Annotated in this window: 65 protein-coding genes and 1 riboswitch (2 of these 66 cut by a window edge); of the genes, 61 read left to right on the top strand and 4 right to left on the bottom strand. The window is 37.0% G+C overall.

Annotated features, from left to right (window positions below):
- The 15 genes from lysA to BT1A1_RS10175 form a co-directional block, all read left to right on the top strand.
- Positions 1–1,024, top strand: the 3' portion of a protein-coding gene (gene lysA, locus BT1A1_RS10245) for a diaminopimelate decarboxylase (protein ID WP_034770745.1). Its footprint begins 290 nt before the window's first position; only the last 1,024 of its 1,314 coding nucleotides appear in the window; the start codon falls outside the window, past its left edge; its stop codon occupies positions 1,022–1,024.
- Between the two features lie 404 nt (positions 1,025–1,428).
- Entirely contained in the window at positions 1,429–1,776 is a 348-nt protein-coding gene (locus BT1A1_RS10240) for a GNAT family N-acetyltransferase (protein WP_034770742.1), read from the top strand.
- A 132-nt stretch (positions 1,777–1,908) separates the two neighbouring features.
- Complete coding sequence (locus BT1A1_RS10235; protein ID WP_034770833.1) at positions 1,909–2,664, top strand: segregation/condensation protein A; 756 nt, start codon at positions 1,909–1,911, stop codon at positions 2,662–2,664.
- A 14-nt stretch (positions 2,665–2,678) separates the two neighbouring features.
- Positions 2,679–3,257 carry an SMC-Scp complex subunit ScpB gene (gene scpB / locus BT1A1_RS10230; protein ID WP_095141215.1) on the top strand — a complete coding sequence of 193 codons (579 nt, stop codon included), beginning with the start codon at positions 2,679–2,681 and terminating at the stop codon, positions 3,255–3,257.
- Positions 3,258–3,408: 151 nt separating this feature from the next.
- Entirely contained in the window at positions 3,409–4,566 is a 1,158-nt protein-coding gene (locus BT1A1_RS10225; protein WP_034770737.1) for a D-alanyl-D-alanine carboxypeptidase family protein, read from the top strand.
- Complete coding sequence (locus BT1A1_RS10220; RefSeq protein WP_034770735.1) at positions 4,563–5,156, top strand: nucleoside recognition domain-containing protein; 594 nt, start codon at positions 4,563–4,565, stop codon at positions 5,154–5,156. Before BT1A1_RS10225 ends, BT1A1_RS10220 begins: the two co-directional genes overlap by 4 nt.
- On the top strand, positions 5,156–5,692 hold the full coding sequence (locus BT1A1_RS10215; protein WP_034770733.1) for a spore maturation protein: 537 nt from the start codon (positions 5,156–5,158) through the stop codon (positions 5,690–5,692). Before BT1A1_RS10220 ends, BT1A1_RS10215 begins: the two co-directional genes overlap by 1 nt.
- 210 nt (positions 5,693–5,902) lie before the next feature.
- Positions 5,903–6,634 (top strand): pseudouridine synthase, encoded by a 732-nt coding sequence (locus BT1A1_RS10210; RefSeq protein WP_034770731.1) that lies wholly within the window; start codon positions 5,903–5,905, stop codon positions 6,632–6,634.
- Between the two features lie 213 nt (positions 6,635–6,847).
- A complete protein-coding gene (gene resA / locus BT1A1_RS10205; RefSeq protein WP_034770729.1) occupies positions 6,848–7,375 on the top strand; it encodes a thiol-disulfide oxidoreductase ResA in 528 nt (175 codons plus the stop codon).
- 17 nt (positions 7,376–7,392) lie between these two features.
- On the top strand, positions 7,393–9,042 hold the full coding sequence (resB, locus tag BT1A1_RS10200) for a cytochrome c biogenesis protein ResB (protein WP_034770726.1): 1,650 nt from the start codon (positions 7,393–7,395) through the stop codon (positions 9,040–9,042).
- Positions 9,035–10,225: a c-type cytochrome biogenesis protein CcsB gene (gene ccsB, locus BT1A1_RS10195; protein WP_034770723.1), complete on the top strand. Its 1,191-nt coding sequence runs from the start codon at positions 9,035–9,037 to the stop codon at positions 10,223–10,225. The genes resB and ccsB overlap by 8 nt, the downstream gene beginning before the upstream one ends.
- 254 nt (positions 10,226–10,479) lie before the next feature.
- Complete coding sequence (locus BT1A1_RS10190; protein WP_034770721.1) at positions 10,480–11,196, top strand: response regulator transcription factor; 717 nt, start codon at positions 10,480–10,482, stop codon at positions 11,194–11,196.
- Positions 11,193–12,956, top strand: coding sequence for an ATP-binding protein (locus tag BT1A1_RS10185; RefSeq protein WP_034770718.1), 1,764 nt, complete (start codon positions 11,193–11,195; stop codon positions 12,954–12,956). Before BT1A1_RS10190 ends, BT1A1_RS10185 begins: the two co-directional genes overlap by 4 nt.
- A 657-nt stretch (positions 12,957–13,613) precedes the next feature.
- Entirely contained in the window at positions 13,614–14,315 is a 702-nt protein-coding gene (locus BT1A1_RS10180) for a peptidoglycan DD-metalloendopeptidase family protein (RefSeq protein ID WP_034770715.1), read from the top strand.
- A 132-nt stretch (positions 14,316–14,447) separates the two neighbouring features.
- Positions 14,448–14,584: riboswitch (FMN riboswitch) on the top strand.
- Between the two features lie 157 nt (positions 14,585–14,741).
- Positions 14,742–15,311 carry an ECF transporter S component gene (locus tag BT1A1_RS10175; protein WP_034770713.1) on the top strand — a complete coding sequence of 190 codons (570 nt, stop codon included), beginning with the start codon at positions 14,742–14,744 and terminating at the stop codon, positions 15,309–15,311.
- A 55-nt stretch (positions 15,312–15,366) separates the two neighbouring features.
- Here BT1A1_RS10175 and BT1A1_RS10170 read toward each other — a convergent pair whose 3' ends face one another.
- Positions 15,367–15,615 carry a ferredoxin gene (locus tag BT1A1_RS10170; protein WP_034770710.1) on the bottom strand — a complete coding sequence of 83 codons (249 nt, stop codon included), beginning with the start codon at positions 15,613–15,615 and terminating at the stop codon, positions 15,367–15,369.
- Positions 15,616–15,828: 213 nt separating this feature from the next.
- Between BT1A1_RS10170 and BT1A1_RS10165 the strand changes: the two genes are divergently transcribed.
- From BT1A1_RS10165 to BT1A1_RS10130, 8 genes are all read left to right on the top strand, one after another.
- Positions 15,829–16,896 (top strand): YpbB family protein, encoded by a 1,068-nt coding sequence (locus tag BT1A1_RS10165; RefSeq protein WP_034770707.1) that lies wholly within the window; start codon positions 15,829–15,831, stop codon positions 16,894–16,896.
- 28 nt (positions 16,897–16,924) lie between these two features.
- Positions 16,925–18,415, top strand: a complete 1,491-nt coding sequence (locus tag BT1A1_RS10160) for a RecQ family ATP-dependent DNA helicase (protein WP_034770705.1) — start codon at positions 16,925–16,927, stop codon at positions 18,413–18,415.
- 1 nt (position 18,416) lies between these two features.
- Positions 18,417–19,007 carry a CPBP family intramembrane glutamic endopeptidase gene (locus BT1A1_RS10155; RefSeq protein WP_034770703.1) on the top strand — a complete coding sequence of 197 codons (591 nt, stop codon included), beginning with the start codon at positions 18,417–18,419 and terminating at the stop codon, positions 19,005–19,007.
- Positions 19,008–19,043: 36 nt separating this feature from the next.
- Complete coding sequence (locus tag BT1A1_RS10150) at positions 19,044–19,340, top strand: hypothetical protein (protein ID WP_051989097.1); 297 nt, start codon at positions 19,044–19,046, stop codon at positions 19,338–19,340.
- Positions 19,341–19,463: 123 nt separating this feature from the next.
- The gene (locus tag BT1A1_RS10145) at positions 19,464–19,919 is read left to right on the top strand and encodes a YpbF family protein (protein WP_034770700.1); all 456 of its coding nucleotides are present in this window, start codon (positions 19,464–19,466) and stop codon (positions 19,917–19,919) included.
- Positions 19,920–20,014: 95 nt separating this feature from the next.
- Positions 20,015–20,602: an adaptor protein MecA gene (locus BT1A1_RS10140; protein WP_034770699.1), complete on the top strand. Its 588-nt coding sequence runs from the start codon at positions 20,015–20,017 to the stop codon at positions 20,600–20,602.
- Positions 20,603–20,742: 140 nt separating this feature from the next.
- Positions 20,743–22,020 carry a Glu/Leu/Phe/Val family dehydrogenase gene (locus tag BT1A1_RS10135; protein WP_034770697.1) on the top strand — a complete coding sequence of 426 codons (1,278 nt, stop codon included), beginning with the start codon at positions 20,743–20,745 and terminating at the stop codon, positions 22,018–22,020.
- 200 nt (positions 22,021–22,220) lie between these two features.
- Entirely contained in the window at positions 22,221–23,189 is a 969-nt protein-coding gene (locus tag BT1A1_RS10130) for a YpdA family putative bacillithiol disulfide reductase (protein ID WP_034770694.1), read from the top strand.
- Positions 23,190–23,453: 264 nt separating this feature from the next.
- Here BT1A1_RS10130 and BT1A1_RS10125 read toward each other — a convergent pair whose 3' ends face one another.
- The gene (locus tag BT1A1_RS10125; protein ID WP_034770690.1) at positions 23,454–24,425 is read right to left on the bottom strand and encodes an asparaginase; all 972 of its coding nucleotides are present in this window, start codon (positions 24,423–24,425) and stop codon (positions 23,454–23,456) included.
- 89 nt (positions 24,426–24,514) lie between these two features.
- Here BT1A1_RS10125 and prsW point away from each other — a divergent pair, with 89 nt between their 5' ends.
- Positions 24,515–25,204, top strand: coding sequence for a glutamic-type intramembrane protease PrsW (prsW, locus tag BT1A1_RS10120; RefSeq protein WP_034770688.1), 690 nt, complete (start codon positions 24,515–24,517; stop codon positions 25,202–25,204).
- 83 nt (positions 25,205–25,287) lie between these two features.
- Here the strand turns inward: prsW and BT1A1_RS10115 are convergent, their stop codons facing one another.
- Positions 25,288–25,902, bottom strand: coding sequence for a hypothetical protein (locus BT1A1_RS10115; RefSeq protein WP_034770686.1), 615 nt, complete (start codon positions 25,900–25,902; stop codon positions 25,288–25,290).
- Between the two features lie 299 nt (positions 25,903–26,201).
- Between BT1A1_RS10115 and sleB the strand changes: the two genes are divergently transcribed.
- From sleB to BT1A1_RS09950, 33 genes are all read left to right on the top strand, one after another.
- The gene (gene sleB / locus BT1A1_RS10110; RefSeq protein ID WP_419468904.1) at positions 26,202–27,143 is read left to right on the top strand and encodes a spore cortex-lytic enzyme; all 942 of its coding nucleotides are present in this window, start codon (positions 26,202–26,204) and stop codon (positions 27,141–27,143) included.
- Between the two features lie 11 nt (positions 27,144–27,154).
- The gene (ypeB, locus tag BT1A1_RS10105) at positions 27,155–28,513 is read left to right on the top strand and encodes a germination protein YpeB (protein ID WP_034770683.1); all 1,359 of its coding nucleotides are present in this window, start codon (positions 27,155–27,157) and stop codon (positions 28,511–28,513) included.
- A 215-nt stretch (positions 28,514–28,728) separates the two neighbouring features.
- Positions 28,729–29,391, top strand: coding sequence for a flagellar brake protein (locus BT1A1_RS10100; protein ID WP_034770681.1), 663 nt, complete (start codon positions 28,729–28,731; stop codon positions 29,389–29,391).
- Positions 29,392–29,447: 56 nt separating this feature from the next.
- Entirely contained in the window at positions 29,448–29,627 is a 180-nt protein-coding gene (locus tag BT1A1_RS10095; protein WP_034770679.1) for a YpfB family protein, read from the top strand.
- A gap of 216 nt (positions 29,628–29,843) precedes the next feature.
- The gene (gene cmk, locus BT1A1_RS10090) at positions 29,844–30,518 is read left to right on the top strand and encodes a (d)CMP kinase (RefSeq protein ID WP_034770676.1); all 675 of its coding nucleotides are present in this window, start codon (positions 29,844–29,846) and stop codon (positions 30,516–30,518) included.
- A 1-nt stretch (position 30,519) separates the two neighbouring features.
- The gene (locus BT1A1_RS10085) at positions 30,520–31,101 is read left to right on the top strand and encodes a lysophospholipid acyltransferase family protein (RefSeq protein ID WP_034770672.1); all 582 of its coding nucleotides are present in this window, start codon (positions 30,520–30,522) and stop codon (positions 31,099–31,101) included.
- A gap of 106 nt (positions 31,102–31,207) precedes the next feature.
- A complete protein-coding gene (rpsA, locus tag BT1A1_RS10080) occupies positions 31,208–32,341 on the top strand; it encodes a 30S ribosomal protein S1 (RefSeq protein ID WP_034770830.1) in 1,134 nt (377 codons plus the stop codon).
- Positions 32,342–32,587: 246 nt separating this feature from the next.
- Positions 32,588–33,190, top strand: a complete 603-nt coding sequence (locus BT1A1_RS10075) for a YphA family membrane protein (protein WP_034770670.1) — start codon at positions 32,588–32,590, stop codon at positions 33,188–33,190.
- Position 33,191: 1 nt separating this feature from the next.
- Positions 33,192–34,073 (top strand): YIEGIA family protein, encoded by an 882-nt coding sequence (locus tag BT1A1_RS10070; RefSeq protein ID WP_034770667.1) that lies wholly within the window; start codon positions 33,192–33,194, stop codon positions 34,071–34,073.
- Positions 34,074–34,081: 8 nt separating this feature from the next.
- Complete coding sequence (locus BT1A1_RS10065) at positions 34,082–34,267, top strand: capping complex subunit for YIEGIA (RefSeq protein ID WP_034770828.1); 186 nt, start codon at positions 34,082–34,084, stop codon at positions 34,265–34,267.
- A gap of 269 nt (positions 34,268–34,536) precedes the next feature.
- Entirely contained in the window at positions 34,537–35,847 is a 1,311-nt protein-coding gene (der, locus tag BT1A1_RS10060) for a ribosome biogenesis GTPase Der (RefSeq protein WP_034770665.1), read from the top strand.
- A gap of 13 nt (positions 35,848–35,860) precedes the next feature.
- The gene (locus BT1A1_RS10055) at positions 35,861–36,898 is read left to right on the top strand and encodes an NAD(P)H-dependent glycerol-3-phosphate dehydrogenase (RefSeq protein WP_152641322.1); all 1,038 of its coding nucleotides are present in this window, start codon (positions 35,861–35,863) and stop codon (positions 36,896–36,898) included.
- Between the two features lie 283 nt (positions 36,899–37,181).
- On the top strand, positions 37,182–37,385 hold the full coding sequence (locus BT1A1_RS10050) for a DUF2768 domain-containing protein (protein ID WP_034770660.1): 204 nt from the start codon (positions 37,182–37,184) through the stop codon (positions 37,383–37,385).
- 84 nt (positions 37,386–37,469) lie between these two features.
- The gene (locus BT1A1_RS10045; protein WP_034770657.1) at positions 37,470–38,183 is read left to right on the top strand and encodes an LptM family lipoprotein; all 714 of its coding nucleotides are present in this window, start codon (positions 37,470–37,472) and stop codon (positions 38,181–38,183) included.
- Positions 38,184–38,486: 303 nt separating this feature from the next.
- Positions 38,487–39,965 (top strand): stage IV sporulation protein A, encoded by a 1,479-nt coding sequence (gene spoIVA / locus BT1A1_RS10040; RefSeq protein ID WP_034770654.1) that lies wholly within the window; start codon positions 38,487–38,489, stop codon positions 39,963–39,965.
- Positions 39,966–40,441: 476 nt separating this feature from the next.
- Positions 40,442–40,714: an HU family DNA-binding protein gene (locus BT1A1_RS10035; protein ID WP_034770652.1), complete on the top strand. Its 273-nt coding sequence runs from the start codon at positions 40,442–40,444 to the stop codon at positions 40,712–40,714.
- A 369-nt stretch (positions 40,715–41,083) separates the two neighbouring features.
- On the top strand, positions 41,084–41,647 hold the full coding sequence (gene folE, locus BT1A1_RS10030; RefSeq protein WP_034770650.1) for a GTP cyclohydrolase I FolE: 564 nt from the start codon (positions 41,084–41,086) through the stop codon (positions 41,645–41,647).
- A 19-nt stretch (positions 41,648–41,666) separates the two neighbouring features.
- A complete protein-coding gene (gene mtrB, locus BT1A1_RS10025) occupies positions 41,667–41,897 on the top strand; it encodes a trp RNA-binding attenuation protein MtrB (RefSeq protein ID WP_034770648.1) in 231 nt (76 codons plus the stop codon).
- 248 nt (positions 41,898–42,145) lie between these two features.
- Entirely contained in the window at positions 42,146–42,913 is a 768-nt protein-coding gene (locus BT1A1_RS10020; RefSeq protein ID WP_051989096.1) for a heptaprenyl diphosphate synthase component 1, read from the top strand.
- A gap of 28 nt (positions 42,914–42,941) precedes the next feature.
- Positions 42,942–43,652, top strand: coding sequence for a demethylmenaquinone methyltransferase (locus BT1A1_RS10015; RefSeq protein ID WP_034770646.1), 711 nt, complete (start codon positions 42,942–42,944; stop codon positions 43,650–43,652).
- A gap of 25 nt (positions 43,653–43,677) precedes the next feature.
- Complete coding sequence (hepT, locus tag BT1A1_RS10010) at positions 43,678–44,640, top strand: heptaprenyl diphosphate synthase component II (protein ID WP_034770644.1); 963 nt, start codon at positions 43,678–43,680, stop codon at positions 44,638–44,640.
- Positions 44,641–44,878: 238 nt separating this feature from the next.
- Positions 44,879–45,325 (top strand): nucleoside-diphosphate kinase, encoded by a 447-nt coding sequence (gene ndk, locus BT1A1_RS10005; protein WP_034770641.1) that lies wholly within the window; start codon positions 44,879–44,881, stop codon positions 45,323–45,325.
- 271 nt (positions 45,326–45,596) lie between these two features.
- Positions 45,597–46,373, top strand: a complete 777-nt coding sequence (locus tag BT1A1_RS10000; RefSeq protein ID WP_034770638.1) for a CheR family methyltransferase — start codon at positions 45,597–45,599, stop codon at positions 46,371–46,373.
- Between the two features lie 195 nt (positions 46,374–46,568).
- A complete protein-coding gene (locus tag BT1A1_RS09995) occupies positions 46,569–47,453 on the top strand; it encodes a hypothetical protein (RefSeq protein WP_034770637.1) in 885 nt (294 codons plus the stop codon).
- Positions 47,454–47,636: 183 nt separating this feature from the next.
- Complete coding sequence (locus tag BT1A1_RS09990) at positions 47,637–48,902, top strand: tetratricopeptide repeat protein (RefSeq protein WP_034770636.1); 1,266 nt, start codon at positions 47,637–47,639, stop codon at positions 48,900–48,902.
- 30 nt (positions 48,903–48,932) lie between these two features.
- Positions 48,933–49,478, top strand: a complete 546-nt coding sequence (locus BT1A1_RS09985) for a ReoY family proteolytic degradation factor (RefSeq protein ID WP_034770635.1) — start codon at positions 48,933–48,935, stop codon at positions 49,476–49,478.
- Between the two features lie 329 nt (positions 49,479–49,807).
- A complete protein-coding gene (locus tag BT1A1_RS09980; RefSeq protein WP_034770634.1) occupies positions 49,808–50,284 on the top strand; it encodes a YpiF family protein in 477 nt (158 codons plus the stop codon).
- A 145-nt stretch (positions 50,285–50,429) separates the two neighbouring features.
- Positions 50,430–50,939, top strand: coding sequence for a QcrA and Rieske domain-containing protein (locus BT1A1_RS09975; protein ID WP_034770633.1), 510 nt, complete (start codon positions 50,430–50,432; stop codon positions 50,937–50,939).
- Between the two features lie 2 nt (positions 50,940–50,941).
- Entirely contained in the window at positions 50,942–51,616 is a 675-nt protein-coding gene (gene qcrB / locus BT1A1_RS09970; RefSeq protein ID WP_033828556.1) for a menaquinol-cytochrome c reductase cytochrome b subunit, read from the top strand.
- Positions 51,617–51,658: 42 nt separating this feature from the next.
- The gene (locus tag BT1A1_RS09965; protein WP_034770628.1) at positions 51,659–52,423 is read left to right on the top strand and encodes a menaquinol-cytochrome c reductase cytochrome b/c subunit; all 765 of its coding nucleotides are present in this window, start codon (positions 51,659–51,661) and stop codon (positions 52,421–52,423) included.
- Positions 52,424–52,561: 138 nt separating this feature from the next.
- Positions 52,562–53,158 carry a lipoprotein heptaprenylglyceryl N-acetyltransferase LhaT gene (locus BT1A1_RS09960; RefSeq protein WP_034770825.1) on the top strand — a complete coding sequence of 199 codons (597 nt, stop codon included), beginning with the start codon at positions 52,562–52,564 and terminating at the stop codon, positions 53,156–53,158.
- A 63-nt stretch (positions 53,159–53,221) separates the two neighbouring features.
- Positions 53,222–54,010: a sporulation protein YpjB gene (locus BT1A1_RS09955; protein ID WP_034770625.1), complete on the top strand. Its 789-nt coding sequence runs from the start codon at positions 53,222–53,224 to the stop codon at positions 54,008–54,010.
- 54 nt (positions 54,011–54,064) lie between these two features.
- Positions 54,065–54,745 (top strand): zinc metallopeptidase, encoded by a 681-nt coding sequence (locus BT1A1_RS09950; protein WP_034770622.1) that lies wholly within the window; start codon positions 54,065–54,067, stop codon positions 54,743–54,745.
- Positions 54,746–54,803: 58 nt separating this feature from the next.
- Here BT1A1_RS09950 and BT1A1_RS09945 read toward each other — a convergent pair whose 3' ends face one another.
- Positions 54,804–55,685: a YitT family protein gene (locus BT1A1_RS09945; protein ID WP_034770620.1), complete on the bottom strand. Its 882-nt coding sequence runs from the start codon at positions 55,683–55,685 to the stop codon at positions 54,804–54,806.
- 185 nt (positions 55,686–55,870) lie between these two features.
- Here BT1A1_RS09945 and BT1A1_RS09940 point away from each other — a divergent pair, with 185 nt between their 5' ends.
- The 4 genes from BT1A1_RS09940 to bshA all read left to right on the top strand — a co-directional run.
- The gene (locus tag BT1A1_RS09940) at positions 55,871–56,221 is read left to right on the top strand and encodes a nucleotide pyrophosphohydrolase (RefSeq protein ID WP_034770823.1); all 351 of its coding nucleotides are present in this window, start codon (positions 55,871–55,873) and stop codon (positions 56,219–56,221) included.
- On the top strand, positions 56,205–57,011 hold the full coding sequence (gene dapB / locus BT1A1_RS09935; RefSeq protein ID WP_034770618.1) for a 4-hydroxy-tetrahydrodipicolinate reductase: 807 nt from the start codon (positions 56,205–56,207) through the stop codon (positions 57,009–57,011). Before BT1A1_RS09940 ends, dapB begins: the two co-directional genes overlap by 17 nt.
- A 39-nt stretch (positions 57,012–57,050) precedes the next feature.
- A complete protein-coding gene (mgsA, locus tag BT1A1_RS09930) occupies positions 57,051–57,458 on the top strand; it encodes a methylglyoxal synthase (protein WP_034770616.1) in 408 nt (135 codons plus the stop codon).
- A gap of 112 nt (positions 57,459–57,570) precedes the next feature.
- Positions 57,571–57,671 carry the 5' portion of an N-acetyl-alpha-D-glucosaminyl L-malate synthase BshA gene (bshA, locus tag BT1A1_RS09925; protein ID WP_034770614.1) on the top strand. It continues 1,036 nt past the right edge of the window, so 101 of the gene's 1,137 nt are visible here — the first part of the coding sequence; the start codon lies at positions 57,571–57,573; its stop codon lies beyond the right edge, outside the window.

Here is a 57,671-nt window from a genome sequence, read left to right as displayed (position 1 = left end):
CGGTTTCCCCCCGGAAAAAATTCATTTTCACGGGAATAATAAAAGCCCGGCAGAAATTGAGATGGCATTAGATTATCGGGTCGGCTGTTTTGTTGTTGATAATTTTTATGAATTGGATATCCTTGATCAGCTTTGTCGGGAAAAAAATGTAAAAGTGAATATTTTGCTTCGGGTCACACCGGGTATTGAAGCTCATACACATGATTATATTTTAACCGGTCAGGAAGATTCAAAATTCGGATTTGATTTAAATAGCGGTCAAGCAAAACATGCGTTGGATACAGCATTGTCCTCCTCTTTTAACGTGTTGGGCATTCATTGCCATATCGGATCACAAATATTCGAAACAACCGGTTTCTTATTAGCTATTGACAAATTATTTACTCATATTACACAATGGAAAGAAGAATTTCAGTATGAACCGACTGTCGTGAATGTCGGCGGGGGATTTGGCATTCGCTATACTGAAACGGATGCACCGCTTGAACCGGAAGATTACGTTTCTGCAATACTGACAGAAGTTAAAAAGCAGGCTGCTGAAAATCATATTACTTTACCCGAAGTATGGATTGAGCCGGGAAGATCATTAGTTGGCGATGCAGGAACGACATTATATTCAATTGGTTCTACAAAAGAGGTCATTGGTGTAAGAAAATATGTAGCTGTCGACGGTGGGATGAGCGACAATATTCGTCCGGCTTTATATCAGGCAAAATATGAAGCCCTTGTTGCCAATAAAGCAATCCATTCTGATAAAGAAGTTGTTTCCATTGCCGGTAAAGCCTGTGAATCAGGTGATATGTTGATCTGGAATATCCCTTTGGCAAAAACACAACCGGGAGATATTTTAGCTGTTTTTTGTACCGGTGCTTACGGGTATTCGATGGCAAGCAATTATAATCGGCTGCCGCGACCTGCTGTTGTATTTGTCGAAAACGGGCAGGCAACACTTGTTGTTGAAAGAGAAAGCTATCAAGACATAATAAAGCTTGATCGCCCCTTATATGAAGTCGTAAAAAAATAGAGAAGCCTGTTGTAATTTTTATCAATATGTTAAATGATTTTCCTTTTGTCGTGGAAAGGCACTTGAAAAGAGATAATAGAAAAATAGCTTAAAATGTTGTAAAATAATACCGCGTATACTAAACTTGGTATTCGTATAGGAGGGATTGATGAGTTTTTCCGGAATTAACCTGCCCTAAGGCTCCTCCTAAAGGTGGAAGCTCAGTGACCGCAAGTGCGCCTGATTGGTTCAACTACCATTAGCGGGGAAAACCCGTACTGACGAAAGTTTTACTAAATCAATCGTTTATATTCAAACTGCCTGAACCGACTGTATCTGCAATTGCAATTTTATTGTCGCTGTATAACTTAATCTCATTATGGAAAAAATAACAATGGAATAGTTTAATATAATGAGGGATCAAAATGTTAATTCGATATAAAAAAGCATTTGAAAAAATTGCAATGGGCTTATTATCATTTATGCCCACGGAAAAAGATTTGAAGAAATTACAACAAACCATTAAAGAGTATGAAACAAATGACAAATGGCATTTATTTCTATGGAAGTTAGATGATGACTTTGTTGCCATTATTGGAGTTTTAGAGAGAGAAAATCAGATTATGGAAGTACAACATCTCTCCGTTAACCCTTCCCATCGTGGTCAAGGAATTGGCAAGGGGATGGTTAAGGCCTTAAAAGACATGTTTCCGGATAAGGAAATCGTCCCTAACGAAGAATTGGCCGGCTTTTTTGAACATTGTGATCAATAATAGTATTTAGGGCTGTCCAACCAATAACTGTCCCAACTCACAAATGGTGATAGTGACATGAATTCTCACAGGTTTTTGGACAGCCCTTTTATGTTGCCAATAAAATTGAAAAAAAACTATTGGGGTAATACGATGATGTTGATGAATTTTAAAACGGCTGTATTTGAGGGCCCTCTCGACCTGCTTTTGCATTTAATCAAAACGATGGAAGTCGATATATATGATATCCCGATGCAGGAAATCACTGAACAATATTTGTTATATATTCATACCATGCAGGAATTGGAACTCGATGTTGCCAGTGAGTACTTGGTCATGGCGGCTACATTATTGGCGATAAAAAGTCAGATGTTACTGCCAAAATATAATGACTCCATCGATGAAGACATGCCATATGAAGAAGGTTTTGGTGAGGACCCAAGGGATGAACTGGTTTTAAGACTTATTGAATATCGAAAATATAAAGAGGCCTCGGCTAAATTAAAAGAAAAAGAGGCAGACCGATTGTTAATTTATACGAAACCGCCCAGTGATCTCTCGGAGTATTCTTCCGGGATTCCGGTTACCGCTGGCGAAAAAGCGGTGACTGTCTATGATATGTTGGGTGCCTTCCATAAATTAATGCGCAGAAGAAGATTGCAGAAACCGCTCCACACCAAAATTACTCGTGAAGAGATCTCCATTGAGAAACGAATGGAAGAAGTTTACCAGGTGTTAGAGCACTCAGTTAGTTGGGTAAATTTTAATGACCTGTTTCCTTACCCGGATAAAAATTATATTGTGACAACCTTTTTGGCCATTCTCGAATTGATGAAACGGAATCAGATTTTAATCGAGCAGCGCGATAATTTTGCCGATATTTGGCTGACTACAAAAGGCAATGTATGAAGAAGGTGACGATGTTGAGCAGTGAAAATTGGCTTGGAATCTTGGAAAGTCTATTGTTTGCAGCAGGTGACGAAGGATTAACTTTGAAACAAATTGCCAAAGTAATGGAACTTCCGGAATTTGAAGTTGAAGAGATGATCCGGTTATTAAAAAATGATTATGATCATAATGAAAATCGTGGGATATCACTTATCCAAATTGCCGGTACATATCAATTGGCAACTAAGAAGGAATATGCCATTTACTTAAAGCGATTAGTGGAAGTTCCAAACGCTTCCACCTTATCCCAAGCGGCACTGGAGACGTTAACAATTATCGCCTATAAACAGCCGATTACCCGTGCAGAAATCGAGGAAATTCGTGGTGTAAAAACAGAAAGGCCTATTCAAACATTAGTGGCAAAAGGGTTGATTCAAGAAGTGGGACGTGCGGAAGGAACAGGCAGAGCCATTCTCTATGGAACGACAAAGGAGTTTTTAGATTATTTCGGTTTAAAAGACTTGAAGGAACTTCCACCGCTCCCTGAGACGGAAGAAAACGATATAACACAGGAGGAAGCGGATTTGTTTTTTGAAAAATTGAGTAAAGATTAAAAACAGTGAATGGCCGGACGAACTCATAAGAGCTCCGGCCTTTTATATTTTAAAGAAAAAGTAGCATTTGCCCATTTTTTAACTTTTTATCATAACTTGTACCATTCGGCCATAAACTTGTACAAAACGTAAAAGGAGTCGATGGACAAGTATGTGGGTACGCTGCAGACGGTTCCTGATTTTGGTAATTTTCATCACGATGATCGTAAATGTAACTCCTCCTATACATACGTATGCGAATGAAATAAATGTCAGTTCATATAGTGCGATTGTGATGGACCAGAAAACAGGTCGCGTCTTTTTTGAAAAGAATGCGCATGAAAAAAGGAAAATCGCCAGTATTACAAAAATCATGACGGCTATTCTGGCAATTGAATCTAATAAAATGGGAGAAACAGTAACTGTCAGTAAAAAAGCGACAAGAGCGGAAGGATCCTCCGTCTACTTAAAACCGGGTGAAAAAATCAAATTAAGAGACCTCGTTTATGGCTTAATGTTGCGTTCCGGGAATGATGCTGCAGTTGCAATTGCTGAACATGTGGGGGGAAGTGTGGACGGATTTGTTTTTATGATGAATGAAAAAGCGGCCCAAATCGGAATGGAGAACACGCATTTTGCCAATCCTCATGGTCTAGAAGATCAAGACCATTATTCAAGTGCCTATGATATGGCTATTTTAACAAAATATGCCATGGAAAATGAAGAATTTCGAAAAATATCCGGTACAAAAGTCCACTACGCACCGAACCCGGATAGTGAATGGAAGCGAAAATGGACAAATAAAAATCGGTTATTAACTGAATTGTACAAATATTCGACAGGCGGGAAAACCGGGTATACAAAAAAAGCACATAGAACATTAGTATCCACTGCTTCAAAAAATGGAATGGATCTGATCGCTGTCACATTAAATACTCCATCGCAAACGGATTGGACCGAGCATATTCAAATGTTTGAATATGTATTTGATCATTATGATTATCAAGTCATTGTACCGGATGGAACGATTGATAAGATAACAAAAAAAATCTATAAAAAACATGCATATATCGCACATGAATATGTCTATCCGATTAACGAGGACGAAAAGGAGTCGTTTCACGTTCATTACCGTCTTATAAAACCGAAAAAAGAATGGAAAAAGAATACAGATAAAATTCCGGAAGTCATTGGGAAAACCGAAATTTATTTTCATGATGAACTCATTCATACAATGCCTATTTATTATGACCATGAAAACAAACAAGAGCCGTCTTTCTTTGACTCTTTTAAACAACTATTCAGTTCTGTGGTAGGAGCAAAATTATGATTAACTTAATTTGGGTGTTGATGATTGTCATTGGCATTGTCTTTGCCATGTTTAACGGGACCATGGATGAAGTGAATAAAGCGATTTTTCAAGGGGCCGGGGAGGCAGTAACATTATGTATTGGTTTTATTAGTATTCTCGTATTTTGGCTCGGTTTGATGCGCATTGCCCAAGCGTCCGGATTACTAGACAAGCTCGCTAATGTTTTTCGCCCAATCATTAAAAAAATTTTTCCTGATATACCGGATGATCACCCGGTCATGGGCTATATTTTATCAAATATGATAGCGAATATGTTCGGACTGGGGAATGCCGCAACTCCACTGGGAATTAAAGCAATGGAGGAGTTAAAAGAATTGAATGGCGGGAAAAGCGAGGCATCCCGTTCCATGATTACCTTTTTAGTCATTAATACGGCAAGTATTACAATTATTCCGACAACCGTATTATCGATTCGAATGAATTATGACTCCGCATCACCGGCAGAAATTGTTCTTCCCACTATTATTGCATCTGTTTTCGCAACAGTTTGTGCAATTTTTATTGACCGGTTTATGTATAATCGAAAAAAGAGAAATCGGGTGAAATAATGGCAATCATTTCCACGATCTCATTATGGATGATACCAATCTTGATTGGCTTTATTTTAATACACGGCACATGGAAAAAAGTGCCAACATATGAAACATTTGTTGAAGGCGGCAAAGAAGGGATTAAAATAGCGATTTCCATCATTCCTTTTTTAGTCGGCATGTTGGTCGCTATTTCCATTTTTCGTGCCTCCGGTGCATTGGAATTTTTTGTCGGGCTACTCCGTCCGGTTCTCGAGCGAATCGGAGTCCCGCCGGAAATCATCCCGCTGGCTATTTTGCGTCCGATCTCCGGAAATGCTGCTCTCGGTGTAACGAGTGACTTAATTGCTACCTATGGGCCGGATTCTTTTATTGGCAGACTTGCATCAGTTATGCAAGGCAGTACAGATACGACTATTTATATTTTAACCGTTTATTTCGGTGCCGTGGGAATCAAGAAAATGGGCGATGCTTTAAAAATCGGACTGATGGCAGATTTAATCGGATATATTGCCAGCATAATTGTTGTTACTATTTTTTTCGGAATGCAATAAAAAGATGCGAACGAGACCGGATCATGATTATCCGGTCTTATTTCTATTTATGGCCCCATTTGTATTTTCTTTGTTTTTCAATTATATTTATGGCATAATTCTGGCAGGATAATATTATCGTATTTGTACATATATAGGTATAATGGATATGCATTATCTTTTACCATATAAACCAAAATGTTTACAATAAATTAAAGGAGTGTCCACTATTTGGAAAGACTACAAAAAGTTATTGCCCACGCAGGTGTTGCATCAAGAAGAAAAGCTGAAGAACTCATAAAACAAGGGAAAGTAACTGTTAATGGGAAAGTGGTAACGGAATTGGGTTTAAAGGTTAGTTCAAAAGATTATATTGAAGTAAATGGAATTAAAATTGAACAAGAGGAACCCGTTTACTTTTTACTTTATAAACCTAGAGGGGTTATTTCGGCAGTTAGTGACGATAAAAACCGAAAAACTGTACTCGATTTTTTCCCGGAGATAAATAAACGAATTTATCCGGTTGGCAGACTTGATTACGATACTTCCGGTTTATTACTGTTGACCAATGATGGCGGGTTTGCAAATCTTTTGACACATCCAAAATACGAAATTGATAAAACATATATTGCCAAAGTAAAAGGCATACCGAGCCGGGAAGATTTAAAAAAACTGCAAAAAGGGGTTCGGTTGGCAGATGGATTAACTCGTCCGGCAAAAGTAAAATTTTTATCCGGGGATCGGAAAAAGAACAGTGCAATCATTGAAATCACCATTCATGAAGGAAGAAATCGCCAAGTCAGAAGAATGTTTGAGCAAATTGGCTATCCGGTAATGAAATTAAAGCGGGAAAGTTTCGCCTTTTTAACTTTACACGGATTAACAGCCGGGGAATATCGACCGCTGACGCCCCATGAAGTAAAACAATTAATTGCCTTAGCGAAAAGCGGACCGTCTTATTAATCATGAAGGAATCATATTCCAGCGAAATTGGGACATCCGAAAGTTGAAGCCAACCTGTAGGATGTCTTCCTGTCAAAAAAATGTAAAAAACGGCAGAAATGTTGAATAGTCTTTGAATATTTATTTTAGCCATGTCACAAAAAGTTCATATTTATAGGATAATATTATTCTGCAAAAATGGTATAATCATACAAAAAATGGGAGGGGTTTCATATGAAAAAAAAGCGAAGACTCGCTCTCAGAACAATCATCCTAACGGTGCTATTGGCAGCAATTTTTTATACATTGTATGCCAATTTAACGAAAGATACACGAAAAACGGCAGCTGTAGGAGAAGAAGCACCGGATTTTGTGTTAAAAGATTTAGAGGGAAATGAACATCGTTTGTCTGATTATCGTGGCAAAGGTGTATTTTTAAATTTTTGGGGAACTTGGTGTAAGCCGTGTAAAACAGAAATGCCCTACATGGAAAATCAATATCAGCAATATAAGGACCAAGGGGTAGAGATTATCGCTGTTAATGCAGGAGAAACGAATTTAGCGATTGAAACATTTGCCAAACAATATCAATTATCATTTCCAATTGTCGTTGATCACACGGGTGAAGTTCAAAAAGCATACGGTATCTATCCTTTACCGGCAACTTTTCTAATTAGTCCTGATGGTAAAATAGTCGATTATATTGAACAATCCTTAACAGAAGACATGATAAAAAACTATATGGAGCGGATTAAACCGTAAAATGAGGGGGGAAGTTCATGGAAAAAGTAAAGTGTGAATGCGGTCATATCAACCCCCATGGAACCATTCTTTGTGAAGCATGCGGAAAAATATTAGACGAAAAGATGAATCAAAATGAACTGCTGGATATGAGATATGAAGGGAGTGCAAGAAGATCCCAAACATATAACAAAACGATTATTGATAAAGTGTGGAATTTTTTTTCATCAGTGAAAGTCGGAGTAACCTTAATCGTCGTTACGCTAATTGCTTCAATTATCGGAACCGTTTTACCGCAGGAAGGAAATTTGTCGATACAAATACCGGTGAATCAATATTATGAGGAAAGATATGGCTGGTTTGGGAAAATTTATTATACGCTTGGTTTCCATGATTTATACGGATCTTGGTGGTACTTATTACTGATTGCTTCCATTGGTGTTTCGTTAGTCATTTGTAGTCTGGACCGGGTTATCCCTCTGTACAAAGCATTGAAAAATCAAAAAGTCACTCGCAATTCCGGGTTTTTAAAACGGCAACGACTATATAGTGAAAAACAGATTGATAATACCGTTGGAGATATTGAGATAGTAAAAGAAAGATTAACGAAAAAACGTTATAACGTGATGGAAGAAAACGGGAATTTGCTGGCGGAAAAGGGCAGGTTTTCCAGATGGGGCCCTTATATCAATCATATTGGATTAATTATTTTTCTCATTGGAGCTATGCTTCGTTTTGCACCGGGATTTTACGTAAATGAAGCGTTATGGATTAAAGAAGGCGATACGTTGGCAATCCCCGGTACAAATAAAGAATACTATCTTACGAATCACCAATTTATTTTGGAACTATATGATGAATCCGATGGTGAAGTATATAAGGAAGCGCTTAACCAAAAAGGTGGGGTTGTCAAAAACTACCAGTCTAATATTACGTTATATAAAGCAGAAGAGTCATTACCCGGGGAGAAACCGAAATTACATAAATTGGAAGATTACCAGATTCAAGTGAATAAACCATTAAAATTTGATCAATATGCTATCTATCAATCAAGTTATCGCTTGAACGAAATTGCAAAAATGACATTTTCATTAACCGATAAAGAAAGCGGACAAACATTTGGGGACATTACGATTGATTTAACAAATCCTGAGGAAAACTATGATTTAGGTAACGGTTATCACGTTGAGTTAATGAGCTATTTTCCTGATTTTCAAATAGTAGATGGTGAACCTTCAACAAAATCGAGTAAACCGGTAAATCCGGCTTTTGCTTTTAAAATGGTTACACCGGACAAACCACAAGGAGAAGTTAGTTTTGCTGCCATTCAACAGACGATCGAACCGATGGGTGAAAATAAATATAAAATGACTTTCAAATCAGTAGATACTGTGAATTATAGTGGATTGACGGTCAGAAAAGATTTAACTTTGCCGATTATTGCGTTGGGCGGCGTAATATTTTTGATTGGTGTTGCGCAGGGTTCGTTCTGGTACCATCGCAGGATCTGGTTGAAACAAGAAAACGGAGTCATTTTGTTAGCCGGTCATACAAATAAAAATTGGTACGGTTTTGCAAAGGAGATTGAAACGATCGTTCACGGAACAAAAATTCCAGTTCCCGTTGATCAAACTTTGTTAAAAGAAAAGAAAGCCATGGAAGGACAAGGGGGGAAGTCAGTTGGTTGAACTGAGCGGCAATTTATTATTTGCAGCTTTTGTTTTCTATTTGGTAGCAATTTTATTTTTTGGGGGAGCGATTAGACAGAAAAAAGGGTTAGAAGGCAGTCCTTATCAGAATAAACCGGTTCGAAGCGGAAAAATCGCTATGACGCTCACGATTTTGGGATTTATTTCTCAACTCGGTTATTTTATTACAAGGTGGATTGCGGCAGGACATGCACCTGTTAGCAATATGTTTGAATTTATTACGTTTTTTAGCATTATGATGGTGGGAGCCTTTATTATCATTTATTCAATTTATCGATCCACCGTTCTCGGTTTGTTTACCCTGCCGATTGTTTTAATCATCATCGCTTATGGCAGCATGTTTACGAAAGATGTAACGCCGCTTATCCCGGCATTACAAAGTTATTGGCTGCCCATTCATGTGATGACAACCGCAGCCGGACAAGCAATTTTGTCGATTAGTTTTATTGCCGGATTAATTTATTTAATCAAAACGATTGACGCATCAGCACCTCCAAAGAAACAATTTTTTTTGGAAATGATCTTATACTGTATCAATGCCGTTATTGGATTTATCATGATTAAATTGGTTTTTTCAATAATGAACTATCAAGCTGTTTTTGAATGGGTGGATAAAGAAGGAAATACCTCCACATTAAAATATACTTTACCTGCAATTTTGGGACCCAATGAATGGAACTTGTTAACAGCAGGAAGAATGGAACCAATCTTGGAAATGCCTGCAATCCTTGAAGCACAAAAATTTAATACAGTTATTTGGTCCTTTATTGCAGGCACGGTTCTTTATATATTGATTCGCTTAATAACAAGGAAAAAGGCAGCCCGGCTATTTCATCCGTTTGTGAAAAAAATTAATGCCGATTTTCTCGATGAAATCAGCTATCGATCAGTATTGATCGGATTTCCTGTATTTACACTCGGCGGACTCGTTTTTGCGATGATTTGGGCCCAAATTGCGTGGACCAGGTTTTGGGCATGGGATCCAAAAGAAGTATGGGCATTGATCACTTGGCTCTTCTACGCTGCTTTTCTTCATTTACGCCTTTCTAAAGGTTGGCATGGTGAAAAATCAGCCTGGCTTGCGGTCATCGGATTTGGCATCATTATGTTTAATCTTGTTTTTGTCAACCTGATTATTGCCGGATTACATGCCTATGTGTGATCGTCCTATTAAAAATTATTGATAAGAACAGTGAATTTTGATTCTATATGTAAAAGTTTTTTGAATGAAATAAGTGAAATGTGACGTATTTGTCACATTTTGGCGGTCTCCATTATTCATTATTGGAGACTTTTTTTATGGGAACATTTATACTAGTAGTGACAAAAAGTTTTTTGGTCACTTTTGTAATCGTGAAATACATATAGAAAAAAGTTGTCGATTTTTGTACAATGTTGGTAAGGAGGGTTAACCTTATGGAACAAGAAGTGAAAATTTTAATTGTTGATGATGAAGAACGGATTAGAAGATTATTGAAAATGTATTTAGAGCGGGAAAATTATTTGATCGATGAAGCACAAGAAGGAAACGAAGCTTTAGAAAAAGCACTGGCAAATGATTATGATTTGATCATACTTGATCTAATGCTACCCGGAAGAGACGGCATAGACGTTTGTCGGGAAATCCGAGATAAGAAAGCAACACCAATCATTATGTTGACGGCAAAAGGTGAGGAGGCAAACCGGGTTCAAGGCTTTGAAGTCGGTACAGATGATTACATTGTCAAACCGTTTAGTCCGCGAGAAGTTGTTCTTCGCGTAAAGGCACTTTTAAGAAGATCGTCTGTAACAGGCTTTTTACAAACAGATACAACAGCAAAGAATGTCCTAGTATTCCCACATTTAACAATAGATCATGATGCGCATCGTGTATTGGCAAACGGAAAAGAAGTAAGTTTAACTCCTAAGGAATATGATTTGCTGTATTTTTTGGCCAAAACCCCTGATAAAGTATTTGACCGAGAGCAATTATTAAAGGAAGTTTGGCATTATGAATTTTTCGGGGACTTGCGCACCGTCGACACCCATGTCAAGCGTTTACGGGAAAAATTAAGTAAAGTGTCGGAAGAAGCGGCAAAAATGATTGTAACGGTTTGGGGCGTGGGATATAAGTTCGAGGTCGTTCATGAATGAAATGGAATAGTGTTGTCTTAAAACTTTGGGCAACGATATTATTGCTCGTTTTCGTTGTTTTATTTGTGTTATTAGTTTTAATCATTCGATTTTTCAATGATTTTGTTGGTGAACGAGCAACAGATTCTTTGACGAATACGGCTTACAGGATTGCGGTTAATCTTGAGAGGCATGACGATTTGGAATTTGGTTTGGAAGTTGCCTGGGAATTGTTGGATGATGTAACAAACGCAATTATTATTACCGATGAGGATCATATTTACTATTCACAACAAGATGATGCTGAAAAATTTACTTTAAACTATTTTTACAATGATCCTGTATTTAAAAAAGTTTTCACTGGTAACAAAACAGTCAAAAAAGAAATACAATTATCCTCGGAAACGGGCAATGTCGATCAAGCATTAATGATTGGCGTACCGCTGGATAAATTTTCCAATCAAAAAGGTGCTGTATTTATATACCAGTCATTAGATGTCATGAATGATACAATGAAAGCCACTAATAAAATTATTATGTGGTCTGCTTTAATTGCCTTTATCTTAACAACCGTTTTTGCGTTTTTCTTGTCAACGAGAATTACTGCCCCGCTTCGGAAAATGCGTGAATCTGCTGCCGAAGTCGCGAAAGGAAAATTTGATGTAAAAGTACCGATTTTAACACGTGATGAGATCGGTGAATTGGCGAAAACATTTAATCAAATGCGGAAACAATTGAAGATTAATGTGACCGCATTAAAACAGGAAAAAGAGCAATTATCAAGTATTTTAAGCAGTATGGCTGACGGAGTGATTACCTTTAATAAAGCAGGGGAAATCATCGTTACGAATCCGCCGGCACAACAATTTATTAAAGCATGGGAAAAAGAACAAGAAATTAATAATGATACTTCCAAAATACCGCAAAAATTAATCAACCTGATTAACGATGCGGTTGCGAATGAAACAGAACAAACAGGAGAAATTTCTTTTCAAGGGAAATATTGGACAGTTATTGTTACGCCTCAATTTGATGAACAATCGATTCGTGGTGCAGTTGCAGTATTGCGTGATATGACTGAAGAAAGAAAACTGGATAAACTCAGGAAAGATTTTATTGCAAATGTCTCTCATGAATTAAGAACCCCTATTGCCATGTTGCAAGGGTACAGTGAGGCGCTGATGGATGATATTGCCGCCAGTGAACAAGAGCGAAAAGAAATTACCACGGTTATTAATGAGGAATCTCAGCGTATGGGGCGGCTAGTTAATGAGTTGCTCGACTTGGCGAGGTTAGAATCGGGTCAAATGCGCCTGTACAAAGAAAATGTTGAAATAAAACCATTCATTGAGCGAATCTCTAAAAAGTTTATGGGGGTTGCAAAGGTTAGTAATGTCCGATTAGAAATACAAGTAGAAACAATGAAAAAAGTTTATACGTTTGATCCGGATCGTATCGAGCAAGTACTGACGAATTTAGTGGATAATGCAATTCGCCATACACATGAAGACGGTCTGGTCCGAATCATTGTAAAAGATAGTGAAAAAGGGCTGCAAGTTGAAGTGTCCGATAATGGGTCCGGCATTCCTGAAGAAGATCTTCCGTTTGTCTTTGAACGATTTTATAAAGCCGATAAAGCGAGAACGAGAGGCAGATCCGGAACCGGTCTTGGGCTGGCCATTGTTAAAAACATTATTGATGCCCATCATGGAACGATTTATGTAAAAAGTAAAATCGGCCAAGGTACGACATTTGTTTTCGTTTTACCACATGAAAATTAAAGAAAGTTGTAAATATTTGCCGATAAATCTTGTTTCATACGGAACATAGAAAAGCGGCGGCGGCCAGTTAGCAGCCAGTTTTTATGCGTTACACTTAAATACAAGGGCTTTCCCATCATAAAAGTAGTTAGAATGTATGGGCGCCCTTTTTTTATACTTTTTGGGTATAAATTTCCGGGAAGTTTCACTTTATCACCTTAACGGGAAGTAAGACCCCCACCTCAAAGGTCGTCGGTCTGCTTTTCGTCATTTTTTTCGCTGGAAAATTATTTAATCCAGATTATCTAGATGATTAGGCAAATTCAAAGATGGAGATGGCAACCGAAAAAGCCGGGTCATTAGGTCGTGAAGGATCGTCGAAAAAACGTTTTTCATCGTTTCAAGACCGTGATGCTTTCTGTTGATGGCACGCCTGATGTTCCTGTTGCGCCAAATTTAATTGATTTACATGCAGTTACACCATAAATGAGATGCCATATTAATCATTGTTAAATGATTCAAAAACAATTTTTTCCATCGACATTCACATTTTTTTCATTTTTTCCGAATAAACTTAGGTGAAATAATCATAATAATGTAATGTGGTTTTATTGTCATTTTTTGGACAAGCACTATTTGAGAATGTTCGAAAGTATGACTAATTTTAGGAGGAAAATAATGGTTGAATATATAAAAAGACTGCTGCTTGGCATAATTATGATGGTAATTATCACCATTCTTATTATCGGAAGTAAGCAATCAATCGCAAGGGCTGAGGGGATGAAACTGTCATGGATTTGGCCTGCAGACGGTGTTATTACCGATGTATTTGGCACAAGGAATGGTCAACATAAAGGAATTGATATTGCCGATGTAACAGGGACTCCGGTATTATCTGTCGATGACGGTCGTGTAAGTAAATCATATTATTCTGATACATATGGTCATGTTGTGTTTATTAAACATGAAACAGGTTATGAAACGGTCTATGCCCATTTGTCTAAAAGAGAAGTGCAAGAAGGACAAATGGTTGCTAAAGGGCAGAAGATCGGATTGATGGGCAGTACTGGTGAATCATCGGGCCCCCATTTGCATTTTGAAATACATCAAAATGAATGGACGGAAACGAAAGAGAACTCCATAGACCCGACAAAAATTTTCGGGATCGGGGAAATCGGCCAGCATGTTAGTGCCGGTTCAATGCCTACCAAAGCTGTAGAAGTGGGTAAAACGCTATCCGATAAGTACACAGTTAAATCCGGTGATACGCTTTGGGGAATTGCCAATAAGTCCGAAACAACAGTTCATGATATAAAACAATTAAATGATTTACAGAGTGAAATTATTGTACCCGGCCAACAATTAGTGGTGGAACAGTAGAAAAGCTTGCCCGGCCATTCGGAGGTTTTAGATCCATTTCATTTTATCTTTTTACTAAAAATACGCAGGATGTAGGTTTTTCTACTTTACAATTTTGTTTTTATATAGTATATTAAATAAAAAATAAATATGGTTCATCTTCGGGGCTGGGTGAAATTCCCGACCGGCGGTAATAAGGGTGTATCCTTTAAGCCCGCGAGTCTAATTTTTAGACAGGATTTGGTGAGATTCCAAAGCCGACAGTATAGTCTGGATGGGAGAAGATGGAGGTTTCGGTTTGTTCTGTTTTCATTTCAGGACGTTTATTTAACCTGCCATTAAACAATCTCCCCGAGGAATTTTTCTCGGGGTTTTATTGTGAGGAAGAAATCGAAGCCAATTCTTCTTCTTTCTTTTGTGATGAATCACAAAAAAGGAGAGGTAGAAATGAAAAAATTTAATGTCAAAGCTTTTGTAACCATTGGAATGCTTAGTGGAGTCGCGTATGTTTTAATGCTCCTGAACTTTCCGCTCCCGGGTTTCCCAACGTGGTTAAAAATTGATTTTAGTGATATTCCTGCGTTGATAGGGGCCATGATTATGGGACCGGCAGCAGGAATACTAATCGAGTTAATTAAAAATTTATTGGACTTAATTTCAACCGGCAGTGAAACAGGTGTCCCGGTTGGTCATATTGCCAATTTTGTTACCGGAATCTGTTTTATTTTGCCAACGTATTTTGTTTATCTAAAAATTAAAACGACAAAAGGCTTAACCATTGCTTTAGCAACTGCCAGTGTGATTACGGCACTTGTGATGAGTGTACTGAATTATTTTGTATTTATCCCGATGTATGGCTACTTTTTAAATTTCCACTTGCCGAATGAAGTAGTTGTTCAAGCGATTTTGCCGTTTAATTTACTAAAAGGAATATTAATATCCGCTGTTTTCTTTGGATTATATATCAGGATGCAAAGTTGGATTCAAAAACAACAGTCTGCATTTAATCAGGTATAGATATTAAACATTAGCATAAAAGGACCGATACGAATAGTATCGGTCCTTTTATACATTACTCAAATTTGTCCGGGTCCCCATCAAAAGGTTCATCACTGACACGAATGGAATCAGTCGGACAGCCTTCGAAAGCATCCATCATATCGTCTTCTAATATTTCAGGTACTTCACTCGTACCGGTATTATCGTCAAGTATTACATATGCAATACCTTCATCATCATAATCATAAATATCTGGAGCAGCAGCACCACAGGCACCACATGCGATACATGTTTCTTTGTCAACGATTGTATATTTGCCCATTCCATTATAGCCTCCTTTATTTATTCGTCTCTCTTTACATGAACGAAAGGAAGACATCTTTCATTGTAAAACTCGGGCAAAGACTTTTCAATAGATTTGTAGCTGGAAATGATCCAACCATGTTGATTATTGACAATTAGTTGAAAATCTACCGGGAGAAAAGAAAACCATTCCTTCCAACGAATTCATGGTAAAATAAAGGTGGTGATACCTGTGAACTACTTTTATGCGTTAATTTTGTACTGTATATACCAATTTAAAGGTGAGCGATCTATTAAAGCTGTCCAATATTTGTTAACCGGAAAAAAATCGACACAAACATTACAAGATGCAGTTTGGTATTCATTACAACATCTTTACTCAGTATACCCGGAAATGGACGCTGATGCTTTTATTGATACAGTGAAAAAATTAGAAAAAACCGGGTCAATAGTTATTTCCGATAAAACGGTCACGCTGACTGATTCAGGCAAAAAAGTACTTTCCGAGTTGATGTCGGGATATCCGATACCGGACCACTTAAATGGTTGGCAATTTCACAAAATTGAACAACTTTTTTGGCAAAGACTAACCCTACTCATTCAAATACTTACTAATTGGGCCTATAGTGAAACGAAATTTATTCCGGTTGTTAGAGACTATCCGATCCAAAACTGGGTGAAACGTTGGCTTGGAGAGAAGCGGCAAATTTATAACAAAAAACAATTATCACTACGTTTATATCATGAACTTTTTACAATTTTTGAAATTTGTGAACAGAACCGAGAAAATCCTGATTATATCGTAGCGAGATTTACCGGCTATCAAAAACCGGGCTACACCTCAACGCAAATTGCCAAACAAGCTGCTGTAGACGAGACATATTACCTATTAGCATTTCGCAGCTGCCTTCATTTTATGATCAAAACCATTTGGCATGAAAGAGGTGAATTTCCAATCCTTTCTTCATTGCTCGCTGATCGAAAGTCACCGTGGACTTTAACCAGTTCAAGTTGGGAAACATATAAATTTTTAAAATATGGAAAGAACGTTGAGGAAATCGCGAAATTTCGTAAACTAAAGAAAAGTACCATTGAAGACCATATCGTTGAAATTGCTTTACTGGATCCGGCATTCTCAATTAAAACTTATGTTAAACCAGAAACACAAAAACGAATAACCGAAGCGGTAAACCTTTTACATACGAGAAAATTAAAAACGATTAAAGACTATTTGACGGATATCGATTATTTTTCAATTCGCTTAGTCTTATCCAAAATGAATGACAAAAAAGATGTTTAATTATGATTAGGAAAAAATAGGTGGGAAAATGGAGTTAGAAAAGATTTTATATGAAAAATTTTCTTATACTCAGTTTCGAAAAGGACAAAAGGAAATTATTCAATCCATTTTGAACGAAAAGGATACGTTGGCGCTTTTACCAACCGGAACCGGGAAATCATTATGCTACCAACTGCCGGGTTACTTAATGAAAGGGATGGTCTTAATTATTTCCCCGCTGCTTTCACTCATGCAGGATCAAGTTGAGCAGATGAAAATACGCGGTGAAAAACGGGTTGTTGCCATCAATTCGTTTTTAACAAGGGAGGAAAGGCGATCGGTTTTGCAGAACGTTCACAAGTACAAATTTATATATATTTCGCCTGAATTAATCCAAAACGATTTTATTTTTAAAAAAATAAAGTCCGTTCCAGTTTCTTTATTAGTTATTGACGAAGCTCACTGTATTTCCCAGTGGGGATATGATTTTCGTCCTGATTACCTTGAACTGGGACGGATTCGCCGCGAGTTGGGAAATCCTGTTACCTTAGCACTAACAGCGACTGCCCGGGAAGATGTTCAAAATGATATTAAAAAGTTCTTACATATGGAAAATGCCGAGGAATATATTAATTCTGTAGATCGGCCAAATATCGCTTTACAAGTAATCAAAGTCCGAGATTATCAGACAAAAAAACAACATTTGTTTGAACTGGTCAAGCAATTAACAGGCCCCGGTATTTTATATTTTTCCAGTAAAAAATTGGCAAATGAAGTTGCAAAAGAGTTGAATGAACGTTCTCTTGGCCCGGCGGCAGCTTACCATTCCGGGATCGATCAAGAAATGCGGATATTACTTCAACAACAATTTCTATATGATGAATTAAAAATAATGTGTGCAACAAGTGCATTTGGCATGGGTGTAAATAAAGAAAATGTCCGTTATATTATTCATTTTCATCCACCGATCAATCTCGAATCTTATTTACAGGAAATTGGTCGTGCCGGACGAGATGGAGAAAAAAGTATTGCTGTTATGCTTTATGCGGACGACGATATCTTTCTACAACAACAATTGTTAGAATCCGAATATCCAAGCGATATTCAAATCGACCATTTTTCACGGATTCAACGATTGAAAAATTTTCTCAACAATATAGACGGGAATGTCCCGGAGAAAACAGCAGTCCCTGAAGGTTATACCGAAGTACAATGGCGACTGTTATGGAAGTTTTATATAAATAGTAAAGACGAAAATGATTTTAAAAGGAAATTGCGTTCATTTATTGACGAAAGGCTGGCAATTAAAAAGGTGAAACTGCAAGAAATAACAGATTGGATTGAATATGAAGGTTGTCGGCGAGAGCGATTGCTGATGAGCTTCCAGGAAACAAAAAGAGAAAGACACGATAATTGTTGCGATAATTGTGGACTCGATTTATCATGTTATCAACAAGCAAATGCACTAAAGAAACAGGTTCTTCCGATTAATTGGCGACATAGACTGGCGGAACTATTTTCGATAGAAATGGAGATATGAAGTGAAAAATCGACAAAAACAAATGATTGACCAATTGTCCGATCAGGAACTTTTATTAAATTTTTACATTTCTCAAGCACTAATTTTTTTTATTGCGGTCCTCCTTGCCTTTTTTCTTTTTCCGGATTTCCTAGACGTCTTTCAATTATTCGATTTCAGTAACATCAAATCCATCCTCATAATTGGCGGAGGAGCAGGGACGCTTGTTGTCTTCATTGATTTTTTATTAATGAAATTTTTACCCTTAGCGTATTTTGATGATGGGGGAATTAATGAACGATTATTTACAAATCGTGGTGTTGTTCCGATTATTTTCATGACTCTGCTCGTTGCGTTTTGTGAAGAATTATTGTTTCGCGGTGTCTTGCAAACGAAATTTGGTCTTGTCACGGCAAGTGTTATTTTTGCACTCGTTCATTTCCGTTATTTATTCAATAAATTTTTATTTTTTGATGTCGTGGTATTAAGTTTTTTTATCGGTTTCATATATGAGTGGACAGGAAATCTGGCCGTTTCGTTTTTTATGCACTTTGTTATCGATTGTTTATTAGGGCTATTTATTTATTTTAAAAACCTCCCCAAACAGAAATAAGAAGGTTGGGATGTTTAATTAAGGGAGTGGCTGATAATGGTGCAACAGGATCAGGCAGAACGATTGAGAAAATTGTCTCAACAACAACAAGAAGAGACGATCATGGCTACCCATTTGCCGTCACGGAGCGAGTATCATAAGAAAAAACGGGAAGCTGCCAAAAAGAAGAAAAAGAAAAAAAGGAAAATCCAAAATCCTTTAATAAAAATTTTAGCGTTTATTTTTTTGCTATTACCGATTACGATAGGTCTTATCTACTATTATCATGTTCTTCATTCAGAGGAAGATCCGGTTAAAGACGATGATCATTTTGAACAAGTTGAATTTGAATAGAGAGTTCAAGCAGAGGGAATTTTTCCATCCCTCTGATTTTTAATGGAAAACTCAAGGAATATGTTGTACAGCTTGCCCATATTTTTAATATATAGATATTATGTATGGGGGAGCTGGGTTGTTGTGGAAGATGCTATTAAAAATTTGGAAGATTGGACCGATGAAGCAACAAAAGAAATGTTGCAAAATGTTGTTAAGCGAAAAAGAAAGTTTGATAAATATGAAAAACGTCATCTGATTGTTGTTTGGTTAACAGTGTTTGGATTTATTATGTACGGAATTTATTTATATATATCGGTTTACCAACCAAATTCATACTCGGCTGCTGAGATGTTCAATGCTTTTGTATCAAATTCACAGAATGGGTATTATTTATTCGCCTTGTTTGGATTATTTGGATATATGAATGTCTTGAAAAAGCAGATGGATAAATATGAAAAGGAATATCATGCGCTGCGTTGCGAAATTATTGATAAAAGTGCGGATTTATGGAAAGGTGAAGGATGGGAAAAACGCCATCTTGTATTTGAAATGATGAAAAATAAATATGATATAAATTTGTATCATGAAAATAAATGAGGAGCGGTTTCCTGAAATTATGACTGTACCAAGAACAAATAATTAAATTTTTCATACGATACAATAGGAGTTGCAACAGTCAGGAGGCCGAACTTATGCGGTTAGAGCGAATTGATGGAAACCAAATAAAAATTTTTTTGACATATGATGAATTGGTGGAACTTGGACTTTCAGAGGATGATGTGGATAAAAATTCTTTAAAATGGCATCAACTCTTTTTCAATATGATAAACGAAGCCTATGAGGAATTTGAACAATTTATGGAAGGGACAATTATCATAGAGGTATATTCTCTTCAAACTCAAGGGTTGGTTATTTCGTTCACGTTAAAAGAGGATGATGATTTTAGTTTTGAAAATGATCTATTTCAATCTCAAGATTGGAATGACTCAACTCAAGTAAATGCAGAGTTCTTATATCTTTTTACAGATATAGAAAATTTGCTCCAATTTGCCCACCGGATTTATCCGGTTTGGCAGGGAGGCTCGCTTTTTACCTATAAAAATCATTACTATTTATATTTACTGATTAACGATGAAACAAAAATTGACCAAATCTCCTCAATCCTCTCTGAATACGGGGACAATTCCCCCATCACATATGCATTTCTTGAAGAATACGGACGATGTTTAATCAATGAATCTGCCATTCAAATCTTGATGAAACATTTCCAAAATCTATGAGTCTCTTATGAAAAGAGACTCATATCGATTCATGTTGCTTTAGTCCTGCAAACCCTGTCATTTTTCTTGCATTATATTAAATTCTGTGTATACTTAGTTTTGAATAACAAATATTTGTCGGTGTATTAGGAGGTTTACAAATGACCACCCAAAAGGGTTCAGAGCATTTCGATACTGAAGAAAAAAATGATGTATTAGCATCAACGCAAACGATAATACGTGAAGCACTTGATAAATTAGGTTACTCAGAAGACGTATATGAATTGTTAAAAGAACCTCTCCGGATGATTACAGTAAAGATTCCGGTTCGGATGGATAACGGTACAACGAAAGTTTTTACCGGTTATCGGGCACAACATAATGATGCGGTCGGTCCGACAAAGGGAGGAATCCGCTTTCATCCTAATGTTACTGAGCGGGAAGTCAAGGCACTGTCCATTTGGATGAGTTTAAAATGTGGGATTGTCGACCTGCCTTATGGTGGAGGAAAGGGCGGGATTGTTTGTGATCCACGGACAATGTCATTTCGAGAGTTGGAAGCTTTAAGTCGCGGCTATGTAAGAGCGATCAGTCAGTTGGTCGGTCCGACAAAAGATATTCCGGCACCGGATGTTTTTACTAATTCGCAAATCATGGCGTGGATGATGGATGAATATAGCCGGATTGATGAATTTAACTCACCGGGTTTTATTACCGGGAAACCGTTAGTTTTAGGCGGTTCACATGGACGAGATTCTGCAACGGCTAAAGGTGTTACGATTTGTATCCGTGAAGCAGCCAAAAAGCAGGGATTTCATTTAGAAGGAGCCCGTGTTGTCGTTCAAGGTTTCGGTAATGCTGGCGGCTTTTTATCAAAATTCATGCATGACGCCGGTGCCAAAGTAATCGGGATTTCTGATGCTTACGGTGCGTTGTATGATCCGGATGGTTTGGATATAGATTATTTACTGGATAAAAGAGACAGTTTTGGAACGGTAACGAATTTATTTAAAAATACGATTTCCAATCAGGAATTACTGGAATTAGATTGCGATATACTTATTCCGGCTGCAATCGAAAATCAGATCACCGAAGAAAATGCACATCGTATTAAAGCAAATATTATTGTTGAGGCCGCAAATGGTCCGACAACTTTAGAAGCAACAAAAATTTTAACGGAACGCGGAAAATTAATCGTCCCTGATGTGTTAGCTTCAGCGGGGGGCGTGACCGTTTCCTATTTTGAGTGGGTACAAAATAATCAAGGATATTACTGGTCAGAAGAAGAAGTAGAAGAGAAATTAGAAAAAATTATAGTTAGAGCGTTCAATAATGTTTACAATACCGCTGCCACCAGAAAAATAAATATGCGGTTAGCTGCTTATATGGTTGGTGTTCGTAAATTAGCAGAAGCATGCCGTTTTCGAGGTTGGGTCTAATCATTGTATTTTTTTTAAGTACGAAAATTGATGGAATAAGGCAATTCCAGATGCTGGAATTGCCTTATTCCATTAATTTAAGTTTAAACCTCCACGTAACTCGCTTTAAATTAATGTTGAAAGAATGCCCTTATTCTCCTATCATTAGATTAAAAGAAATTAACGGTCACATCAGATGAACTTGTTGAGGAGGATTTACTATGCATTATGAGGAGTGCATCATCGTTGGCGGTGGTCCTTGTGGGTTAGCTGCAGCTATTCGTTTAAAAGAAATTGGGATTAACCCATTAATTATTGAAAAAGAAAATATTGTTCATTCAATTTATCGATTTCCAACACACCAAACTTTTTTCAGCTCAAGTGATCGATTGGAAATTGGCGGTGTTCCTTTTATTACGGAAAACCGCAAACCGACTCGCAATCAAGCTTTGGCATATTATCGTGAAGTGGTCAAAATAAAACAACTGCGGATTGCACCGTTTGAAGCAGTCGAATCGGTGGGGAAAACTGGAGACCTTTTTACCGTAACTACCTCAAAGGATCGATATGAAGCAAAATTTATTATCATCGCGACCGGGTATTATGATCACCCAAACGATATGAATATACCCGGCGAGGAATTACCGAAAGTATTCCATTATTTTAAAGAGGCACATCCTTACTTTGGCCAAAATGTTGTTGTTATCGGGGGTAAAAACTCAAGTGTCGATGCGGCTTTGGCACTTCAGCAAGCAGGAGCGAAAGTAACGGTCTTGTACCGCGGTTCCGAATATTCAAATCATATTAAACCATGGGTGTTGCCTGAATTTGAGGCAATGGTGAGAAACGGAAAGATTGCGATGGTGTTTCAAGCGAATGTAATTGAAATAACTCCAAATTCAGTTATCTATGAGGTTGACGGAAAAAGAGAAGAAATAGCTAATGATTTTGTTTTTGCGATGACAGGGTACCATCCGGATCATCTTTTCCTTACTAAAATGGGGGTAACCATCGATCCGGTAACCGGTCGGCCGTTTTTTAACGAAGAAACCATGGAGACTAATGTGGAAGGTATATTTATTGCCGGTGTGATTGCTGCCGGAAACAATGCAAATGAAATTTTTATTGAAAACGGTCGATTTCACGGGGACTTAATTGCCAATGAAATAAAAAAACGATTAAATTCATGATTTCTTGGAAAATGGACCTGCCCTGTCTGTTAGAAACTACTTAAAAAAAGATCAGATAGCAATAGTTCTTTTTGAAAAATTAAGTGTATACAAAATGGTGTTTGTTTGTGGACTGATGGTATTGTCTAATTCAATAAGAAAGCTTACTTACAAAACATCGCATTTTCTTAGTAACGATAATGAGAAGAGGATAGGAAAAGTATGCTATCCTCTTAGTTTATGTTGTATGAATATAGTTTCGACATTATCAGTAAAGGAAAGCAACTATTCATGAAACCAAGATTCAATTTTTTTAAGATCATTTGTTTTTTCTAAAGCTATTTGTAATTTGATTCTTGCTTTTTGACCGTTCAATCCGTTTGAAAATATGATTCCCAATTGTTTTAATTGGACGCCACCGCCTTCATAAGCATAAATATCCTCGACAATACCGTTGAAACAGCGGGAGACCAGGACAATTGGAATTTTTTTATCCAATAATGCTTTAACCCCCGGCAAACACATCGGCGGTAAATTGCCTTGTCCGAGTGCTTCGATAACCAAACCGTCAATACTCATTTGACTTAGATAGTAAAAAAGTGATGCATCCATGCCGGCGTATGCTTTGACAAGTTCAACTCGCTTTGTCAGCTCTTTAATTGACAGCTTTGATTCCAATTTTGGCTGGTAATGGAAAACAATTTCTTTTTTTGTAACAATGCCTATCGGTCCATATTGCGGACTTTGGAAAGTTGATAAATTACTCGTGTGTGTTTTTGTGACATTTTTTGCGGTATGGATTTCATCATTTAATACGACAAGAACACCTTTACTTTTTGCTTGATCGTGAACCGCCGTGCGAATCGATGTTAAAAAGTTATAAAATCCGTCCGTACCAATTTCATTGCTTGACCGCATTGCACCGGTAATAATGATCGGAACATCGGTTTCAATGGTCAAATTTAAGAAGTATGCTGTCTCTTCCAAAGTATCTGTTCCGTGGGTAATGACAAATCCGTCAACACCACCTTTTTCAAGATAACGATCGATGATTTTCTTTATTTGTAACATCTCTTTTGGTGTAATATGTGGTGATGGAAGATTGAATGGAGTTTCGAAAATGATATCGGCCATTTTTTCCATTTCATCAGCTTTATCTAATAATGGATTGGATAAATGTGGCTTAACAGATTTTGAATTCGCATCTTCATACATTGATATCGTTCCACCAGTAAGAATAACAACTATTTTCTTCATAAAATCCTCCAAGTGAACAGTCTTTTACATATTTTCAATTTTTTTTATTCATGATACGATGGTAAAAAAGAATTGAAATGAGGCGGGTCATGTTTACAATCATTTCAGCCGGTATTGCACCGGGTTTTGCCCTTCTATCCTATTTTTACTTAAAAGATGAATACGAGAAGGAACCTCTAAAAGAAGTATTTCGCATATTTTTACTCGGCATGATTATGGTATTCCCTATTATGTTTATACAATATGTACTGGAAAAAGAGCAAGTGTTGCCGCTCGATTCCGTAAAAGCATTTACCACCGGTTTTTTAGAAGAGTTTTTTAAATGGTTTATCATTTATTTTACTATCTATAAATCTATGGAATTTGATGAGCATTATGACGGGATTGTTTATGGGGTGTCCATTTCACTGGGATTTGCTACAGCTGAAAATATATTATATTTGTTAGGAAATGGCATCAAATATGCGATAGGCAGAGCTATTTTACCGGTATCCAGTCATGCATTATTTGGCGTAATCATGGGATATTATATTGGAAAAGCAAAGTTTATGAAACGGGACGAACATCATCCATGGATGTTCTATTCATTAGTTTTTCCAATTTTATTGCACAGTTTATACGACTATATTTTGTTAAAAGAAAAGGTTTGGTTAATGATCATTATTCCGTTTATGGTGTTTCTTTGGTGGCTGGCATTGAGAAAAGTAAAAAAAGCGAAACATAATCAACTCCATTACAGGAAAGTGACGGACATTTTTTACCGTGATTCGGGCGGTTAAAAAGTAAAGAAAAAAACAGCCCTTTTACGAGCTGAGAAAAAAACTGGTCTGACTTTATCAAGTACAGACCAGTTTTGTACTTTTTACGATAATGATTGCAATTCACTTTCCAATTGTTTAATTACTTGGTTTATTTGAGTCATTTCATCCGTCAGCTGTTTTTTCATTTCTTCATTATCAAGGTTTTTCGAGAATTCATCCAGTTTTTCATCAAGTAATCTTTTGTTTTCATCAATTTTCCTCTTCAATTCCAGTTTTCTTTTTTCATTGTCCATATTATTTTTCATAGATTGAAGTTGTTTAATTTTATCTTCATAATGGGCAATTTGTTTATCAATTTGTTCTTCAGATAGGAAAGATCTTTCATTAAAATCATTTAACATTGGGGTTGAAAAGTTGAACAATGGACTTGTTTCTGCGAAAAACTTTTGCATCTCACTTGAAAACTTTTGAAATTCATTTTCAATATCTGTTTTCAATTGATTAGCAGTGGTTAATTCTTCCCATGTCTGATCAAATAACGTTTGATCTTTATTTTTTACTGCTTCTTCTAATTTCATCCTGTACTTATTAAATGTTTTGTCATCCATAGCATTGGTGGTAAACCGATAGATTGCCCCGTTTGGCGCCTTCATTTCCAATTCTTTTTGACCTTCCATCATCGATTTCCAAAAATCTTTATTAAAAAACGGGAACATCAGGAAAACCTCCTTAGTTTGACTATATTTGACCTTTCCTACTTTTGTTATACCTCATTACTGGAAGATTTTCAACTAATTTACATTAGGGAAATTTCCAAGTATGAGAAGTTTTTCCTCGTTAGATTTATTCTGTCCAAAACTTTGATTTTTATATGTAATAAGTCTTGTAATGTACTCCTAAGTATTCTTTTGCATAAAAAACCAATTCCTACAAAAAATAGTGATACTTGATTATTACATCATGGAGGGACAACAATATGATTACACGAAAGAAATGGATGAAACTAACAATTATTATGTTTATATGCACGTTTTTATTAGTTTCGGGTGTACATGATCGCGATGCTAAAGCTTTCTCCAATCAAGTCATACAAATTGGAGCGGTTGGAGACGATGTTATTGAATTACAATCACGTTTACAATATTTAGGATTTTATACAGGGAAAATTGATGGCGTTTTCGGATGGAGAACATATTGGGCTTTACGAAATTTTCAATATGAGTTTGGCTTAGAAATTGATGGATTGGCAGGAGCGACAACAAAGCAAAAACTTGCCCGCGCAAGCCAATATAATGAAAAATATGTGAAGGACCAGATAAATAAGGGGAATAAATTCACGCACTATGGTGGTGTTGATTTAAACAAACAAAAAACAGGAGGCAAGGACGGAGCTGCCGGAAAAACAAATCAAAAACCTTCAAATAGGGCACCCCAAGGAAACAATCAAAATCAAAAACCGGCAGGAAACACTCAAAATCAAAATACGGCAAATAATAATCAACAAGCCCGCGGTAATAATCAAGGTGGTGGAACAGCCAATCAACAACCCGCCACACCTGCCCCACCTGCTAAACCAACTGCAACAAATGTTCCAAATGGATTTTCGCAAAATGATATCAAGTTAATGGCAAATGCCGTTCACGGTGAGTCACGTGGCGAACCGTACATCGGACAAGTTGCAGTTGCGGCAGTCATTTTAAACCGGTTAGAAAGCCCTTCATTCCCCCATACGATTGCAGGGGTCATTTTTGAACCCGGTGCATTCACTGCAGTTGCAGATGGTCAAATATGGCTAACACCGAATGAAACTTCGAAAAAAGCAGTTCTTGATGCGATTAACGGTTGGGATCCTACCGGTGGTGCAATTTATTATTTTAACCCAAATACAGCTACAAACAAGTGGATCTGGTCAAGGCCACAAATTAAACAAATTGGAAAACATATATTCTGTAAATAAGGGGTGACGACATGATAAGAAATATATTGATCGGCGTTTTGACAGTCGGCATAGTCGGAGTCGGTATTTGGGGTTATCAAGAACATAAAGAAAAGAACGCAATTTTAATCAATGCGGAAAATAACTATCAACGGGCCTTCCATGAACTGACCTATAATATTGATATTTTACATGATAAAATCGGAACAACGTTAGCAATGAGTTCCAGAACAAGTCTTTCCCCGACGCTTGCAGAGGTATGGAGAATTACTTCGGAAGCCAATAATTCCGTGGGTCAATTGCCCTTAACACTGCTTCCTTTTAATAAAACAGAAGAATTTCTGTCGAATATTGGTGACTTTAGTTATAAAACCGCCGTCCGTGATTTAGAAAAAGAACCATTGACAGATGAAGAATATAAAACATTGCAATCATTATATTCTCAGGCGGCTGAAATTCAAAATGAATTACGGAAAGTCCAACATCTTACATTGAAAAACAATTTGCGGTGGATGGATGTAGAAATGGCGATTGCATCTGGAAGGGAAGCTGCTGACAATACCATTATTGATGGCTTTAAAACTGTCGAAAAAAAAGTGGAAGGGTATTCCGAAACAGACATGGGACCGATAATGACAAGTATGGAAGAAAAGGAATCAGGTTATCGCAATCTACCCGGTAAAAAAATAACAAAGAATGAAGCTGTAAATATTGCAAAAAAATATACAAAAGTTTCCCAAAACGCAAAAACAAAAGTGGTTGAAAACGGAAAAGGGTCCGACTTTGGTTTTTATAGTGTTTCCATCCAAGATAAAAATGGCGAAACCAATATGGATATTACAAAAAAAGGTGGATACCCGATTTGGCTGATCAATAGTCGAGATGTAAAAGAACAAAAAATCAGCTTAAATGATGCCTCCATAAAAGCCAATCAATTTTTGACTGAACGGGGATTTAAAGATTTAGAGCTGTTTGAAAGTACTCAGTATGATCATATTGGTTTATTCAATTTTGTTACGAAAAAGAATAATGTCCGTATTTATCCGGAATCCATTATGGTGAAAGTAGCATTAGATGATGGAAGTATCATCGGTTTTTCCGCAGAACAATATTTAGGTACAAATAATAAACACAAGGAAATTCCAAGTGCGAAAATTTCAGAGGAAGAAGCACGCAAAGCCATTAACAAAAATGTCAATGTAATGGAAACCCGTTTAGCTATCATTAATAATGAAGTGAATGATGAGGTACTTTGCTATGAGTTTCTTGGAACATTAGATAATGATACGTACCGGATTTATGTAAATGCACAGGATGGTTCTGAAGAATATGTGGAAAAATTACAAAATGCTGAACCAATTTATGAAGATGTTGCCAATGGCAAAGCATGAATAATGTCAACTTCACTCAGTGGGAAGTTTACCCACTGAGTGTTTACTGAACAAATCGGACGCATGGGGCGGGTCCCTCTCCCACTTTTCTTTTGATCATTGACTTGCCGTTAAGTTGGGATAAATTTGTCCGGAATTCTTAAAGGAAATTGCTGTTTTCCCTTTACCATGTCATAATGATGATAGAGAAGAATGATTTTGGAGAGGGGATCCTATTGTTTAAACTCGGAACGGTTTTAACCATTGAAAAGGTAAATGATGATCAATTCCAACGTTTTAAAAGTAAAATTATGGATTTTGATGAAGATACCATTTCTATTGACTATCCCGTTGAACTTAATTCAAATCGGATGTTATACGTTATGAATGGTGAGCAACTAAAAATTTCTTTTGTTGAAGAAGAGTCTGAGCAAGCATATCAATTTATCACGATTGTCATTGGTAAACGAAAGGAAACGATTCCCCTGTTGGTATTATCTAGCCCTAAGCAGGAGGATATTGTCCGTATTCAGCGGCGCGAATTTGTTCGAATTAAATGGGCGGTAGATGTTGCGGTTCATCCCTTACATAATGAGTTTGTCCCTTTTAATACGGTCACAGATGATATAAGTGCCGGGGGAGCCTCGATTATAGTCCCGATAAATATACCAATCCGTCAACATCAAGAAATTCTTTGTTGGTTTGTTTTACCGAGGAGATCAGGAGAATACCATTATTTAAAATTCACATGTGAGGTCATTCGAATCATAGACTATAATGAAACTAGGAAGATTTTTTCCTTAAAGTTTTTGAATAATAGCCAAAAGCAAGAACAAATATTACTTCATTTTTGTTATGAAGCTCAAGTAGCTTTAAGGAAAAAAGAATTAAATGAGTAGTATATTTTGCCTTTATTTCATCCATAATAGTGACAAATTATGGATGGTGAAGAGAAATGAGGCAAGTAGAAAGAGTCATTATGAAACTGGTAATCATTCACGCGATCTTCCTAATACTTTGTCAATTACTTTTTCATCACTTTAATGCATTTCCCGAATTAAAAGAATTGACACAGTATGAAGGGGTAACGAAAGAAAACTTTTCAAAAGTGTTAGAAACCTTTCATTCCCCCTAAGGGCAGGTATATACCTGCTTTTTCTTTTTGCATTAAGAAAATTTTAATTTCAAAAAGGATGTAAATTTAAATGCAGCAGGAAGTTTTTAGGTGCTATTATGGAAAAAATCATCAGCTGGTCTGCTTTTGATTAATTATTTATGATAAAATAAAGTGAAATAATTAAGTTTTATGTTGTAAATAATTTTTATATGGATTGAAAGAGGTTTTTATTCTATGGAAAAAAAGATTTCGATTGCAATTGATGGTCCCGCAGCGGCCGGAAAAAGTACAGTTGCCAAAATTGTTGCCCAAAAACTTTCATACATTTATATCGATACGGGGGCTATGTATCGGGCAATAACATGGAAAGCGATAAATCGGAAAATAAATTTAGAAAACGAACAGGACCTGTATCAGTTATTAAAAATGACAAATATAGAATTAAAACAAGATGGTAAAAACCAACGAGTATTTGTTGATGGTAAGGATGTCACCGAGGAAATTAGACTACCGGAAATAACTAATCATGTATCCATTGTTTCAAAACATAAATTGGTTAGGGAAGAAATGGTAGCCAGACAACAACAATTGGCAAAAAATGGTGGAATTGTCATGGATGGCAGGGATATTGGGACATATGTACTTCCAAATGCTGAAGTGAAAATTTTCTTAAAAGCGAGTGTAGAAGAACGGGCGAAAAGGCGCCACCAAGAAAACATGCGAAAAGGAATTCCTTCCGACTTTGAACAATTGAAGAACGATATTGCCAATAGAGATCGCTTGGACTCTGAACGAGAATTTGCCCCTTTGAAGAAAGCGAGAGATGCGATTGAAATTGATACAACGTCATTGTCGATTGAACAAGTTGTTGAAAATATAATGGCACTTGTTTTTGAAAGGATGGAATAATATGTTTTTCTACAAATTTGCACGTATTATTGTAAAAATCATTCTTACCCCATTATTCCGAATCGAAACAATTGGATTGGAAAACATCCCGAAAAAAGGGGGAATCGTTTTATGTTCGAACCATATTAACAATCTCGATCCCCCGGTTGTCGGAATTACCATGAAAAGACCGGTTATTTTCATGGCAAAAGAAGAGTTGTTCAATATTCCGGTATTAAATAAAATTATCCGACTTTGCCATGCTTTTCCCGTTAAGCGGGGTAAAGCCGATCGGGAAGCACTTCGCAAAGGTTTGGAAACATTAAGGGAAGGAAAGGTGTTGGGAGTTTTTCCTGAAGGGACCAGAAGTAAAACAGGTGAACTTGGAAAAGGAATGTCCGGGGTTGGTTTTTTTGCATTGAAATCGGATGCTTATGTAATTCCTTGTGCTATTATCGGAACTTATAAACCTTTTCGAAAAACAAAAGTAGTTTATGGAAAGCCGATTCCTTTTGATGAATTACGAAATAAAAAAACTTCAGCTGAAGAAGCAACGGAATTAATTATGACTCATATTAAAGAAATTTTGTTACAATATAAATAATGTGTTGACAAATAGGAATTTTTATTAGAAGTTAAGTAAAGGTAATTATTTTCCTTTATAATAAACATTGGTGTCAAGTTAAGGAGGAGTACATATGACTGAAAATATAAACGAAACGATGAATGAGATAGAGGTTCAAAGTTTTTCAGTGGGAGATTATGTTACCGGTCAGGTGACGAAAGTGGAAGACAAGCAAGTAATCGTCAATATTCCTAACAGTAAATTGGATGGAATTATTCCGATTAGCGAATTGAGTGCCCTTCATATAGAAAAGGCTGAAGACGCCGCTCAACTGGGAGATGAATTAACTTTAGTCGTTACAAAAGTGGAAGATGAAGCACTTATATTATCAAAACGGCGCGTCGATGCTGAAAAAGCGTGGGAAAGTTTAAGTGAAAAAAGTGCAAATGGCGAATATATTGAAGCAACAGTAAGTGATGTCGTAAAAGGTGGTCTTGTTATTGATGTCGGTGTCCGTGGTTTTGTCCCGGCTTCACTCGTTGATGATCACTTTGTAGAAGACCTTTCAATTTATAAAGGGCAAACAATGACATTTAAAATCGTTGAATTAGATAAAGAAAAAAATCGGTTAATCTTATCTCATCGTGATGTTGTCAAGGAACAAAATGAACAGAAAAAGCAAGAAGTATTGGCAAATTTGAAAGAGGGAGAGGTGATCGAAGGTACGGTCGAACGAGTTACCGACTTTGGTGCATTCGTTAATATCGGTGGTATCGACGGTTTAGTTCATATTTCCCAGCTTTCTCATCAACATGTAAATCATCCTTCAGAGGTTGTTCATGTAGGTGACCAAGTGAAAGTGAAAATCCTTGCTGTTGATCCGGAGAAAGAACGAGTATCCCTATCAATTAAAGATACATTACCGGGTCCATGGGAAGGAGTAAGTGAAAAACTTCCTGTCGGTTCTGTTGTAGAAGGAACGGTAAAACGGCTTGTTTCCTTTGGTGCCTTTGTTGAAGTACTGCCTGGCGTAGAAGGTCTTGTCCATATTTCACAAATTTCACAAAAACATATAGGAACACCGCATGAAGTGTTGAAGGAAGGGCAAACAGTAACTGTAAAAGTTTTGAGTGTCAATGAAGCTGAAAATCGTCTTTCCCTTTCGATGAAGGAGTTAGAAAAACCGGAAGTAAAAGAAGATGTGGAACTCCCACAAGAAGAAAGAGGTTTCCAATTAGGTGATATGATCGGTGACCAATTGAAAAAATTAAAACTGTGAGTTAAATAAAGAAAACTCGGCATTCCTCTCGCCGAGTTTTCTTTATGTCTTGGTAAAAGAAACGAGCCTGGCTGCCAAAATCATGCCTCACCATCTTACTACGAAATAGCCTAACTTCTCTTCTTTCTCATCGTTTATATTTGTAAGACTCTCAAGGATAATTTTGCCCTTTTTAGTGGATTCAAAGTATCGTTACGTTTTAAAATACATAATTTTGCTCATAATGGAAAAGATAGGAGGGAGTATATGACAGGTTTTGTTTTCTTCGGACTTGCTTGGGCGGGATGGATTTATTCTACATTTATTATGGAAAAAACAAATCCCTATCGATTTCCAATAGCTGCATGCCTTCTTGTAGCAATCATTTTGTCTGTTTTTAAGATTCGGTTTCTCGGACTTGATATATCGTTAGCAACTTTATTTTTATTATTCATATCTTTTTTTACATTTATAAAATTACCCTTTTGGAAACTTCTATATTGTACCATCGGGATTTTTATTGTATCGAGTGCAACAGCTGTTTTTTATCTCATGTCTTTATATGATCCGGTGTGGATATTTATTGATCAGCAAATATTGCTTAGTTTTCTTGGCGCTTGTTTAGCTGTTTTACTTTTTAAAGAATATAAGGCAAGAGTTTTTTCAGCTATTATTGGACTTATTCAAGGAGATATCCTTTATGCGATCATTTTAAAAAATTTCTCCATTGATTTTCCGATTGGCAGTTTCGCTTTTCTGGATGGTTTGGCCTTGACTTGTGTTTTTATAACGATCTGGTCCGGCTTTGAATATTTACAAACGACTTTTGAACATAAAAACTTTCAGCAAAAGAAGGAGAAGCAATTGTAATATGAGTGAATACGTATATCCGGTATTATTTGGAATGGCATGCGGTCTGTTTGATCGTATATTAATGTTACGTACGGATTATCGGCAATATCCTACTTATTTACACGGGAAAATTATCCATGTAGCACTAGGATTTATTGCCTCAGCTTTAGGAGCAGTTGCAGTCCCGGCTTTAATGGAAGAAAATATTACCGCGATTACGTTTTTGACGGTTGCCGCTTCTCAATTTCGGGAAGTTCGCAATATGGAAAGAAATACGTTAGCACAGCTTGATTCTTATGAATTAGTTTCCCGTGGCAGCACATATATCGAGGGAATCGCAGTTGCTTTTGAAAGCCGCAATTATTTAGTTATCTTTACGGCAATGATTACAACATTGGTTTATATCGAGTTTAATATTGTTGTGGGACTGATTGCTGCGCTGATTTGCATACTTATTTCAAAAAAATTGATGGGTGGCGGGAAACTGAAAGATATTGTTGATATTGAATTTGTCAAACCGCATTTTGTTAATGAGGGACTTTATATCGATAATATTTATATTATGAATATCGGCCTTCCCCAAAGGCAGGAAGAAATATTAAAATACGGCATGGGATTTATCTTGAAGCCGAAAAACTTCGATGCTCGTTCGACGATAGCCAATTTAGGGCAACGACAAGCCATTTTACATGATGTCTCAGTAGCCTTAGGTGTTTATCGAGATTCGGGTACACCGGCTCTTGTGCCGCTTGCAAAACGGGATTTGGAAGACGGACGGGTTGCCGTTTTTGTTTTACCACAAAATCGCGATATTCAAAGGGCCCTTGAAATTATCGGCAATACACCAACTTTGGAAAATGCAATAAGAATGCCGACAGAAAGAAATACGAAAGAGGGATGAATTTGGTTATGTCTATTGAAAAAATGATCCTTGCAATAATTACGACGAATCCAAAGAAAGCTCCGAGTGGAATTGCTGTATTCCATTGTGATAACCAAGAGGAAATGTATAAAATATGCTCTGTTTTAGAACCGATTTTAGATGGAATTGCCCATAAAATAACTGATGAAATCATGATTATCGTAAAACATTAATCCAATTTGGCAAATGAGTTATAATTTGGTAAAATATATTGGGACATTTTCTTCGGATAATTTGTAAATGGAAGACGGATGGATTAAACCCTTCTTTATGGCTAGAAGGGTTTATTTTCTATCATTTATATAAATAGATGGATAGCAAGCGATGATTCGCTTCAATCAGATATTAGCCTAGGGGATAATTAATTGAAAATCCTTGAAACTTGCCATTCCATTAAAATAGCCATGAAAGAATCTTAAGAAGTGATGAAGAGGTGAAGAATATGTCAATGCCAGTAGTAGCTATAGTTGGCAGGCCAAATGTCGGTAAATCAACAATATTTAACAGAATCGTCGGGGAACGTATTTCAATTGAGGAAGATGTCCCCGGTGTGACAAGAGACCGTATTTACGGAAAAGGAGAATGGTTAAATGTTGAATTTAATATTATCGACACCGGTGGAATTGATATCGGAGACGAACCGTTCCTCGAACAAATCCGCTGGCAGGCACAAATTGCCATTGATGAAGCAGATGTGATCATTATGATAACAAGCGGTAGAGACGGTGTGACGGCGACTGATGAAGAGGTGGCGAAAATATTATACCGTTCAAAGAAACCGGTTGTTTTAGCGGTCAATAAAGTGGATAATCCGGAAATGCGTGATCAAATTTATGATTTCTACTCATTAGGATTCGGGGACCCGTTTCCGATTTCCGGAAGTCATGGTCTGGGTCTTGGTGATTTACTCGATGAAGTTGTGAAACATTTTCCAAATAAAGCTGATGCGGATTACGACGAGGATGTTATTAAATTTTCATTAATTGGCAGGCCAAATGTCGGTAAATCTTCTTTAGTCAATGCAATATTGGGTGAAGAACGGGTAATTGTCAGTGATATTGCCGGGACAACAAGAGATGCGGTCGATTCACCTTATACATATGAAGGGCAAAACTATGTCATAATGGATACGGCAGGAATTCGTAAAAAAGGGAAAGTTTATGAGAGTACGGAAAAATATTCGGTCCTCCGTGCGTTACGAGCAATTGAACGTTCTGATGTGGTTCTTGTTGTTATCGATGCTGAAGAAGGAATTATTGAACAAGATAAACGGATTGCGGGGTTACCTCACGAGGCCGGACGCGGAGTCATCATCGTCGTTAATAAATGGGATGCCATTGAAAAAGATGAAAAAACAATGAATGAATTTGAAAAGAAAATACGTAATCAATTTTTATTTCTTGATTATGCACCGATCGTTTTTGTTTCCGCAAAAACAAAAAAGAGGTTACATACATTGATCCCGATGATTAAACTCGTCAGTGAAAATCATTCACTGAGAGTACAAACGAATGTGTTAAACGATGTGATTATGGATGCGGTTGCCATGAATCCGACACCAACGGACAAAGGGAAACGGCTGAAAATCTATTATATAACCCAAGTATCCGTAAAGCCTCCAACTTTTGTTTTGTTTGTAAATGACCCGGAATTACTGCATTTTTCCTATGAACGTTTTTTAGAAAATCGGATCCGGGACGCTTTCGGATTTTTAGGAACCCCGATTAGAATCATTCCGCGAGCTAGAAAATAAAGGAGTGGAGAAAATGACGAATAAAACGTTAACCGTATTAGGTGCCGGAAGCTGGGGAACTGCACTTTCCCTTGTTCTTGCCGACAACGGGCATGATGTACGGTTATGGAGTTATCATAAGGAACAAGCAGAAAAAATCAATCAAACGAAAATGAATGAAAATTATTTACCGGATATTTTACTGCCGGAAACGATAATTGCTTATCATGATTTAGAGGAAGCAATTAAAAACTGTGAAATCATTATTGTCGCAGTCCCTACAAAAGCTGTCCGGGAAGTGATGAAAAAATTATTAAATTATATAAAGAATCCGGTTACGATCGTTCATGTATGTAAAGGAATTGAACCCGGTTCTTTAAAGCGCGTTTCCGAAATAATTAAAGAGGAAGTTCCTGAATATCTATTGAAAGATATTGTCGTTCTGTCCGGGCCTTCCCATGCTGAGGAAGTAAGTCTGCGCCACCCGACAACGGTTGCAGTTGCTTCGGAAAATCTTGCAGCAGCTGAAATGGTTCAAGAATTATTTATGAATACGAATTTCCGGGTCTATACAAATCCGGATGTAATCGGTGTTGAAATCGGCGGGGCATTGAAAAATATTATTGCCCTTGCAGCAGGTATTTCAGATGGACTCGGTTATGGGGATAATGCCAAAGCCGCATTAATGACAAGAGGACTTGCCGAAATTGCCCGTCTTGGGACAAAGATGGGGGCGAATCCGCTCACTTTTTCCGGATTGACCGGAATTGGTGATTTAATTGTAACATGTACGAGTGTGCATTCGAGAAACTGGCGAGCCGGAAACGCATTAGGTAAAGGAGAAAGTTTGCAGGAGATTTTACATAACATGGGACAAACGGTTGAAGGAGTTCGCACAACAAAAGCAGCCTATCAATTGGCAGAAAAATATCAAGTCAATATGCCAATTTCAATCATATTATATAAAGTGCTGTTTGAAAATTTAAATCCGAAAGCAGCTGTTGATGAATTAATGACAAGAAAAAAGACACATGAGATGGAGGATTTAGTCAACATTTTACAAAATGAATGATCTTCACGATTACGAAGATGGAATATTTCAATGAAAATAGGCCTTCGAGGATACAGAATATTTTATTTGTGCATAGAATATGGTGTGTTTTAACGAGGGTTGGGTATTAATTGTCTGATAAGCTGAAAGAAGTGTACGCCTCCGCTTCATTCAGCTTTTTCTTTTTGTTCGTTAACAACAGAGATGCATGTACATATTTCAATACAGTTTATTAAAATTATGATAGAATGAATGACGAAAAACACTTTATAATTATTGAAATACTCAAAAAGGGGTGAACAGGTTGTCTTTAGCCTTAACAAAAATGTGGATATCATTTGCGGCTATGGGTTTTATGTTTCTTTCCATCGTTCTCATTTATTTAAGCCGCTATAAATTGAAAATGAGACTTTTACGAATACTGACGGCCTTTGTTGCATACGGATTGATGATTTACTCCGGTATCATTATCTTTATTATCGTTTTTTCCGGTCCAACGATTGAATGAAATTTTTCAAGTATTCCTATTTTAACTGTCGTTAACTGAATAAAACAATAACCATTTGGACATGCGGGGATGTGAAATAACAGGGTGAAAAAAGCAATATTCCTTTTTACGATTATGAGCATTTGTTTTATACTCAGCGGGTGTTTATATCCGGAAGACGATCAGGCAAAACGTTTACCGAATGAAGTGGAAGTTGAAGCTGTTCAAAAAGCGGTAGATAACTATTATCAAGATAATGACGGAATTTTACCGATAAAAAATAAAGATGACGAAACAGACATGTTTATGAAATATTTGGTTGATTTCAAACGGATTGTCCCGCAATATTTATCGGAAATCCCGAAAAATGCTTATGAAAATGGTGGCGTGTTCCAGTACGTTATTATGAATCCGGAAACGAACCCGACCGTCAAAATTTTTGATTTACGAATTGCTGAGAAAATTAGAGAGGTAAATTACCGTTTAGTATCTAAAGAATATCCTCCGTTTAAAGAAGTAATCGGTAAAAACGCATTTTCTTTAGACTATAAGAAATTAGGATTTGAAGAAGATCCAATGATAGAAAGTCCCTATACCGGAAAGAACTTGCCTTTGATTATGTCCGGTGAGGGTGAGCTTTATGTCGATTATACAAATGACCTTTACCAACTATGGGAAACAGGTAAACTTTCAAAAGTAAAACCGGGTGAAGATATTCGAATAATGTTGGCGGAGCAATCTATTTTTGTACCGGCCTATTCTCTTCCGTATACAATTGATGAACAAGGGAAACCGGTTTTTATGGAGAAAAAGGAATGAAGTGATTTACGTTGTGCTGACTCCTATATGCATTTATCAAAAAATTTTTCGCTATCCTTGGAATTTACTTCATTGTTGAAAAGTTAATCTTTCAAAAAGTATAAAAAACAGGAATAACCCCTCTTTTTTACAATATATTGTAGGAGAGGGGTTATATATTTTTTGCAGGCAGTGAGGGTAAAAAATATAAAACAAATAAAATAATAGTCATAAGTTAAGTGGACAACAACATAAATATATAATGTCCATAGGAGTAAAAACCGGATTAAATATCCCAGCAATCGAGGAACGGGAGGGGATTTTTTGGAAAAGTTCGATATTTTTAAAGACATTGCCGAACGTACTGGCGGTGATATTTATATTGGTGTTGTCGGTGCCGTTCGAACAGGAAAATCCACATTTATAAAAAAATTTATGGAACTCGTCGTTTTACCAAATATTGAACATGAGGCAGAGCGGGCACGGGCCCAAGATGAGCTCCCTCAAAGTGCAGCTGGTAAAACAATTATGACAACTGAACCGAAATTTGTACCGAATCAAGCGGTGACTGTTCATGTGGATGAGGGATTGGATGTAAATGTTCGCCTCGTTGATTGTGTCGGTTATACCGTACCGGGAGCAAAAGGGTATGAAGATGAAAACGGCCCGAGAATGATCAACACACCATGGTATGAAGAACCGATTCCATTTCATGAGGCGGCGGAAATTGGTACCCGTAAAGTTATTCAAGAGCATTCAACAATCGGCGTTGTTATAACGACAGACGGAACAATCGGAGAAATTCCACGGGATAATTATGTTGAAGCAGAAGAACGGGTCGTTACAGAATTGAAAGAGGTTGGAAAGCCCTTCATTATTATCATCAACTCGACAAAGCCTCATTTCCCTGAAACGGAACAATTAAGACTGGAGCTTCAAGAAAAATATGATATCCCTGTGCTTGCCATGAGTGTGGAAAATATGCGGGAAGCAGATGTTCATAATGTTTTAAAAGAAACATTATTCGAGTTTCCTGTTCTTGAAGTCAATGTCAACTTGCCGAGTTGGGTAATGGTATTAAAAGAAGGTCATTGGTTAAGAACAAGTTATCAAGAGGCAGTAAAAGAAACGGTGAAAGATATTAAGAGATTAAGAGATGTGGACCGTGTCGTTCAATCATTTACTGAATTTGACTTTATTGAGCGGGCGGGACTTGCCGGAATTGAAATGGGGCAAGGGATTGCGGAAATTGATTTACATGCACCTGATGAACTGTATGATCAAGTGTTGAAAGAAATTGTCGGCGTTGAAATTCGCGGGAAAGACCATCTTCTTGAATTAATGCAAGATTTTGCTCATGCGAAAAAGGAATATGATCAAATTGCCGATGCGTTGAAAATGGTGAAACAAACCGGATATGGGATCGCTGCACCATCCATTGAGGATATGAGTTTGGATGAACCGGAAATTATTCGCCAAGGCTCCAGATTCGGTGTCCGTTTAAAAGCCGTGGCACCAAGCATTCATATGATAAAAGTCGATGTAGAGAGTGAATTTGCTCCGATTATTGGGACGGAAAAGCAAAGTGAAGAGCTTGTCCGTTACTTAATGCAAGATTTTGAGGATGATCCTTTATCAATCTGGAATTCAGATATTTTTGGTAGAAATTTGAATTCGATTGTCCGAGAAGGAATTCAAGCAAAACTTGCATTAATGCCTGAAAATGCCCGGTATAAATTAAAAGAAACGTTGGAACGAATCATCAATGAAGGATCAGGCGGATTGATTGCAATTATTTTATAGTTTCGATAGACTCCAGGAAGAATGGGGTCTTTTTTCGTGGAATATGAATGAAAATAAAAAATACGGGTGACTAGTCTATAGGCAAGTTTATTGTCTAGTTCTGCACGCCCGACGTTAATTTCTGTAAACGAAGGTAAACGAAAATGTATTTTATGTTTAAAATGACAAAAAAGTGGAAAAAGTGAATATAGACCGTCTAAATGAAGGAACTTTATTCGTGTTACTTTACGGGCAAAAGGATATAAATAACCTACTTTACATGATATAAAATGAACCTTAGACAAGAAAATTGATTAAAGCTAGAAAAATTTGGTTTGTTTTCTGATTAAACCTTGCTATGATAGAAATGTTGTGATAATCTTTTAACAGAATTGTTCTTGTTTCACTTTCCGATTATGGAAAAAAGAACAAGTATAATTTTAAAAATGAGTTGCAATCCATATATTGCACCACTTTATTGGGAGGAGGTGAATGGCATGAACAAAACTGAATTAGTAAGCGCAGTTGCAGAAGCTGCTGAACTTTCTAAAAAAGATGCGGCGAAAGCAGTTGATGCTGTTTTTGACTCAATTCTAAATGCTTTAAAAGAAGGCGATAAAGTCCAACTAATCGGATTTGGTAATTTCGAGGTTCGTGAACGTTCTGCTCGTAAAGGTCGGAACCCGCAAACCGGTGAAGAAATTGAAATCGCAGCAAGTAAAGTTCCTGCATTCAAACCTGGGAAAGCTCTTAAAGAAGCAGTCAAATAATTACATAAAATTGTAATTTAAATGGATCTGTATGTGATTACATATACAGGTCCTTTCGTTTTTCCACGGAATTTTTCCCACCTTAACGGCGAGTCAAGACCTCCATCTCAAGATTTTCGAATTTACAAAGAAGATAGATAAGGACGGGCTACCCCTAAGTGCCCGTAAGTGCCCGATTGGTTCAACTAACCATCAGTGGGTTAGAGCCCCACTGATGGAAGTTTCACTTTATTAAGCGTTTTTTTACGGTCTTTCTTTTTTGCCCCATATGTTCCAATGTGCTAATATGAAATAGATTAAAATTAAATATTGTTTTGTTTTAATTATAATCTATCAGGAATTTGCAGTTCATATAGGGAGGAACATACGATGAAAGAGATGAATCTGGAACAAATTGAAAAAGGGGTTCGTCTTATCCTTGAGGGAATAGGTGAAGATCCGAATCGTGAAGGCTTACTAGACACGCCAAAACGAGTTGCAAAAATGTATGCAGAGATGTTTCATGGGCTTAATATAGATCCGAGAGAATACTTTAATACAGTTTTTCACGAAGAAACTGAGGAGCTTGTCCTCGTTAAAGATATACCGTTTTATTCAATGTGTGAACATCATCTTGTTCCGTTCTTCGGACATGTACATGTTGCCTATATCCCAAGAAACGGGAAAATTACCGGATTAAGCAAACTGGCAAGAGCTGTTGAAGCGGTTGCCAAAAGGCCGCAACTCCAAGAAAGAATTACTCGCTTAGTTGCTGACAGCATAATGGAAAAACTGGACCCATTGGGGGTTATGGTCGTTGTTGAAGCAGAGCATATGTGCATGACAATGCGCGGGGTAAAAAAACCGGGTTCAAAGACGGTGACAACAGTAGCAAGAGGTTGTTTTGATACAGATGCAGAAAAAAGAAAAGAAGTCTTGTCTTTGATTAAATAACTTTCAAGGGGGCTTTGGTATGGATAAGCATACAATCACAAATGATTATGTAATCATCAAGGCATTGGATGATGGGGTAAACGTTATCGGGTTAACCAGGGGGCAAGACACACGCTTCCACCATTCAGAAAAGTTGGATAAAGGGGAAGTAATGATCGCACAATTTACGGATCATACTTCAGCGATAAAAGTTCGCGGTAAATCTCAAATCATTTCAGCTTATGGCGAAGTTTTCAGTGACAGTAAATAAACACTCTTTTGTGTTTCGAATAATATAAAATGCCTTTCAAAAAACGGAAAAACTTGTGATATAATTGTGATAGTTTACTTTTCGGGTTTAAAAGTAGTAAAGAAACTTTTGACAAAATGATGATTGCAAAAATGGAAAATTAGCTTTGTGCTCGCTTCAATCAGAACAAATCAGGTTATTTGCATGGATACAAAAATTTTAAATCAATGAACCAATATTAAACAAGAACGGTATTTGAGGGTGGTTTTGTGCAATTTTCGAAAAAGTATATTACGGAGATGAAAGAAAAAATATATAACAAAATTCATCATTCATTTTTATCTAGTCAATTGGAACTGCCGGAGATTGATAATGATAAACTCTACTTACTCTTATCCATCTTACGTTTTCAAGATTTGCCGAGAGCTCAGTTTGAAACATATGCTACTTCAGTGATGTTTATTCAAATTGCCCTTGATACCCATGATCTTGTTAAAAATGATGATGAATACATGCAGCATAAAAAGCGTCAATTAACCGTGCTTGCGGGTGATTTTTATAGCGGTTTATATTATTACTCTTTGTCTCATTTACCAAATATCCAAATGATCCGCAATCTTGCGGAAGGGATTAAAATTGTTAACGAAAACAAAATTCGTATTTATAACAAAGAAGTGCATTCTTTTGAGGAATATATGTCTTGCATGATGAAGAAAGAAACGGCTATTTATCAAAAATTGGCCCGCTATTTTCATCATCCGATTTCAGAACTGCTATCAAGCAATTGGTTACATATTAACCAAATCATTAAAGAAAAAGAAAAGTACATGAATTACATTAAGGAAAATGATTTGCTAGAATATAGCAACTTAAAAGGTGAAAAATTGAATCGCTTTGTAGGAAAACAAATCGATGCGTATATAGATTCCATGTACAGCCAACTTATCGAAATGGTGAAAGAACCATCCTTAATTGAAGATTTTCTTGAGTTGATTGCGTTCAATAAAAATAATGTCAATTCTACCTTCATTTCTTGAAATTGACCGGTAAAGGGAGTCGTTGTAGATGGAACAATCGAAAGAAGAAAAAGTTCACCGGGTGTTTGAAAATATCTATCAACAATATGACAAGATGAACTCGATTATTAGTTTTAGGCAACATATTCGCTGGCGGAAAGATACGATGAAACAGATGAACGTTCAGAAGGGGAAAAAGGCGCTGGATGTTTGCTGTGGTACTGCTGACTGGACGATTGCAATGAGCAAGGCAATCGGGGAAAACGGGGAAGTCGTAGGACTCGATTTCAGTGAAAATATGTTAAAAGTTGGAAGGGAAAAGCTAGTCAAAGAACATATTCATAATGCCAAACTCGTTCAAGGAAATGCAATGGAACTACCATTTCCCGATAACAGTTTTGAATACGTCACGATTGGATTTGGCCTTAGAAATGTCCCTGATTATATGCAGGTTCTCCGGGAGATGTACCGGGTTTTAAAGCCGGGGGGAGTCGTTGCCTGCCTTGAAACTTCCCAACCGACAATGTTCGGTTTCAGACAAATATATTATTTTTATTTTCATTACATTATGCCGCTATTCGGGAAGTTGTTTGCCAAAAGCTATCAAGAGTATTCGTGGTTGCAAGAATCGGCAAGAGCGTTTCCGGATGCGAAAAAATTGGCGTCGATGTTTGAAGCGGCGGGATTTGATCATGTAACCTATAAAAAATATTTTGGCGGAGTTGCAGCTTTACACTTAGGATATAAAGGGCTGGAGTAGGCTTTAGTCAAGCTGGGTGGTACATATGAACTATAAAACGGTATATACAATATTAAATAATGATTTAAAAAAGATTGAAAATGAATTGGAATACGTATTGGATGCACATTCGCAGCTGTTAAAAGAATCTTCCTTGCATTATTTGCAGGCGGGGGGAAAGAGAATCCGTCCCGTTTTTGTATTGTTATCAGCCAAATTTGGAAACTATAATTTTCAAATTGTTAAAGATGTTGCTGTCAGTCTTGAATTAATACATATGGCCTCATTAATCCATGATGATGTGATAGATGATGCTTATACCAGAAGAGGTCGACCAACCGTTAAAGCGAAATGGGATAACAAAATTTCCATGTATACCGGTGATTACATATTGGCACGTGCTTTAGAAATCATAACTAGCTTAAATAATGTAGAAGCCCATAAAATATTATCAAAGACGATGGTAGAGTTGAGTATTGGGGAAATCGAACAAATTCGGGATAAGTATAATTTTGAACAAACGATTACAAATTATTTTCGCCGAATTAAACGAAAAACGGCACTTTTAATTGCAGCCAGTTGTCAACTTGGAGGAATTGCCGCTGACGTACCACGAGATGTTCATATCAAACTGGCAAAGTTCGGTTATTATGCAGGCATGGCGTTCCAAATTACAGACGATATATTAGATTTTACTTCAACCGAAGCAAAGTTGGGTAAACCTGCCGGAGAAGATTTGTTGCAAGGGAATATTACTCTGCCGGTCCTTCTTGCCATAAAAAATCCCGATGTAAAATCCCAGATTGAAAAAGTGAACGAATATATGGATAGTGATGAACTGTCTGCAATCATTGAATTAATAAAAAATACGGGTGCGATCAATAAAGCGATGCAAATTAGTAACTTATATTTGCAAAAAGCAAATCAAGTATTGAATGATTTACCACCAAATCCGACAAAAAAATTATTAGGAACCATGTTAAAATTCATCGGAAAACGAAATTTTTGACAGCATTCTAGAGGGCGCTCTGCACTTTTCTTATACGTTAAGAAAGTATAAATTTCCAGCAAAGAAGCGAATTCGACGTAGTTGGAAATTTTAAGAATTAAGTATAAGTGCAACTACGGCTCTGCTCTCGCCTAAAGGCTCGGCAGTCGCCGAGTTTTCTTTATTTGCAAACAATGAAAACAGATGATAATATGTTTTTGGAAAACTATTAACGCTACGAATGGATGGAGAGAGAATGATGGAGAAAACATTTTTAATGGTAAAACCGGACGGAGTACAAAGAGGATTAATTGGAGAAATTGTTTCCAGATTTGAAAGGAAGGGTTTTCAATTGGTTGGAGCAAAACTTATGCAAATCCCAACCAGTGTGGCAGAACAACATTATGGTGAACATAAAGGAAAACCTTTCTACGATGAGTTGGTTTCATTTATCACTTCAGGACCTGTATTCGCCATGGTTTGGCAAGGTGAAAATGTTATTGCAACGGCTCGCCAAATGATGGGTGCTACGAATCCGAAAGATGCGTTACCGGGAACAATTCGTGGCGATTATGGTGTGACGGTTGGTAAAAATATCATCCACGGCTCTGATTCATTGGAAAGTGCAAAACGGGAAATTTCCTTATTTTTCAAAGAAGAAGAATTGGTTGAATATACAAGAACAGTTGATGGATGGATTTATTAATGCTAACCTTATAACACTAGGTTAGTCGAGAAATCCCTTCACCAGTCTGTTTCCGTTATATCCCACCTTAACGGGTAGAAACACCCCTATCTCAAGATTTTCTAGTTTACAAAGAAGATAGGTGGGGAACGAGCTACCCGTAAAGGTCCGATTAGTTCAACTAACCATTAGTGGTGGATGAACAAAACCACCGCTGATGGAAGTTTCACTTTATGAAATCAGAAATCATTCGCTAAGAATTGTCTGGTGGTTTAGAAACGAGGAAGAATGAATGGAACAGGATTACCGGTTGTTTATTGAAAAAGTGAAGAGGAAAACAGGGATTGATTTATCTTTATATAAAGAAACACAAATGAAAAGAAGATTAACGTCATTATATCAAAAAAAAGGTTTTCATTCCTTTCAAGAATTTTTTCAAGGAATGGAAAGAGACCGTGAATTACTTTATGCTTTTCTCGATCGAATGACGATTAATGTATCGGAATTTTATCGGAATCGAAAAAGATGGGATGTTTTGGAGGAAAAAATTATTCCACGATTACTTTCCAAAAATAGAAATTTAAAAATTTGGAGTGCAGCTTGTTCAACAGGGGAAGAGCCCTATACAATCGCAATGGTTTTAAGTAATTTCCTGCCGCTCTCCGAAATTAAAATATTGGCTACCGATCTTGATGAAAACGCAATTCAAAAAGCAAAGATTGGGGCCTATCAGGAGCGGTCTCTACAGGAAGTTCCTGAGCAGATGAAGAGAAAAATTTTTTTCAAAGACCAAAATCACTATTTAATTCATGAGGAAGTAAAAAGAACAGTCACCTTTAAAAAGCATAATCTTTTGGCTGATCCTTTCGATAAAAACTTTGATTTGATCGTATGCCGTAATGTATTGATTTATTTTACCGAAGAGGCGAAAAATTCACTGTATAAAAAGTTCAGTGCTTCGTTAAAACCCGGCGGTGTCTTATTTGTCGGCAGTACAGAACAAATTTTTAATGCGAGTCAATACAAACTTGAACCAATCGAAACATTTTTTTATCAAAAAATAGAGTAAAGAAAACTCGGTGAACGCCGAGTTTCTTCAAACTTTTCTAGAGTATATAAAACTGGAAATTACCTTGTGAAAATGATAACTTGTTACAAAAGAGTAATTAATATGTAATGGATATGTAATCACTTTTAGCAAAAAAATTTGAATAAAATCATTTTCATGTTCATAGCTTGTCATAAGACCATTGGAGGTGGTTTTATGACATATATTATTGAAAATGCCAATTTGTATAAGCAAAATCAGCTTATTACAACTTCTCTGTTAGTTGATAACGGGAAAATTTTATCCGTTCAGCCCAATTTTCCTAAATACTTATACATGAAAATGTCCGCAAAAGATTTCATTATGACTTCAACTTCAGTATTTTATGCCGATGGTGTTCCGCAAGATAAAGATACTACAATTGAGCAATATATGATCTCCCGGTATTTGGCAAAAGGTTGCACCACTGTTCTCGTTTCCGCCTATATAAAAAATGTGAATGAACTTGATCAAGCGATAGAAGAGGTAAGGAACTTTTATAAAAACAGCCCTTTAGACTATACAATTGCTGTAAAGATTCCCATTAAAGATTTTACTGTTCCATTTGTCTTAAAATGCAAGAGAAAGAAAATACCGGCGATATTTATTGAATTTAACGATAAACGAGAGTTGTACAAAATTCCATGGGGATGGATTCGTGAAGCCCTATTTCCTTACAATAGTCCGCTTATACCGGTAATCGTAAACTCCGGAAAAGAAAAAGAGGATTTACTCCAAACATGGCAATCGATATTACAACGTGAAAAAATACCCCATATTGAAGAATCGCTTTCTGAACAAACACCGTTACATCTTCAAGTCCTTAAAAAAATCGGTATTTATCCGCTGAAAGGTTATCTACAAACCGGCGGGGAGTTAAGCTATAATTTATATTTGTCGGGAAACGAACATCCTGTTTTTTCGTTCATGAACGATGAAAAAAAATTCATATTAGCAGTTACGGTGCATAAAGGAAAAATTGTCAAGGCAGGAGAAAAGATATATTATAATTTGGAGAATGGCGAAGAATTTACAATTAACCGTCCGTCGTTTTTTAGCTAAATTAGATTTCTGTATTTAATTTACGGCTGTCTGATTGGCTACGGACTTTGGTATGGCCCCTGTGTTGCAACAGGACGTGTCGCTTTTAGCCGATTATTTGCAGTTTTCAAAGTTGGATTCAAAGCTTTTCTTAAATAAAATAGAAAGAAAGTAATTGATTATTGTCATAAGGAGCAATGTTCGATGAATAAAACGGAGCAATATACACTGTTAATGAAGCAAGGAAAATTGAAAGAAGCTGAAAAAATTTTTCATGCAGTTTTAAATAAAGGTAGTGATGAGGAGATCTACGCCCTTGCTGAGGAATTAACCCATCTCGGTTTTTTGGAAGAGGCATTGACTCTTTATCAGCGCTTGCTTGACCGTTACCCGGATGAGGGAGAATTACTGGTAGCGGTTGCCGAAGTCTTTATCCAGTTAGATCGGGAAGATGAAGCTTTATCAACATTGGAAAAAATTAACGCGGAAGACCCATTTTATGCTCAAGCCCTTTTGTTACAAGCGGATTTATATGATTCCCAAGGGCTTTTTGAAGTAAGTATACAAAAACTTTTACAGGCAGAAAAAATAGCACCTGATGAACCTGTCATTCAATTTGCTTTAGCAGAACTGTATGCCTCAATTGGAAAATTTGCTGAAGCGATTTATAAATATGAACAACTGCTTAAAGATACAAAAGAAATCGGTCATGTCAATTTACACCAGCGACTGGCGGATGCTTATGCGGCAGCAGGAGAATTTGAAAAAGCAATACATCATTATGACCATGTATTGGAAGACAAGCTTGATATCGATGTGCTTTTTGGTTACGGGTTGACTGCTTACCAGGCCGGTTTATATGAAAAAGCAATTGAAAAATTAACCGAAGTAAAAGAACTGGATCCTGATTATCACAGCTTATATCTGCCGCTTGCCAAAAGTTATGAACATCTCGAGGATCTTGAAAAAGCTTTGCAAATTTCAACAGCCGGGTTAAAAGTGAACCCTTATCAAAGAGAACTTCATTATTTTGCCGGTAAAATCAGTTTGAAGCTGGGAGATGAATCATCTGCAGAAAAATTTTTCTTGGATGCAATTGAATTGGATCCTTCGTATATCGATGCACTTCTTACTTTGAATAAGCTTTATTTAAAACAGGAACGATATCAAGAGATTATCCAATTAGTCGAACCATTGTTAGCGGAAGGTGAAGAAGACCCTGATCTTCTCTGGGATTATGCCGTCAGTTGTGACAAAGAAGAACAATATTCTGAGGCATTAAATGCTTACCGTAGTGCATATAGATATTTAAAAGAAAACAGTGACTTTCTACAAAATTATGGATTTTTTCTGTTAGAAGAAGGAATTTTTGATGAAGCTATCGAAGTATTTAATAAACTGCAAATTATGGACCCAACGAATGCTGAGTATCTGGATGTTTTGGAGAGATTGGAAGCAGACAGTAAGTAATTAACTTTATTTAACAAGGAGGGATTGTCGATGGCCGCTCCTATTTCTGTTAATGAGAAAAAAGAATTTATCCGCTGGTTTCTAAATCATTATCAATTGAAAAGGCGGGAATGTGTATGGATTTTAAATTATTTAATGAGCCATGATCAATTGATGGAAAAAGTCCATTTTGTGGAACATGCCGAATTTTGTCCCCGGGGAATTATAATGAGTACCCAATGTGTGGATGATGTCCCTTTTCGTTTTTACAAAGATTCTATTTTAACAACGGATGCTGAAAAATCTTTTCATGATATTCGACTCAATCGTGATCAGGAGATATATATCCAATTGAACTTTAAGGCAGTTCACAAATCGCATCAATATGCACTTGTTCTTGAGAATAATCCGTATATGCCGGAACACTTGGAGATTTCGGATAAGGACCGTGAACTTGCAGAACAGTTCTTACAAACCTCCATTAAGAATTTCCAACTGGAGCAAATTCGGGAAAAAATTGATAAAGCATTGGACCGGAAAGATAAAGAAGAATTTATCATGTTATCCGAACAGTTAAACCGGATTTTGAATCGATAGAAAAGGTGTCCGACCACGGGTTCTTTGTAGTTTTTAATGAACTTGCCCGTTCGTTGGGCACCTTTTTCTTTAAGTTAGTTGAACCAGTCGGGCATATATGGGCAGCAGTCCCACCTTTTCCTTTTATAAGCTCGAAAGTCTTGAGATGGAGGTCATGACTCGTTGTTAAGATGAAAAAACAAAACGGTAGTTTCATAAAAATGTCTAAAATTGTTCACAATTTATTCAAATATTTGTATAAAATTATGCTATCTTTATAATTAAACAAAGATATTTATTTGCTTAAAAAATTATTTTTGAAACAGATTTAGGAAAAGGGAGGTGAAAGAGTGCGTTGGACAGCTCAAGATTTTTCCACTTTCACTCTTTCAAAGGAATATATCGATACCGTTCTGATTCCAATGGTTCCAATCTCCTTTGATGAACGTGGAAAAGACGCTGCAAGTGGAAGCGAATTCATCCAAATGATTGCAATCGAAATTGAGCGCCAATTTAAAGGGAGAATCCTTCTATTACCATCATTTGTCTATTTTTTAAACTTTTCCGATCAAGATAAAAAAATGTTGCTTACCAAATGGCATCACGAACTGACTAAGAAATCGTTTAAACATCTTTTCTTTATCAGCTCTGACCAATCATGGAAAAGTATCGTTGAACAGTTAAAAGGAGAGTTGATTTGGATTCCATCTATTCCGCTTGAACATCTTGATGGAACGAATAAAATGGCCATTATCGATAATCAAGTTAAACAATTGTTGAATTTTTTTGTGGAAAAATGGCAGGCAGCAGAAGATGTAAATGCTTAGTAAGAATTGTGAAGTTGATAACTGAATAAAATATTATTTAATAATATTTATTATATTGACCTAATTTTGATGATGATATATTATAAAAATTGACTATGATAGAATGGGGTATACCCATTGAATTGCAAGATTGGAGGGGAGTAGGATGAGTGAACAACGGGTAACAAGGCGCCAATTCCTTAGCTATACGATAATGGGTGTAGGCGGGTTTATGGCGGTTGCTTCAGTGATGCCAATGCTGCGAATGGCAGTTGATCCTGTTTTACAGGTTGAAGCGGGGGGCGATTTTATTGCAACAACCGTGAAAGTTGATGAATTGACAAACGAACCGACTCGTGTCGATTTTCAATTTGAGCAGGAAGACGGATGGTATACGTCCAATGTAACACAAACAGCATGGGTATACAAAGATGATAAGGGTGAAATTATTGCACTTTCACCGGTTTGTAAACATTTAGGCTGTACGGTTAACTGGAATTCGAACAAAGACCATCCAAATCAATTTTTCTGTCCATGCCATAAAGGGTTGTATGAAAAAGACGGAACCAATGTACCGGGGACACCGCCTCGCGGACCATTAGACCGGTATAAGTATAAGGTAAAAGATGGCGTGCTTTATTTAAGTAGACGAGCAAGTGCGGTTAGGGGTGCATAAAAGTGTTAAACAAAGTATATGATTGGATCGACGAACGTTTAGATATTACCCCGTTATGGCGTGATGTTGCAGACCATGAAGTACCTGAGCACGTAAACCCGGCCCATCATTTTAGCGCATTTGTTTATTGCTTTGGCGGCTTGACTTTCTTTGTCGTTGTAATCCAAGTTTTGTCGGGAATGTTCTTATCTATGTATTATGTTCCGGATATTGAGCGTGCTTGGGAATCGGTATATTATTTGCAGAATCAGGTCGCATTTGGGCAGATTGTCCGTGGAATGCATCACTGGGGAGCAAGTATTGTGATTGTTATGATGTTTTTACATACGTTGCGGGTATTTTTCCAAGGTGCTTATAAAAAGCCCCGGGAGTTAAACTGGATTGTTGGGGTTTTAATCTTTTTTGTCATGTTGGCCTTAGGCTTAACCGGTTACTTGTTACCGTGGGATATGAAAGCGCTAAACGCTACAAAAGTTACTTTGGATATTGCACAATCTACACCTTTGATTGGTGATATGCTAAAAACATTGCTGAGCGGTGATGAACATATTGTTGGTGCAGAGACATTAACGCGTTTCTTTGCCATCCATGTATTTTTCTTACCGGCAGCATTGCTTGGATTAATCGGCTTGCATTTCCTTATGATTCGTAAACAAGGGATTTCAGGTCCGCTGTAATTTCAATGGGTTGAAGTTGTTTTGTATTAAGGAGGGGAACATATGAAGAGGGGGAAAGGAATGAAGTTTGTCGGGGATTCTCGTGTTCCGATCAATAATCGGAAGCCGAATATCCCGAAAGACTACTCGGAATATCCCGGAAAAACAGAAGCTTTCTATCCTGATTTCTTGTTGAAAGAATGGATGGTCGGGGCTGTCTTCTTAATTGGCTTTTTATGTCTGGTAGTTGTCGAACCGCCTCCATTAGAGAGGATTGCCGACCCAACGGATACCAGCTATATACCGATGCCGGACTGGTACTTTCTGTTTCTTTATCAATTGTTAAAGTATTCATTTGCATCAGGACCATATAATATTTTAGGTGCTTTTATCATTCCAGGGCTGGCTTTTACTGCTTTACTCTTGGCGCCTTTTCTTGATCGGGGACCAAAAAGGCGTCCGCTTGACCGTCCGTTTGCTACGGGATTTATGCTACTTGCGATTTGCGCTATATTTTATTTAACTTGGGAAGCCGCCGGTCATCATGATTGGGAAGCGGCCAAAAAACAAGGGATGATTCGTGAAGTTGTCGAGGTCGATAAAGAGGATCCGGCTTATAAAATTCTTGAAGCCAATACTTGTTTAAGCTGTCATGGCGGAAATTTGGAAGGCGGTTCCGGGCCACCTTTAGCAGGAACGAAATTATCTGTTGATGAGATTAAAGATATTGCAAAAAATGGAAAGGGTAGTATGCCACCGGGAATTTTCCAAGGAACAGATGAAGAACTGCAACAAATTGCCGAGTTTATTAAAAGTATTGAAAAATAATAATGGTCTTTTTCTAGGGTAAGGCTTTCGATTTCATTTGGTCAGCAGTTGACTTATATGAAAAAGAGGTCTTACCCTTCTAATTTGAAATTATTTTTTTTGGTTCCGTTTAAATCCGTTTATAATAGAATAGAGGTGATGCGAGTGATAAATCTTCAATATTTTTTAACAAGGAAAAAATTTCTTGTTATCTTGCTATTTATTAATGTTATCGGGACAATCTACGGTTATTATTGGTACGGATATCAATTGGCGGAAACCCCTCCAATTTTTTTACCGTTTGTTCCGGACAGTCCGACTGCCAGCTTTTTCTTTGTTTTCGTCCTCATTGCTTTTCTGTTCAAAAAAAATTGGCCATTGTTTGAGGCTTTGGCGATAATGACATTATTTAAATATGGGATTTGGGCGGTAGTCATGAATATCTTAACCTTGATTGTTTCAGGCTACTTGCCATGGCAAGGCTATATGTTAATTGCTTCCCATTTAGGAATGGCTGTTCAAGGTTTACTTTATTCTCCATATTATCGAATAGAAGGAAAACATTTAGTGATCGCTGCCATATGGACTTTACATAATGAAATCATCGATTATGTCTTTTTTATGTATCCTCGATACGGAGCGCTTGATCAATTTATTCCCCAAATCGGCTACTTTACATTTTGGCTAAGTATTGTTTCGATCTGGATCACCTTTTACTTTGGGATGAAAAAACAAAGAAAAACAATGGTATTTTAATTTTTCAAGGTCTATCCTTGTCCACTCTATCATACATTTTAGTAGGAATAGGGGGGACAGGAAATGAAACAATTAGTCATATTATTGACTTTATTTACCTTTTTAATTGGACCAGTAAATGGTGTACAAGCTGTAGAAAATGGGAGCGACCTCAATACATTGGATATGCTGGCGAATGAAGCCCTTCAACTTTCAAAAGCACAAAGATATGAAGAAACGCAAAAAGTTTTGAAGAATATTGGTGAGATACTTGAACATACGAGTGACATATCCGCTGATGAAAAGCGAATCTTACAAGTTGCCCATCATGAGTCAATGAGAACGATAGAAAACGGGACTTTTACAAATGAGGAAATCGTCAATCGTCTAACAAAGTTTCGCCTTGTTGTTGATGCAGTGATCACAGACTACGAACCCCTTTGGACGAATATGGAAAGTTCTGTTTTAACAGCATTTCAATCCGTGAAAGAAAAAATTGAACAAAAAAACTACCAACATTTTCATGAAGAATTTAACCGTTTTTTAAGCGTATATGACATCGTTTATCCGAGTATTATGTTGGATGTTCCAGTTGAAAAAGTTCAAAAAGTCGATGCCCAACTTCAATACTGGGAACAATATTCAAATAAGCTATTGAATAGTGATGATGGACTGGAAGCGATAGAAACACTCCAAAAAGATTTACAAAGTCTTTTTGAAAATGCCGAAGAAGATGAAGCCGATTTATCTTTATGGTGGGTCATTATTTCAACGGGAGGAATCATCATATTAACTTTATCCTATGTTGGTTGGAAAAAATACAAGGCTGAAAGAGCGGCTCACAAAGCAGCAAAAAAAGGGCAAAAAAATTGACATACACAGAGATATTCTATAAAATTTTTATAAAATAGAATAAGGAGGATGTAAATGGGAAGTTTCCTGATTTACTTTCTTATCATTACAATTATCCCAATATGGGCAAGTTTGCGAGTAAATGGTGCATACAAAAAATATTCGAATGTCCCAAATTCCACAGGAACCACTGGTTATGAAGTGGCCAGAAGAATTTTGGATTCGAATGGCTTATACGATGTTCAAATTGAAGAAACACGGGGATTTTTAAGTGACCACTATGATCCACGTGCAAAAGTAGTGCGGCTATCTTCAGCAAACTATCATGGTCATTCGATTGCAGCACTTGCTGTTGCAGCCCATGAATGCGGACACGCTATTCAGGATCAAGAAGATTATGCCTTTTTACGTTTACGATCTTCATTAGTTCCGGTGGCAAGTTTTGGTTCAAATACATCATGGATCTTAATAATCATCGGTTTCATGTTCCAAATGGCGAATTTGGCTTTACTTGGAATTATCTTTATGGCAGTAGCCGTACTATTCCAAGTTGTCACATTGCCGGTAGAATTTAATGCATCAAGTCGGGCATTAAACCAAGTTGTTTCCTTAGGCATTATTCGAAATGACGAGGAAAGAGGCGCAAGAAGTGTACTGAATGCTGCCGCCTTAACATATGTTGCTGCTGCTGCCGTTGCATTATTGGAACTGTTACGATTCGTTTTGATGTTTGTTGGAATGAACAATGATGATTAATAAAAATGACGAAACTGAAACAAGAGCTGATGATCATCAGCTCTTGTTTCGTTCAGTACTAAATATGGATTGGATTTTTGTTTTCATCTAAAGTAAAACCTTCACCTAACACTTCATGGACATGGGTAATCGTAACGAAAGCATGGGGATCGATCGCAGTTACAATATTCTTCAAAGGTATAATTTCACGTTTGGCAACAACACAGTATAAGATTTTTTTATTTGCTTTTGAATAATATCCTTGCCCTTCAAGAGCGGTTACACCTCGATATAATTCTGTACTTATTTTTTCTGCGATTTCCGAATATTTGTCGGATATGATGAAAGCACCCCGGCCTGAATAGGCTCCTTCCTGGATAAAATCAATTATTTGCGCACCTATAAACACAGCAACTAAAGTATACATTCCTTCTCTTGGTGTCAAATAGGCGATGATGGAAATGGTGATGACTGCCGCATCAAATAAGAACATCGTCCGTCCGAGCGGAAATCCTAGGAATTTTCGAACTAAGCGGGCGATAATATCAACCCCTCCCGTTGTTCCGCCGCTTCTAAAAATAATCCCCAGTCCCCCGCCGATAAACACCCCTGCAAAAAGTGCTGCTAATGTCATATCATGATCAAGCGGAATGGTAACTTGGTAACGTTGAAAAATTTCGAGGAAGAAGGAGAGGCCGACTGTACCGATAATGGTATAAATAAAACTAGTTTTTCCTAAATATTTCCATCCAAGGATAAAAACAGGAATATTTAAAACTAAATTGCTGATAGACGGATTAATTGAATATAAAAAATAAAGAAGTAATGTGATTCCGGTAAATCCGCCTTCTGCTAAATTATTTTGCATATTAAAATGGACGAGTCCAAATGAATAGATGGCTGTACCGAATAAGATAAGAAGGATATTTTTCATTTTGATGTTGACGGTAATTTTTTTCATAAGCATGTTCCTTTCTAAAAATGGAATTTCTCTCTATCAATCTAATGAGTCCGTCAATATTTTACTCTTTTCCTCAATCCATAGCAAATATTACTTTTCAACAATAAATGATTGTCATTCTCTCGTAATTTCAAGTAACATATACTATAGTAGCATTGCAAGATTCATCCAAAATACTAGAGGTGATACGCTTGAAAACTATCCATGACTTGCAAAAAGATGTCGATCAGTATATTTCCCAGTTTCAAGAAGGTTATTTCAGCCCTTTGGCATTAACGGCTCGAATGACTGAAGAATTAGGTGAACTGGCCCGGGAAGTGAATCATTATTATGGTGAGAAACCGAAAAAATCAACAGAGAAGGAAAAAACCATTGAAGAAGAATTGGGAGATATGCTATTTGTATTAATTTGTTTTGCCAATTCATTGGAAATTGACTTGGAAGAAGCACATAATAGAGTAATGGAGAAATTTAAAACGCGGGATGCAAATCGCTGGACAAAAAAGGAGGAGAATCACGATGACGAATCCAATTAAAATTGTTATTGCCGGGCCACGGGGGAGAATGGGACGTGAAGCCGTTAAAATGGTCACCTGTCAAAGGCATTTTCAACTGGTTGCCGTTATTGATAAAGAAAACGATGGGAAACAGCTTTCTGAAGTTGAATCGGAATTTCAGGGAGTGGATTGCCTGATTTATACCGATATACATACTTGTTTGAAACATACGGAACCGGATTGCTTAATTGACTTAACTGTTCCGAAAGCAGCCTTTTATCACGCCAAGGCGGCACTTGAATTAAATGTACGGCCGGTTGTTGGTACGACAGGAATTTCACCTGATGAGTTAGAAGAATTAAAAGCTCTTGCCAATGAGAAAAAGCTTGGCTGCATTATCGCTCCTAATTTTGCAATTGGGGCCGTATTGATGATGAAATTTTCTCAAATGGCAGCCAAATATTTCGGCGATGTTGAAATTATTGAACTGCACCATGACGGGAAACTGGATGCCCCGAGTGGAACGGCAATTAAAACTGCTGAAATGATTCATGAATATCGGGAGCCGAAACAACAAGGTCATCCGAATGAAACCGAAAAATTGACAGGAGCCCGTGGAGCTGAATTTTACGGTATGCATATTCATAGTGTCCGACTGCCCGGCTTAATTGCTCATCAGCAAGTGATATTTGGCGCAAAAGGCGAAACATTAACCATTCGCCATGATTCATATGATCGGTCATCCTTCATGACGGGAGTGAAAGTTTCCGTTGAGACAGTTATGAAACTTGATGGATACGTCTATGGTTTAGAGAACATTCTGGACTAACAAGGTTCCATCATAATAAAAAAATAGAGGTGTTTATAGATGAATATTGCCCTGATTGCACATGATCGAAAAAAAGATGATTTAGTTCAATTTGTTACAGCCTACCGTTATATTTTTGAAAAACACAGCCTTTTTGCAACAGGAACAACAGGTCAGCGAATTATCGAGGCTACCGGACTACAGGTGCATCGTTTTCAATCCGGACCTCTTGGCGGTGACCAGGAAATTGGTGCGAGGATTGCTAAAAATGAAATGGACATTGTTATCTTCTTTAGGGATCCTTTAACTGCCCAACCGCATGAGCCGGATGTTTCTGCACTCATTCGTCTTGCCGATGTCTATCGTGTTCCAATCGCAACAAATATGGGAACTGCGGAAGTATTGATTCGCGGTTTAGAAAGAGGAGATATTGATTGGAGAGAAGTCATCAAGAATATGAGACAATGAAAGTTTTTTCATTTTATCAGTTACGTGTAAGTATTTAGACAGGTGTTATTGTCTAAAATTATAGAAAAGTCACGACGGTAAAACATCGCAATTATCATTAAAGGATGGGATTATGAAACTAAAAATAGGAATTGTTTGTTATCCAACAGTCGGCGGCTCCGGGGTTATTGCAACAGAGTTGGGAAAAATGCTAGCGGAAAAAGGCCATGAAAT

This window comes from Caldibacillus thermoamylovorans, assembly GCF_000751775.1.
Lineage (GTDB): Bacteria > Bacillota > Bacilli > Bacillales > Caldibacillaceae > Caldifermentibacillus > Caldifermentibacillus hisashii.
Note: the sequence above shows the minus strand (reverse complement) of the source record. Positions and strands in the feature narration are given on the sequence as shown.

Excerpts from the sequence above, each read along its gene's own strand:
- BT1A1_RS10240 (WP_034770742.1), top strand. The coding sequence starts at position 1,429 with ATGTTAATTCGATATAAAAAAGCATTTGAAAAAATTGCAATGGGCTTA.
- BT1A1_RS10235 (WP_034770833.1), top strand. The coding sequence starts at position 1,909 with ATGATGTTGATGAATTTTAAAACGGCTGTATTTGAGGGCCCTCTCGAC.
- BT1A1_RS10225 (WP_034770737.1), top strand. The coding sequence starts at position 3,409 with ATGTGGGTACGCTGCAGACGGTTCCTGATTTTGGTAATTTTCATCACG.
- BT1A1_RS10220 (WP_034770735.1), top strand. The coding sequence starts at position 4,563 with ATGATTAACTTAATTTGGGTGTTGATGATTGTCATTGGCATTGTCTTT.
- BT1A1_RS10215 (WP_034770733.1), top strand. The coding sequence starts at position 5,156 with ATGGCAATCATTTCCACGATCTCATTATGGATGATACCAATCTTGATT.
- resA (WP_034770729.1), top strand. The coding sequence starts at position 6,848 with ATGAAAAAAAAGCGAAGACTCGCTCTCAGAACAATCATCCTAACGGTG.
- resB (WP_034770726.1), top strand. The coding sequence starts at position 7,393 with ATGGAAAAAGTAAAGTGTGAATGCGGTCATATCAACCCCCATGGAACC.
- BT1A1_RS10190 (WP_034770721.1), top strand. The coding sequence starts at position 10,480 with ATGGAACAAGAAGTGAAAATTTTAATTGTTGATGATGAAGAACGGATT.
- BT1A1_RS10185 (WP_034770718.1), top strand. The coding sequence starts at position 11,193 with ATGAAATGGAATAGTGTTGTCTTAAAACTTTGGGCAACGATATTATTG.
- BT1A1_RS10180 (WP_034770715.1), top strand. The coding sequence starts at position 13,614 with ATGGTTGAATATATAAAAAGACTGCTGCTTGGCATAATTATGATGGTA.
- BT1A1_RS10175 (WP_034770713.1), top strand. The coding sequence starts at position 14,742 with ATGAAAAAATTTAATGTCAAAGCTTTTGTAACCATTGGAATGCTTAGT.
- BT1A1_RS10170 (WP_034770710.1), bottom strand. The coding sequence starts at position 15,615 with ATGGGCAAATATACAATCGTTGACAAAGAAACATGTATCGCATGTGGT.
- BT1A1_RS10160 (WP_034770705.1), top strand. The coding sequence starts at position 16,925 with ATGGAGTTAGAAAAGATTTTATATGAAAAATTTTCTTATACTCAGTTT.
- BT1A1_RS10150 (WP_051989097.1), top strand. The coding sequence starts at position 19,044 with ATGGTGCAACAGGATCAGGCAGAACGATTGAGAAAATTGTCTCAACAA.
- BT1A1_RS10140 (WP_034770699.1), top strand. The coding sequence starts at position 20,015 with ATGCGGTTAGAGCGAATTGATGGAAACCAAATAAAAATTTTTTTGACA.
- BT1A1_RS10135 (WP_034770697.1), top strand. The coding sequence starts at position 20,743 with ATGACCACCCAAAAGGGTTCAGAGCATTTCGATACTGAAGAAAAAAAT.
- BT1A1_RS10130 (WP_034770694.1), top strand. The coding sequence starts at position 22,221 with ATGCATTATGAGGAGTGCATCATCGTTGGCGGTGGTCCTTGTGGGTTA.
- BT1A1_RS10125 (WP_034770690.1), bottom strand. The coding sequence starts at position 24,425 with ATGAAGAAAATAGTTGTTATTCTTACTGGTGGAACGATATCAATGTAT.
- prsW (WP_034770688.1), top strand. The coding sequence starts at position 24,515 with ATGTTTACAATCATTTCAGCCGGTATTGCACCGGGTTTTGCCCTTCTA.
- BT1A1_RS10115 (WP_034770686.1), bottom strand. The coding sequence starts at position 25,902 with ATGTTCCCGTTTTTTAATAAAGATTTTTGGAAATCGATGATGGAAGGT.
- sleB (WP_419468904.1), top strand. The coding sequence starts at position 26,202 with ATGTTTATATGCACGTTTTTATTAGTTTCGGGTGTACATGATCGCGAT.
- ypeB (WP_034770683.1), top strand. The coding sequence starts at position 27,155 with ATGATAAGAAATATATTGATCGGCGTTTTGACAGTCGGCATAGTCGGA.
- BT1A1_RS10095 (WP_034770679.1), top strand. The coding sequence starts at position 29,448 with ATGAGGCAAGTAGAAAGAGTCATTATGAAACTGGTAATCATTCACGCG.
- cmk (WP_034770676.1), top strand. The coding sequence starts at position 29,844 with ATGGAAAAAAAGATTTCGATTGCAATTGATGGTCCCGCAGCGGCCGGA.
- BT1A1_RS10085 (WP_034770672.1), top strand. The coding sequence starts at position 30,520 with ATGTTTTTCTACAAATTTGCACGTATTATTGTAAAAATCATTCTTACC.
- BT1A1_RS10075 (WP_034770670.1), top strand. The coding sequence starts at position 32,588 with ATGACAGGTTTTGTTTTCTTCGGACTTGCTTGGGCGGGATGGATTTAT.
- BT1A1_RS10070 (WP_034770667.1), top strand. The coding sequence starts at position 33,192 with ATGAGTGAATACGTATATCCGGTATTATTTGGAATGGCATGCGGTCTG.
- BT1A1_RS10065 (WP_034770828.1), top strand. The coding sequence starts at position 34,082 with ATGTCTATTGAAAAAATGATCCTTGCAATAATTACGACGAATCCAAAG.
- der (WP_034770665.1), top strand. The coding sequence starts at position 34,537 with ATGTCAATGCCAGTAGTAGCTATAGTTGGCAGGCCAAATGTCGGTAAA.
- BT1A1_RS10055 (WP_152641322.1), top strand. The coding sequence starts at position 35,861 with ATGACGAATAAAACGTTAACCGTATTAGGTGCCGGAAGCTGGGGAACT.
- BT1A1_RS10035 (WP_034770652.1), top strand. The coding sequence starts at position 40,442 with ATGAACAAAACTGAATTAGTAAGCGCAGTTGCAGAAGCTGCTGAACTT.
- folE (WP_034770650.1), top strand. The coding sequence starts at position 41,084 with ATGAAAGAGATGAATCTGGAACAAATTGAAAAAGGGGTTCGTCTTATC.
- mtrB (WP_034770648.1), top strand. The coding sequence starts at position 41,667 with ATGGATAAGCATACAATCACAAATGATTATGTAATCATCAAGGCATTG.
- BT1A1_RS10015 (WP_034770646.1), top strand. The coding sequence starts at position 42,942 with ATGGAACAATCGAAAGAAGAAAAAGTTCACCGGGTGTTTGAAAATATC.
- hepT (WP_034770644.1), top strand. The coding sequence starts at position 43,678 with ATGAACTATAAAACGGTATATACAATATTAAATAATGATTTAAAAAAG.
- ndk (WP_034770641.1), top strand. The coding sequence starts at position 44,879 with ATGGAGAAAACATTTTTAATGGTAAAACCGGACGGAGTACAAAGAGGA.
- BT1A1_RS10000 (WP_034770638.1), top strand. The coding sequence starts at position 45,597 with ATGGAACAGGATTACCGGTTGTTTATTGAAAAAGTGAAGAGGAAAACA.
- BT1A1_RS09995 (WP_034770637.1), top strand. The coding sequence starts at position 46,569 with ATGACATATATTATTGAAAATGCCAATTTGTATAAGCAAAATCAGCTT.
- BT1A1_RS09990 (WP_034770636.1), top strand. The coding sequence starts at position 47,637 with ATGAATAAAACGGAGCAATATACACTGTTAATGAAGCAAGGAAAATTG.
- BT1A1_RS09985 (WP_034770635.1), top strand. The coding sequence starts at position 48,933 with ATGGCCGCTCCTATTTCTGTTAATGAGAAAAAAGAATTTATCCGCTGG.
- BT1A1_RS09975 (WP_034770633.1), top strand. The coding sequence starts at position 50,430 with ATGAGTGAACAACGGGTAACAAGGCGCCAATTCCTTAGCTATACGATA.
- BT1A1_RS09965 (WP_034770628.1), top strand. The coding sequence starts at position 51,659 with ATGAAGAGGGGGAAAGGAATGAAGTTTGTCGGGGATTCTCGTGTTCCG.
- BT1A1_RS09960 (WP_034770825.1), top strand. The coding sequence starts at position 52,562 with ATGCGAGTGATAAATCTTCAATATTTTTTAACAAGGAAAAAATTTCTT.
- BT1A1_RS09955 (WP_034770625.1), top strand. The coding sequence starts at position 53,222 with ATGAAACAATTAGTCATATTATTGACTTTATTTACCTTTTTAATTGGA.
- BT1A1_RS09950 (WP_034770622.1), top strand. The coding sequence starts at position 54,065 with ATGGGAAGTTTCCTGATTTACTTTCTTATCATTACAATTATCCCAATA.
- BT1A1_RS09945 (WP_034770620.1), bottom strand. The coding sequence starts at position 55,685 with ATGAAAAAAATTACCGTCAACATCAAAATGAAAAATATCCTTCTTATC.
- dapB (WP_034770618.1), top strand. The coding sequence starts at position 56,205 with ATGACGAATCCAATTAAAATTGTTATTGCCGGGCCACGGGGGAGAATG.
- mgsA (WP_034770616.1), top strand. The coding sequence starts at position 57,051 with ATGAATATTGCCCTGATTGCACATGATCGAAAAAAAGATGATTTAGTT.